This is a genomic window from Kocuria soli, assembly GCF_003797835.1.
GTDB classification, from domain to species: domain Bacteria; phylum Actinomycetota; class Actinomycetes; order Actinomycetales; family Micrococcaceae; genus Kocuria; species Kocuria soli.
On record NZ_RKMF01000003.1, the window covers coordinates 1 to 57671 of the forward strand.

Genomic DNA, 57671 nt, shown 5'->3' on the forward strand with positions numbered 1-57671 from the left:
GTCGCCGGGTGCATCCTGCACGCTGATAGGGGAAGTCAATTTCGTTCACGGGCGATGGCCCGGGAACTGCGCCACCACGACATGGTCGGCCCAATGGGACGCGTCGGCGCAGCCGGAGATAACGCCGCCATGGAATCGTTCTGGTCACTGCTGCAGACGAACGTCCTGAACCAGCAACGGTGGGCCACACGCCAGGAGCTGCGTCTGGCCATCGTGGTCTGGATCGGGCGGAAGTATCACCGGCAGCGAGCGCAGGACACGCTCGGCGGGTCGACGCCCATCGAGTTCGAAGCAAAACTAACCGAGCCGCTCACACTCGCGGCCTAAACCGAATCTGTCATCAGTTCGTTCCTCACGCCCCCGTCCTAGCCACCGCCACCGGCGAGATCCTCTCCGAACACGACATCAACCCCACCAAGGGCTACTGGGGTCTGAACACCATGAACGATGACTCGACTCATCACATTTGTGGAGGCAAGGGGACTCGAACCCCTAACCCTCTGCTTGCAAAGCAGATGCGCTACCAATTGCGCCATGCCCCCGTGGTCGAGTGCTACTCGACCGGGTCGGTCACCTCTCGCCACGCTTGGCGGTCGGCTTCCTGCTCCTGGAATCGCTGGTTGGCGACTCCGGCGGCAATCGCGCCCGTGACGATGACCGCAGCGGTGAGAAGGATCTTCTTCACGTTGCGAACCTCCGTCCTGGACATCGATTCCGTGGGCGTACCAGGAATTGAACCTGGGACCTCTTCGTTATCAGCGAAGCGCTCTAACCGTCTGAGCTATACGCCCGTGGGTCCTGGACCAGAACTACTGTCCTGGGGCTTGGACCGAGAGAAGACATTACACGATGGGCGCCAACCCCCACAAACCCGGGCGGGGGTCGGAATCGAGCATGCTCAGTCGTCGGTCAGGGTAAGACCGATTCCGCCGATCAGCCCGGCGGCCAAGTTGTAGAGCACCGCGCCCAACACGGACAGCAGCGTCAACAGGATCACGTTGATCACCGCGAACACGGTGGCGACCACCGCCACCTGCCCCAGCGAGACCACCTCACGGATGTCCGTGGAGCCCTCCGGCCCGGCCAGCATTCTCATGAGCTCGTTGATGCCGTTGAACAGGCCCGTGATGTCCATGAGGATCCACAGCAGCACTGCGGCCACCAGCGTGATGATGCCCAGCGCCACGGACAGCAGGAACGCCAGCTTCAGCACGGACCAGGTGTCCACCTTGGAGACCACCAGGCGAGCGCGGCGCACCTTGGCGCGCGGTGCCGGGCGAACCAGGCCCTTCGTGGACGGCCGGTTGGCCGCCTTGCCGGACTTGTCGCCGTCCCCGGAGCCCCTGCCCAGAGCCTTGCTCAGCGACTTGCCCTGGTTCTTGTCCGCAACCTTGGTTCCGGCGCCCGCGGGCCCCTGACCAGACGAAGAACTACCCGAGGCCGATCCGGCCTTGGCACCCGAGGTCGACTTGGGTGTGGTTCGACCGCTCGTGCTCGAACGTGCCTTCGGGCTCATGCGTCACCTCCGTGGTTTCCTTCGTCCAACGTTACGTCATCCGCTTCGGCAGATGGTGCCACGGCGTCATCCGTCGCCTGGGTTTCGGCCTCACCAGCGGCTCCACCGTCGACGACGGCGCCCTCTCCGGCCTCCGCTTCGACCTCTTCCTCGATGTGCCGATCTGCGTTCCAGGCAACACCCACGATGGAGTCCTTGGGCGCGGGCTTGGCGAAGATCACGCCCATGGTGTCGCGGCCCTTGGCGGGGACCTCGGACACGGCGGAGCGAACCACCTTGCCGGAGGACATGACCACCATGACCTCGTCGTTCGCGCCCACGATCAGCGCGCCGGCCAGCTTGCCGCGGTCGTCGTCGAGCTTGGCCACCTTGATGCCCAGGCCACCGCGGTTCTGCACGCGGTACTGGTCCACCACCGTGCGCTTGGCGTAACCGCCTTCGGTCACCACGAACACGAAGCTCTCCGTGTTGTCGCGGACCACCTGGGCCGCCAGCAGCTCGTCGTCCTCGCGGAACTTCATGCCGGTCACTCCGGAGGTCGCACGCCCCATGGGCCGCAGGGCCTCGTCGGTCGCGTTGAAGCGCAAGGACTGGCCGTTGCGGGAGACCAACAGCATGTCATCGTCCGTGGAGACCAGCTTGGCGGAGACCAGCTCGTCACCGTCGCGCAGGTTGATCGCGATCACGCCGGCGGACCGGTTGGTGTCGTAGTCCTCCAGGCGGGTCTTCTTGACCAGGCCCCGGCGGGTGGCCAGCACCAGGTACGGGGCGTCCTGGTAGCTCTGCAGCTCCATGACCTGCGCGATGTGCTCGTCCGGCTGGAAGGCCATCACGTTGGCCACGTGCTGACCCTTGGCATCGCGTCCGGCCTCCTGCAACTCATAGGCCTTGGTGCGGTACACCCGGCCGAAGTTGGTGAAGAACAGGATCCAGCGGTGCGTGGTGGTGGTGAAGAAGTGCTCCACCACGTCGTCGCCGCGCAGCGTGGCACCGCGAACACCCTTGCCACCGCGGCGCTGGGCCCGGTACTCGTCCGATCGGGTGCGCTTGACGTACCCACCGCGGGTGATGGTCACGACGACGTCTTCCTCCGGGATCAGGTCCTCGACGGACATGTCGCCGTCGTAGCCCATGAGGATCTCGGTGCGACGATCGTCCCCGTAGCGCTGGACGATCTCCTGCAGTTCCTCAGAGATGATCTGCCGCTGACGTTCCTCGGAGGCCAGGATCGCCTCGTAATTACGGATCATCTCTTCCAGCTCCGCAAAACGGTCCTGGATCTTCTGCCGCTCCAGGGCCGCCAAGCGACGCAGCTGCATGTTGAGGATGGCCTGAGCCTGTTCCTCGTCGATGTCCAGCAGCTCCATCAACCCGGTGCGGGCCTCGTCCGGAGTGGGCGAGCGACGGATCAGGGCAATGACCTCGTCCAGGGCGTCGAGCGCCTTGAGCAGGCCGCGCAGGATGTGGGCCTCTTCCTGGGCCTGACGCAGGCGGTACTGCGTACGCCGGACGATGACCTCGATCTGGTGCTTGACCCAGTGCCGGATGAAGGCGTCCAGGGACAGGGTGCGCGGAACGCCGTCCACCAGCGCCAGCATGTTGGCGGAGAAGTTCTCCTGCAGCTGGGTGTGCTTGTAGAGGTTGTTCAGCACCACCTTGGGGATCGCGTCCCGCTTGAGCACGATCACCAGACGCTGGCCCGTGCGGCCCGAGGTCTCGTCGCGCATGTCCGCGATGCCCGGGATCTTGCCTTCCTTGACCAGGTCGGCGATCTTCACGGCCAGGTTGTCCGGGTTGACCATGTACGGCAGCTCGGTGACCACCAGGCACGTGCGTCCGTGGATCTCCTCCACGTTGACCACGGCGCGCATCTTGATGGAGCCACGGCCGGTCCGGTACGCGTCCTCGATGCCCTTGTGACCCAGGATCTGCGCCCCGGTGGGGAAGTCCGGACCCTTGATGCGCTTGAGCAGCGCCTCCAGCAGTTCCTCCCGGGAGGCCTCCGGGTTCTGCAGCGCCCACTGCACACCGTCGGCCAGTTCCCGCAGGTTGTGCGGCGGGATGTTGGTGGCCATGCCGACGGCGATGCCGGAGGACCCGTTGGCCAAGAGGTTCGGGAACCTGGCCGGCAGGACCACGGGCTCCTGGTTCTTGCCGTCATAGTTGTCCTGGAAATCCACGGTTTCCTCGTGTATGTCCCGGACCATCTCCATGGCCAACGGCGCCATCTTGGTCTCGGTGTACCGCGGGGCGGCTGCGCCGTCGTTGCCCGGGGAACCGAAGTTGCCCTGACCCAGGGCCAGCGGATAGCGCATGACCCACTGCTGGATCAGACGCACCAGGGCGTCGTAGATCGCCGAGTCACCGTGCGGGTGGTAGTGACCCATCACGTCGCCCACCACGCGAGCGCACTTGTTGAACGCGCGGTCCGGGCGGAACCCGCCGTCGTACATCGTGTAGATCACGCGGCGGTGCACGGGCTTGAGCCCGTCCCGGACATCCGGGAGGGCGCGGCCCACGATGACCGCCATGGCGTAGTCCAGGTAGGACCGCTGCATCTCGGTCTGCAGGTCCACCTGCTCGACGCGCTCGGTGATGACCGCGCCGTCCACCGTGGTCGCCTCGACCTCCGTGCCGGTCTGGTCGCCCGGCGTGGGGTCCTGGGGCGTTGCCTGAGTCTCGTCACTCATTCGTGCCGTTTCCGTCCTTGTCTGACTACTTCTTCCCGGGACGTCGCTCCGACGTCCTTATTTGATCTCGTGTGCCGGCTCTCACCAGTGTGTATGCCGGAACCAACATGAACGATCAGATGTCTAGGAAGCGGATGTCCTTGGCGTTCTTCTGGATGAATTCCTTGCGGGACTCGACGTCCTCGCCCATCAGCACGGAGAAGACCTGCTCGGCGGCGGCCGCGTCCTCCATGGTCACCTGCAGCAGCGTGCGGGTCTCCGGATCCATCGTGGTCTCCCACAGCTCGGTGTAGGACATCTCGCCCAGGCCCTTGTAGCGCTGGATCCCGTTGTCCTTGGGCAGACGCTGGTTGTTGGCGTAGCCCTTCTTGAGCGCCTCGTCGCGTTCCGCGTCGGAGAACACGTAGTCGTGCGGGGCGTTGGACCACTTGAGCCGGTACAGCGGCGGCTGCGCCAGGTACACGTAACCGTGCTCGATCAGCGGCCGCATGAAGCGGAACAGCAGGGTCAGCAGCAACGTGGTGATGTGCTGACCGTCCACGTCGGCATCGGCCATGAGCACGATCTTGTGGTACCGCGCCTTCTCGATGTCGAAGTCGTCGCCGATCCCCGACCCGAAGGCCGTGATCATGGACTGCACCTCGGCATTGGACAGCGCCCGGTCCAGGCGCGCACGCTCCACGTTCAGGATCTTGCCGCGCAGCGGAAGAATCGCCTGGTGTGCGGGATCGCGGCCCTGCACGGCCGAACCACCCGCGGAGTCACCCTCCACCAGGTAGATCTCCGAGCGGGAGGGATCCTTGGAGGAGCAGTCCTTGAGCTTGCCGGGCATGCCGCCGGACTCCAGCAGACCCTTGCGACGGGTGGTCTCCCGCGCCTTGCGAGCGGCCAGCCGCGCCTGGGACGCGCTGATGGCCTTGCGGATGATGTCCTTGCCGGCCTGCGGGTTGCGCTCCAGCCAGTCACCGAACTCGTCGTTGACCACACGCTGCACGAACGGCTTGGCCTCGGAGTTGCCCAGCTTGGTCTTGGTCTGGCCCTCGAACTGCGGCTCACCGAGCTTCACGGAGATCACCGCGGTCAGTCCCTCGCGCACGTCGTCGCCGGTGAGGTTGTCGTCCTTGTCCCGCAGCAGCTTGAACTCCCGCGCCTTGCGGTTGATCAGCGTGGTCAGCGCGGTGCGGAAGCCCTCTTCGTGGGTGCCACCCTCGTGCGTGTTGATCGTGTTCGCATAGGTGTGCACGGACTCGCTGTAGGCCGTGGTCCACTGCATCGCGATCTCGAGCGAGAGCTGTCGCCCCTCGTCCTCGGTTTCGAAGGCGATGACGTCGTCGTGCACGCGATCGGCCTTCTTGCCGTCGTTGATGAACGTGACGTAGTCCAGCAGACCCAGGTCGTACTGGTAGACCACCTTGCGGTGCCCGTCCTCCGTGACGCCCACCTTGTTGAGCACCTCCGCCTTGGCGGAGTCGCCCTCCTTGGCGGTCACGTCCTGGCCAGCTTCGCCCTCGGAAGCGGCACCGTCGACGGCGTCGTCGCCCGTGATCTCCACGCGCTTCTCCCCGGCGACCTCGTCACCGGAGTCGTCCAGGGAACGCTCGTCGGTCAGGGTGATGCGCAGGCCCTTGTTGAGGAAGGCCATCTGCTGGAACCTGGCCCGGAGGGTCTCGAAGTCGAACTCGACGGTCTCGAAGATCTCGGGATCCGGCCAGAACGTCTGGGAGGTACCGGTGGCCTCCGTCTCCTCACCCTGGACCAGTTCACCCTGCGGCACGCCGCCGTTGGCAAAGCTCATGCGCCAGGCGTAACCCTGCCGGCGGACCTCGGTGTCCACCCGCGCGGACAGGGCGTTGACCACGGAGATGCCCACGCCGTGCAGACCGCCGGAGACCGCGTACCCGCTGCCGCCGAACTTTCCGCCAGCGTGCAGGATGGTCATGACCACCTCCACGGTGGGCTTGCCCTCCGTGGGGTGCAGGTCCACCGGGATGCCACGGCCGTTGTCCGTGACCCGCACTCCGCCGTCGCTCTGGAGCACGACCTCGATGTGGTCGCAGTAGCCCGCCAGGGCCTCGTCCACCGAGTTGTCGATGACCTCGTACACCAAGTGGTGCAGGCCCCGCGGGCCCGTGGATCCGATGTACATGCCAGGACGCTTGCGAACCGCTTCCAGGCCTTCCAGAACGGTGATGTCACTGGCGCCGTAGCCGCTGTTCGGGCTCTGCTGATCTGCCACGAGCTCTAGGTTCCTCCTGGTTCTCACCCGGGTTCCGCGGGCGCGACGGCCTACGTTCGACGACGTCGATGCTCGACGTCCGGTTCGTCACGGCGCTCCGGGCGGCACAAAAATCGCACGGGATGCTCGACCATCGGGCGGAGCCTCCGCGTGCGCGATGCGCTGGGTGTTTGTCTGTGTGACATCTTACCGGAAACGCGCGCACACGGGCGTCGATTCAGAGTGAAAGTGGCCCCCATCGGGCAAAAACAGTCGGTAGGAGCCACTGGGAGGCAGGGAGATGTGCCCCTTGTCATCCACCAGGCCCCGAGGCGGTCTGTCAGCGTTCCACGGTTCGGACCACCGGGACGTCGTTCACCGAATCATCCGTAGGTGTCCCTCGGTCCACGACCACGCACGGTCCTGGGGCCGCGCTTCCAGTTCGGTGCCACCGGTCCGTGGATCTCCAGGCGGGTCACGATCCCCGTACCGAGCTCCGTCTCGATGCTCTTCAGCACCTGGGACTCCAACATGCGCAGGTTCGTGGCCTGCGCCGTGGAGGAGCACCGGATCTTGAGCACGGTGTCCTCGAAGGCCTCCGGCACGCAGTGTTCGGCGATGTACGGACCCACGATCTTGGGCCACATGTTCATGACCGAGCCCACCGCAACCGGTGTGCGCCAGCCCCGTCCGGACACGAATCGCTGCATGACGGACCCGACGCCCTGCGGGTCCCGAGCGGACACACCGGCACCCGAGTACCCGCCGAGTTGCCGGGGGTCGGTCTGTTCCTCGCGCTTGCGCACCGGGCTGGCGGTCCGCGAATCCATGGCGGCGGCGAAGTTCCGCAGATTGGCCTTGGCCGCCGCACCGTACAGCCGCCCCTGCCCGCGGGATTCCGCCGCGAAGCGGACCCGGGTCAGCGCCGCGGCCGCCGCGTCGACCTCGTCGCTGATGCGCACCACGTTGAGCTCACCGTTCGGATCATCCTCGGGCTGCTCACTCATCGCTGCCCTCGGCCGTCTCCCTCGCCGTTTCCTCGGCCGTTTCCACCCTCCCCGGTGACACGGCAATCACTCTGATCGCCTCGTTGCCCTGCGCGTCCCGCAGGGCGCTGGGCACGTCGTCGGCCACGGCCGCGGTGACCAGCACCTGTTCGGCACCGGAGACCGCCTCGGCCAGACGGTCGCGACGGCGCGCGTCCAGCTCGGCGAACACGTCGTCCAGGATCAGGATGGGTGAGGCACCTTCGCTGCGGTCGTCGTCCAGGTGCACGTACCAGGACCCCAGGCGCAGGGCGAGCGCATAGGACCACATCTCGCCGTGGGAGGCATAGCCCCTGGCGGGGAAGTCACCCAGATTGAGCTCGAGTTCGTCACGATGCGGGCCCACCAGGGACATGGCCCGGTCGACTTCCTTGCTCTGCATCCGCTCGCAGGCTTCGAGGATCAGGTGTCGGAGGTCGGCCACGGAGAAGTGCTCCAGATCCGCGACCCGTCCCTCGGCCTCCGCAGGCAGGACGGAGGACCGGTAGCGCAGGGACGGGAACCGAGGACCGTCGGTCAATTGGGCGTAGGCTCGGTGGACCTCCGGCTCCAGCGCTTTCACGAGCTGGAGCCGGGCGTGCAACAACTGCGCCCCGGAGGTTGCCAACTGCTCGTTCCAGACGGACAAGGTCGCCAGGTGCGCGTCGGTCACCCGGCCGGCGGCACGGGCGGATTTCAACAGGGCGTTGCGCTGCTTGACGGTCTTGTCGTAGTCGGCGCGCACTCCCGCCAGAACGGGACGCATGGATGTGGCCAGCTCGTCCAGGAACTGGCGCCGGTTGGAGGGATCGCCCTTGATCAACGCCAGGTCCTCGGGGGAGAACAGCACCGTGTGCACGGTTCCCAGCGCCTCCCGCGCTCGCGTTGCGGACCCGCGGTTGATCCGAACGGTGTTGGCCTTCCCGTTCTCCAGGGCGAACTCCAGCGTGGTGCGATGGCCCGCGCGTCGGACCCCGGCACGAATGACGGCGCGCTCGGCACCCATCCGGATCAGCGGTGCCGTCGAGGACACCCGGTGGGAGCCCAGGGTCGCCGTGAAGTCCACGGCCTCCACGATGTTGGTCTTGCCGACCCCGTTGGAGCCCAGGAACACGGTGATCCCGGGGCCCAGGGCAAGGTCAAGAGCCGCGTAGGTGCGGAAATCCACCAGAGACAGGCTCTCAAGATGCACGGCGACCCCCGCTGGGTGAGAGGGCGAGTTCTCCGACCGCCCCTGCGGACATCAGGAGTTGGGCAGGCGGACCGGCATCAGGAGGTACCGGTAGTCGTCGCGGTCCTCGCCGTCGGATTCCTCCTGGGCGGAGAGAACAGCCGGCTTGGGCGGTGCCGTGAAGGAGAACCGCACGTACTCGGAGCCGAAAGCGTGCAGGCCCTCGGAGAGGTAGGTGGGGTTGAAGGCCACCGTGATGTCGTCGCCCTGAAGGTTGGCCTCGATGATCTCGGAAGCCTGGGCGTCCTCCCCGGTGCCGGCGTCCAGTGCCACCTGTCCTTCGGTGAAGGCCAGCCGTACCGGGGTGTTGCGCTCCGCGACCAGGGACACACGACGTACGGCTTCGACCAGCTCAGAGGTCTTCACGGAGGCCGTGATCGGAGTGGATTCCGGGAACAGGGAGCGGATCTTGGGGTATTCGCCGTCGATCAATAGGGACGTGGTCCGGCGGCCACCGGATTCGAAGCCCACCAGTTCCGCTGAATCGGAGAGGGCAATGTTCAGGTCACCCGCGGGGCCGAGGGTCTTGGCGATGTCGTTGAGCGTTTTGGCCTTGACCAACGCCGAGGTCTGCAGCGACGAGCTGCCGGGACGCCAGGTGAGCTCGCGCATGGCCAGGCGGTAACGGTCCGTGGCCAGCAGGGTCATCCGTTCGCCGTCGATCTCCACCCGAACACCGGTCAGGATCGGCAGGGTGTCGTCCTTGGACGCCGCGATGTTGACCTGGGCAACGGCCTGTGCGAACTCGGCGCCGTCCACCACACCGGAAACCTCCGGGAGTCCGGGCAGTTCCGGGTATTCCTCGACGGGCATGGCTGCCAGGTTGAACCGTGAGGACCGGCAGGTCAGGGTCAGTTTCCCATCCTCGGCGACGACGTCGACCGGAGCGGAGGGCAGGGATCTGCAGATGTCGGCCAGAAGGCGACCGGAGACCAAGGTGGTCCCTTCCTCCTGGATCTCGGCATCGATGGACACCCGCGAAGAGATCTCGTAGTCGAAGCCCGCCAGAGAAACCTGCCCGGCTTCCGCCTTGAGCAGCAGACCGGAGAGCACCGGGACCGGAGGCCTGGGGGACAACGATCGAGCTGTCCAGGTCACAGCCTCAGCCAGGACGTCACGTTCCACGGAGAACTTCACGGGTTGGCAGCCTTTCATTCGCAATGCCGCGCGGTCCGGGACCGAACACACGACGACAGCATGCTATCGGCGTCGCTCCAGGTAATCCATCCGGTGTGCACCTGCGTGCCAGCGTCAGATGATCTGGGTGGGGACAGAACTCATCGATCGTGGAGAGCTTGTAATTACACGTGCCGGGTCAGATCCCTCGAACGTTGTTCGGAGAAGAGAAGAAGATGGGTAGGAGTGTTAATAACCCCTGTGGAAGATGTGGAAAACCATGTCTGAGGGCCCCAGCTCAACGATCGACCTGTGGGTTTCCTGTGGTCCTGGATCCACGGAACGAATCCCTCTCCGTGGAAGAACATCCTTGTCATTCCGCGGATCTCCACACGTCGTCCACCCGCAGCCCGAAGTTGTCCAGTCCGAAGAAGCTGTTCTCCACAGAGTTGTCCACAGGTGGTGATTCTCCACCGTGCACAGGACGTCCACACCGCACCAAATCTTGTGATTACAAAACGATCCGGCCTTGTCGATGCGGGCCGCACCCTGTGGAAAAGTCAGGGGCCGCCTCATTCGAGGTAGCCCCTGGAGTGATCGCCGGCTGGTTCACCGGTGGCACGTTCGGCAGTGACCGGTGAAGAGCCTGGCGGTGGAGAGAAGTGTCAGCCCGTGCGCTGTTGCTGCTTGATGCGGTTGGTCAGTTCGGTGACCTGGTTGAAGATCTGACGCCGCTCCGCCATCAAGGTGCGGATCTTGCGGTCTGCGTGCATGACCGTGGTGTGGTCGCGGCCGCCCAGTTCCTGACCGATCTTGGGCAGTGACATGTCCGTGAGCTCGCGCAACAGGTACATGGCGATCTGACGGGCGGTGACCAGGGTCCTGGTCCGTGACTTGGACTTGAGCTCGTCCAAGGAGATGTCGAAGTAGGCAGCGGTCTGCCCCAGGATCGTGGCCGCGGTGATCTCCCCGCCGTCGTCGTCCGTGATCAGGTCCTTGAGCACCAACTCCGCGAGCGGGAGGTCCACCTCCTGCTTGTTCAGCGAGGCGAATGCGGTCACGCGGATCAACGCACCCTCGAGCTCCCGGATGTTGGTCGAGATGTGAGAGGCGATGTACTCCAGGACTTCCGGAGAGGCCTTCATGCCGTCCGCGTCCGCCTTCTTGCGCAGAATGGCGATGCGGGTTTCCAACTCGGGCGGCTGAACGTCCGTGATCAGACCCCACTCGAAGCGCGACCGCATCCGGTCCGCGAAGCCCGTGAGCTGCTTGGGCGGCATGTCGGAGGTGATCACGATCTGCTTCTCGTGGTTGTGCAGGGAGTTGAACGTGTGGAAGAACTCCTCCTGCGTGTGCTCCTTGCCGGCCAGGAACTGGATGTCGTCGATCAGCAGCATGTCCACGTTGCGGTAGATCTCCTTGAAGGAGGAGCCCTCGTCGTCGCGGATGGAGTTGATGAAGTCATTGGTGAACTCTTCCGAGTTCACGTAGCGCACGCGCATCTCCGGGTAGAGGCGCTTGCCGTAATGGCCGATCGCGTGGAGCAGGTGCGTCTTGCCCAGCCCGGAATCGCCGTAGATGAACAGCGGGTTGTAGGCCTTCGCCGGGGTTTCGGCCACGGCAAACGCGGCGGCGTGAGCGAATCGGTTCGACTGGCCGATCACGAAGGACTCGAAGATGTACTTGGGGTTTAGCCGCGCGGAGGAGTTCCATTCGGTGGTCTCGGCCGTGGCCGTGCCGTGGTCCTCACGAGCAACTGCTGTGGCATCGGCGTGCGGCACTGTCCCGTTGGACGAGACGGGTTCGGGCTCCACCGGCTCGGTTGCGCCGTAGTCGACGACGAGGGGCTGTGAGTCACGCAGCGGCTCGGGCCCCGATGATCCGCGTTCGGCTTCCAACTCCTCGAGCGGCGGCAGGGTGTTCTCGGAGTTCCCTGACGTCGCGTGATCTGACCGTTCCTGATCACCGGTACCGCCGACTCCGGCAGCCTGGGGTTGTTCGACCTTGTCGAGTTCCGTGTCGACCACGACCGCCATGAGGGTGTCCGCCCCGAAGGCCTGGGTCACGGCATTGTTGATGGCCGCCGCGATGGTCGATTGGAAGACTTCCCGAGTCAGCTCGTTGGGCACCGCCACCAACAGGGTGGATCCCATCAGGCCGCGCGGCTGGGCCAGGCTCAGGAAGCCACGGTGGCGGGGGCTGATGGAGGGATCCGCGGTGAGAGTTTCCAGGCACTGTGCCCACTGCGTGTCGAGCACTTGGTTCTGCTGAAGACTCACTGCTGCGGGCTCCGGGAATCTCTCGGGGGCGGTCACCGGACTGGTCGGCCGGACGGTCCCCCGATTTCCACAGACTTGTTCACAACGGTGGATATCGCGCTGGGGGTGGGGCGCGAACGTCAGCCTAGAGCACCCGTCGTCGGTGCTCATAGTGAGTTTTCGGGCCGCCGGGGAACTACACTTCTGTAGTTACACGCCTGCTCGCGCGCCGTCACTGGGAAGCGGCGGGTCGAGGTTTTCCACAAGATTTTTTCGAGACCGTGCACAGTTGTGGGCAACCGGAAGAACATCAGCCGACAGCCGCGCGATCTCGCTCACGCGCAGTTGACCGGATGTCTCACCCTGCCTAGACTTGGCCAGTCTTGTGTCTGCATTGCGCCCGTACATTCGTGATCCACGGTCGTCCAGGACACACCCCAATGACCACCGCAAAGGTGGACCGGCTCACGTACTGAGCGGGTCGTCGCGCGCCCTTGAATCGGCTGCGTGCCCCGCTCGACATGAACCGTTCCGCCCTTCCTTTTTCGGGAGATTCACAATGAGCAAGCGCACTTTCCAGCCGAACAACCGCCGCCGCGCCAAGAAGCACGGCTTCCGTGCCCGCATGCGCACCCGCGCCGGCCGCGCCATCCTGTCGGCCCGCCGTTCCAAGGGCCGCGCCTCCCTCTCTGCCTGAGATCGTTCGCGCGACCGCAGCGCCCTGACCTCTGGGGCCTCACGGAACCGGGGGTCTGGACGGGCGGTCAACGACCACAATCCGCAAGGGGTGAGTGCGTGCTTCCGTCACAACACAGGATGCGCACGTCCACGCTCTTTGCAGCGACCACACGTTCCGGGGCCCGTCAGGGTCGCCGGAACGTTGTCGTCTACGTACGTCCCACCGGCCCGGACCAACCGGTCCGCGCCGGGTTCGTCGTGTCCAAGGCGATCGGCAACGCGGTGACCCGCAACCGGGTCAAGCGTCGGCTCCGGGCCTTGGTGGAGGACAGCGTCCGATCACGACCGACCGGATGCGACGTCGTCGTCAGGGCCCTCCCTCCGGCGGCGGAGGCAACGTTCCACGAACTGGCCGCGGACTGGAACTCGGCCTGGTCGAAGGCCAGGGTCAAAGCCGGGGGCAGCGCGGATTCCCTGACGGGAGCCCACTCATGACCGAGAACGTGGACCCCGGAGTCGCGCAAGATTCCGCGAACCGGAAGACCTCCCAGGAACTCTTCGACGCCGCACCGTCCGAATACGTGCACCCGAACACGGCCCTGCAGGTTCTGTGGCTCCTGCCCCAGAATCTGCTGATCGCGGGCCTCAAGATCTACCGGGCCCTGGTTTCGCCGCTTTACGGGGACGTCTGCAAACACTTCCCCACGTGTTCGGCGTACGGCCTGGAGTCCGTCACCCGGCACGGAGCGGTACGCGGCTTGGGCCTCACCGTCCGGCGACTGTTGCGTTGCCACCCTTGGGCTGCCGGTGGGATCGACAGAGTTCCCGACGGCGGTCGGGCCTTCCACACCGTGGAGGACCTGCCCCGCATCATGCTGCTGAACCATCCCACCCCCGAGGACCGAGCACGACTCCTGGCCTCATGCGCCCCGGCCGCCGGCGCGCATCGCACACCCGACGGTGACGCGACGTCACCGGCTGAATCCCGGACCGGCACTGCCACCGGTACGACGGACTCGGCCTAAGGAGAGACCTTCCCATGAACTTCTTCGATCTGATCTTGTGGCCCTTCAAATGGGCCGTTTCCGCCGTTCTCTGGCTGTTCCACTCGCTGTTCACCGCCGTGGGGATGGATCCTGCCAGCGGGTGGACCTGGGTGCTGGCCATCGTGGGCCTCACGCTCATCATGCGCACCCTGACCATTCCGTTGTTCATGAAGCAGATCCGCTCGATGCGCGGTATGCAGGTGATCCAACCGGAGATGGCCAAGCTGCAGGCCAAGTACAAGGGCAAGACCGATCAGGTCTCCCGCCAGGCCATGGCTCAGGAGCAGATGGCCCTGTACAAGGAGCACAACGTCAACCCGTTGGCCTCCTGCCTGCCGATCCTGGCTCAGATGCCGATCTTCTTCGGCCTGTTCCAGGTGCTCAACGGGGTGCCCAAGGCTGCATCGAATGATGAGGGCATCCTGGTCCTGAACTCGGACATGATCCACCAGTTCTACGACAGCACCCTGTTCGGTGCCCCGCTGTTCTCCACGCTGCGCAGCCCGGGCGACGGCAACCACACGGCCACCGTCGTCATCGCGATCCTGCTGGTGATCGCGATGACCGTGACCATGTTCATCTCCCAGAAGCAGCTGGCGGCCAAGAACGTGTCGGAGGCGACCAAGGAGTCGCCCATGTACCGCCAGCAGCAGATGATCATCTACATCTTCCCGATCATCTTTGCCGTGACCGGCATCAACTTCCCGATCGGTGTGCTCATCTACTGGACCATCTCCAACCTGTGGTCCATGGGCCAGCAGTACTGGATGATCCGCCGCAACCCCACCCCCGGTTCCCAGGCCGAGCGTGAACTCAACGAGCGCCGTGCCGCCAAGGGCCTGCCCCCCGTCGGCAAGTCCAAGGAAGAACACGAAGCCGAGCTCGAAGAGGCTCGCGCCAAGGCCGCCGCGGGACAGCGCCAGCAGCCCATGAGCAAGAAGCGTCAGAAGGCCCAGACCAAGAAGGCCCCTGGTTCACCGAACCGAACCGGATCTTCCGGATCGGGGTCGACCGGCAAGAAGTAGGGCGACGGCGGCCCGGTTCACACCGCCGCTGATCCTGGCCGCACCCGGTCCATTCCGAATGCCGCTGCCGGCATCCACCACGAACTTCCCGAGGAGCTCCCGTGAGCAACAACCAGAACGAAACCGCCGGTGAGGCGATCGAGGTCGAGGACCTGGAACCAGGTCAGGAAGTGGACGCCGCTGCCGTTGCCGCCGGCGTCGACGTCCCCGCTGATCCGGAGAACGGGCCCGAGTCCGATTCCGGGCGCGATTCCGCGCCCGCAGACGTGGCCGGAGCCGAGAACCAGGACGACGACGTCGACCCCCTGGTCGAGGAAGGCGAGATCGCTGCGGACTACCTCGAAGAACTACTGGATCTGGCGGATCTGGACGGCGACATCGACATCGAGGTGCGCAACGGCCGGACCTACCTGTCGGTGCTGAACGAAGAGGGCACCTCCGAGGACCTCGAGATCCTGGTGGGCCGTGACGGTGAAGTGCTCGATTCCCTTCAGGAACTCGTGCGACTGGCGGTGCTCGCCGCCACCGAGCACCGGAGTCGACTGGTCCTGGACATTGCAGGCCATCGCAACCAGCGGGCGGGCAAACTCAAGGACCTGGCCCTGGAAGCCGTGGACAAGGCCCGCTCGACCGGGGAACCCGTTCACCTGGACCCGCTGTCCCCCTACGAGCGCAAGATCGTCCACGACGTCGTTGCCGAGGCCGGACTGCACTCGGAATCCGAAGGCGAAGGCGCGGGCCGACACATCGTGATCAGTGTCGAGGGCTGAGCTGTGGCGCCCAGCGGCCCCGATTCCCGACCGGCACCCGAACCCCAGGAACCGCCGATTCTCGAGGGCAAGATGCTGGAGGCCGCGGAGGCGGTTTTCGGTGACAACCTCGACCTCGCGCGGGCTTACGTGGGGCACTTGGCGTCCTCAGGCATTGTTCGCGGCCTGATCGGACCGCGGGAGGTGCCCCGTCTGTGGGAACGGCACGTCCTGAACTGTGCAGTGGTCGAGTCCCTGATTCCCCGGGACGCACGCGTGGCTGACGTCGGTTCAGGTGCCGGACTCCCCGGACTCTGCCTGGCCCTGGCCCGACCCGACATCTCGATCACCCTGATCGAACCCCTTGAACGTCGGGTGACCTGGCTCGAAGAAGTGGTACAGGACCTCCAGCTGGGCAATGTGCAGATCCTGCGCACCCGCGGCGAGCAGGCGCGCGATCAGCTCGGTGGAGTGGACGTCGTCACGGCTCGCGCGGTCTCGGCCCTGACCGGACTCCTGGACATCACCCTGCCCCTGCTGGACGGTGACGGCCAGCTCCTGGCACTCAAGGGTCGCTCGGCCCAGGCGGAGATCGACAAGGCGCAGAAGAAGCTCAAGCGGTGGAAAGCGGATCGGACCGAGATCCTGACAGTGGGTCAGGACTTGCTCGACGAACCGACAACCGTTGTCCGGGTGAGCCTCTGAGCACCTCCGGGGGCTCAATTCACAGCGGGTAGGGTGGAGCCCGGCCAGCAGCCCTGATGCTGCTACGGCCGACCATGACCGTTCACGGCAATCAACGGAGGCCAATCGATGCCGCAGCACGACGTCCATCGGGTGGACGACCGCGAACTACCACCCGATCCGGTGGCCTCCCCCGACAGGATCGTCCCGGACCGTGCGAGGACCATCGTGCGGGAACCCGGTATCACCAACGCCGAAGTCCATCGAAGTGCGGGAGACGGCCCGCTCGGGAGGAAGCTCGTGGAAGAGAACCAGCGACGGCAGCGTCTGCAGAAGCTTGACGTCCAGCGCCCGGCTGACACCCGCGTGTTCACCATCAGCAACCAGAAGGGCGGCGTGGGGAAGACCAGTACCTCTGTGAACTTGGCTGTTGCAATGGCCAAGCAGGGACAGAACGTGTTGGTCATCGACAACGATCCCCAGGGCAACGCGTCCACGGCACTGGGCATCCCCCACTCCACGGAGGTCAACAGCGTCTACGACGTGTTGGTCGACGAGCTACCCCTGAAGGACGCGGTTGTGGAGTCGCCCGAAAGCGAACGATTGTTCGTGGCACCGGCGACCATTGATCTTGCGGGCGCAGAGATCGAGTTGGTTTCGATGGTGGCCCGCGAACAGCGGTTGTCCCGGGCAATCGCTCAGTACAGGAAGGATCGTGAAGAGGCCGGCCTGGAGCGGCTTGACTACATCTTCATTGATTGCCCTCCCAGTCTTGGTCTGCTCACGATCAATGCCTTCGTGGCCGCGTCCGAAGTACTGATTCCGATCCAGTGCGAGTACTACGCGCTCGAGGGACTCAGCCAGCTCCTCAACAACATCGGCATGATCCAGAAGCACCTCAACCCGTCGCTCAACGTCTCGACCATCATGTTGACGATGTACGACGGCCGCACGAACCTGGCGTCACAGGTTGCCGACGAGGTTCGTACCCACTTCCCGGACAAGGTCCTGGAGACGATGATCCCGCGCTCGGTTCGGATTTCTGAAGCACCGAGCTACCAGCAGTCGGTCATCACATATGACCCTCAATCGACGGGCTCCCTGGCCTACCTGGAGGCGGCAGCTGAAATTGCCATGCGAGGTGGGCAGGTCAGCCAGTAGAACCTGAACTGACTGCGTTGGTCGCCAAGGAGGGCGCCGTTTCACGTGAAACGGTGCCCTTTCCTATTGCCCGTCACTTCTGACGAGATTCCTGGATGGGGGCATCCGTAGACATGAGTTGGGACGAACTCACGACCAGGGTTCACCTTTTCGGCTGTCGTTCCTTGAGGAAGGTCTTGAGCATCCGAGAGCTCGCTGGTGACGGTCACGGGTGGTTCCTAGGGGTCTGTTGGTGAATGGATTCACGTGCGGGATGACGGCTGCGGCTCGGCTTGCCGGATCATCTGGGAGCGCACGTTTCACCTGAAACATCAGATTCCATCTCCCATGGCATCCCGCTAGCGTGACGGAGCTTGCGTCAGGGTCATCAGCTAAGACTTCGTAGGCGGTGGCTGGAGGTATAAGAAGCGCGGGCTGTGTGGCTGGTGCGTTGCTACTGAACTGCAGCTATGTCCTAACGGATTCACGTGAAACGGCGACAAGGGGCCAGTTCGAGTTCTCCACCCAAGTAGAATCGTCCGAGTTGTCGATGTGAATGGAGCGAACTGTGGCGGAGCGACGAAGAGGCCTTGGACGCGGATTGGGTGCGTTGATTCCGAGTGGTCCTACGACGGATGAGATACCTGGAAGTACCCCAGCTGACGACGATGTTGTCGCGTTTGAGAACACACGTACCCCACAGTCGGAGACGACCGAAGTTTCACGTGAAACGGGTGGGTCGTCGGACCGACCCGAGACTGGGGTGCTTGAAAAGTCGACATCAAATGACGCGGACTCCAACTCCTCCACCGAGGAGAAGAGTCAAGGCTCCTCCCTTGAGTCGAAGGCTAAAGCCGGTGGCGGAACTTCCAAGCGGAAGTCGGAAAGTGCAGGTGGCACCGGCTCGAAGGCCGAGAAGCCGAGCTCCAAGGCGAAGTCCAAGTCCCCTGGGCAAAAGTCCAAGGATGATGAGAAGAAGGCTTCCGCCAACGATGGGGGCGTCGACGAGCGGAAGTCGAGCGACAACGAGGACGTTTCACGTGAAACGCCGAACGGTCGCAAGCGGAGTGTGAGCGCCGAAGCGCGTCAAGAGGCGATGCGCGCGAGGATGAACCTCGGTGGTACCCCGCGGTCCGAGGGGTCGCGCCGGCCCTCGGACATGTTCTTCACACCATCCGCTACAGAGTCGGCGAAGAGTGAAGATGTAGACAATCCCTCTCCTGACCTCCCCGCAGTCGTTAACTCCAGTGCGTTGACGGACAATGTTTCACGTGAAACGGGACAAGGACAGCCTGAGAATGCAGTCATAGACACATCGAAAACCGGAGAGCGGCCGGTCACAGCGTCTGCTGAATCAAGGCCGGAGGATGGGGAATCTCTCCAGACCGTGCCCGGGGCCTCGTTCAGGGAAGTCGATGTCAATGACATTCACCCGAACCGCAAGCAGCCACGACAGGTGTTTGACGAGGACGAACTTGCAGAGCTCGCCTACTCCATCGGCGAGCTGGGAGTCCTTCAGCCCGTCGTCGTACGTCCATCGCGGGAGGCGGAAGGACCCGCGTATGAGCTGGTCATGGGTGAGCGCCGTTGGCGCGCCACGCAGCGAGCCGGCCTGGAGCGCATCCCCGCGATCGTGCGTGAAACCAGTGACGACGATCTGTTGCGCGATGCGTTGCTGGAGAACCTTCACCGATCACAGCTGAATCCCCTGGAAGAGGCGGCTGCATACCAGCAGTTGATGGAGGAGTTCGGCGCGTCTCAGGAGGAGCTGTCGCGTCGAATCGGGAGATCGCGGCCGCAGATCAGCAACACGTTGCGGCTTTTGAGGCTCCCAGCTCTGGTGCAGCGTCGAGTGGCCGCCGGCATCCTGTCCGCAGGCCATGCTCGTGCCCTCTTGGCTTTGGAGGACCCGGCGGAGATGGGGCGGCTCGCTCAACGCATTGTTGCCGAGGGCCTGTCCGTTCGAGCTACTGAAGAAGCTGTGACGCTGTCCAAGAGCCGCAAGCCAACCGTTCGTCGCAGCGCTCAGACGCAAGAGCGACACAGGGAGCGGCTCGACTACATCGCGGACGCGTTCTCCGACAAGCTGGACACCAGCGTGAAGATCAATCTGGGTGCCCGCAAGGGTCGGATGACCATCGAGTTCGCTTCCGTCGAGGATCTGAACCGGATCATTTCGGTCCTGGATCCGCAGGGATTGCCGGAGAACCAGGAGTAGCAGGCAAGCCATTCACTCTGCCAGGGGGCAGAGACGAGAGAACGGCCCCGACAACTCACGGGATGTCGGGGCCGTTTCACGTGAAACATATTGCTCAGGACTGCGGCCGACGGGCGATCTCGCGGGCCAGGTCCACGGCATTCATGGTGCCCGTCGGCATGTCTTCGGAGGCCTGGAGGTACATGCGTTGGAGTCCGACGACGACGGCCGTGGCCATGTGCGTACGGAACTCCGGGTCTTCCAGTCGGGAAAGCTCACCGGGGTTGGACAAGTACCCGAGATCCAGCGAAATTGTGGGCACGCTGTTGAGGCGCAGCACTCCCCACTGCCGTCCATGGGTGCCCAGGTCCAGGGCACCGGTGCGGGCGATGATCTCGCGCAGGGTCAGGGCAGCGGCCCGTTCACCGATCGGCGAGAGCGTGGCCTTGGCGCGGTCGTCGTCGCCCCAGTAGAACACCGACACTCCGTGCGCCGCGGACGACCGGTTCCAGTCCGTGTCCAGCACCACGACGACGGCGTCGCGGCTGGTGCCGAGCGCCTCGTCAATGGAGGACCGCACGTCGATGTGGGTGCCGCGACGGTCGACCACGGGCCGATTCGCAACGAGGACCGGCGTGGCCCCCACCTCGTTCAAGAGTTCGTGAGCTCTCACGGCGACATCGACGGTGATGCGTTCGGCGATCTCTCGGTAGTTGTCCGGAGCGCCGGCGGGGATCACGGGGTTGTTCGTGAACATCGCCGGGACCAGGACGACCCGTTGGGAACGAATGGCGTCCGTGGCGCGCTCCAACCGGTGATAGTCGCGAAGGGAGAACGCCTTGGAATCGGAGATCTTCTTGTTGACCCTGGCCAGTGCCGCGATGGTTTGGGAGTCAACGGCCCCGGTGGCCTGAAGGCCGAGACTGTGCTGCAGCTCGACCACCGCGTGATGGGTCTTCTCGTCGAAGGTGCCCGTGAGATGGCCGTAATAGAGACCGAGCTGGGACAGGTTGTCCTGAAGCCGCTCGACGTCCTCGCCTCGTAGGGGTTCGTTGACATCCCAGTGGAGGCGTCGATCGCCCAGGGTGTACTGCGCTTCGTTCAACCGCCGTTCCGTCTCGGGGCCGACCACGCCGTCGACCAGCAGCCCTCGGGCCTGCTGGAAGCCACGGACGGTGGTCTGGACGACGTCGTCGAATGCTGTGGGGTCGTCCACGTCCCGAGGATCCAAGCCGTGCGGGGCAGGCCCCGTGCGGATTAGACGCTCCCTGAGTCCTACGACGCGACGATCCTTCGTTCCGAACTGCAGGGGCTTGGTGATGTCTTCGGACATGAGTCGTGGTGCCTCGTGGTGGATGCTTCTGCCACCGGTGGAGGTGACGGGTGGGCGGGCGGCTTGCGGAATCAAGGTGCGGGTGCGGGCAGCAGGCTCGGCGATGGAACCAGGCAGCTGCCGTCAATAATAAGTGGGCTTATAAAAACAGAATCACCCAACACCAGACCCCGACCCCGCAAAACTACACGGAGTCGGGGTCTGCGGGGGCGTGGTGTCATCTGTGCCGCGTATTGGAATCCAAGTGTTGCGGTTCCGGTGACCTACGCAGCACTAGACGAACGGGACGATCGGTGCCGGTCTCAGGCCTGGCCGAGGTATTCGGCGAATTCCTTCTCCAGCGCCGACTTGGGCTTGGCACCGATGCTCTGCTTCTGGACCTCTCCGCCGTCGAAGAGATAAACGGCCGGGATGGAGGTGATGCCGTACTTGGCGGCAATCTCCTGGTTCTCGTCAACGTTCAGCTTGACGACCTTGACGGAGTCCGCGTGTTCGTCGGAGATGGCTTCCAGGACGGGGCCCACCATGCGGCAGGGCCCGCACCATTCGGCCCAGAAGTCCACGATCACGGGCTTGTCGGAGTTGAGGACCTCGGTCTCGAAGTTCGAAGTGGTCACGTCGGTGGTGCTCATGAGGGTTCCTTTCGGGAGTTCACGTGGAAGTTCGGGATCAGTGCGGAAGCGGAGAACGCTGCGCCGCCGAGGGCGCGGTCAGTTGGTCCTGATCCTGTGCTCGGGCGGAGTGCTCGGCCAGGTAGTGCTCGACGTCGATCGCGGCCACGCAGCCGGATCCTGCGGCGGTGACCGCCTGGCGATAGGTGGGGTCCAAGACGTCGCCGGCGGCGAACACGCCCGGAAGGGTCGTCTTGGAGGAACGGCCCTGCACGGCAACCGTGCCCTCAGGAGTGAGTTCGACCTGGTCCTTGAACAGGTCCGTTCGAGGATCGGATCCGATGGCGACGAACAGGCCCGTGACGGGCAGCGCGGAGACGTCCCCGGTGACGGTGTCCTCGAGGCTCAGTTCCTGAACCTTGGACTCGCCGGAAATCCCGATGACCTGCTTGTTCCACAGGATCTCGATCTTGGGGTCATCGAAAGCGCGCTTCTGCATGATTTCCGACGCGCGGAACTCGTCACGACGGTGGATCAAGGTGACCTTGTCCGCGAACTTGGTCAGGAACGTGGCCTCCTCGATCGCCGAGTCGCCACCGCCGACCACCGCGATGTTCTGACCCTTGAAGAAGAACCCGTCACACGTGGCGCACCAGGAGACACCGTGGCCGGAGAGGCGCTTTTCGTCCTCCAGGCCCAGTTCACGATAGGCCGAGCCAGTGGCCAGGATGACGGTCTTGGCGTGGAGGACCTCGCCGCCTTCCACGGTGATCTTCTTGACCTCACCGTCCAGCTCGAGCTTGACCGCGTCTTCGTAGCGCACGTCGGCACCGAACCGTTCGGCCTGGGCCTGCATGGTGGCCATCAACTCCGGGCCCATGATGCCGTCGGTGAACCCGGGGTAGTTCTCCACCTCGGTGGTCTGCATGAGGTCACCGCCGGCGGTGACCGACCCGGCGATCACAACGGGCTTCAGGTTGGCTCGGCCCGTGTAGATCGCAGCGGTGTAACCAGCGGGACCGGAGCCGACGATGACGACGTCATGCACCGTGGAATCTCCGTCCGCAACCTGCTGCTGGTCGGACTCGGCCGTACCGGGAGGCGTTGCGCCGAGATCGAGCTTGAGGGCCGGGGTGAAGTCGGGGCTCACGGGTGTAGGCCTTCTTCCGTACTCGTCGAAGGGTTTCGCGGTGGCATTTCCGCGCTTCCAAGGGGTCAAACCCTGCGCGGTGTCGATCTATTCCGTTGCGGAAGGTCACCGACCGGCGGCCACAGGAGCGCGTCCTGGGTCAGGAGACGGTGATGTCGCTGATGCGCAGGCCGTAGTTGTAGCCGGCGATCGGTTCGGTCAGGGTGGGCAGTTCGGTCCACTCGACGATGAGGTACTCGTGTTCCTCCGACTGGGCCGCCTCACCGAGTTCCACGGTGGTCTGTTGGCCCTGGAACGTTCCCTTGCCCACCTCTGTGGCGTTCTCGAGGGAGGGGTCATCGGCCACGTACACCGTGAAGGAGCCGCCCGTACCCGATTCCTGCGAGATCGAGACCCGCTGCATCCGGGTCGGTTCTTCGAAGCGCACGCCGAGGCTCACGGAGTTCGCGAGCTGGCTGAAGTCGGGTGAATCGAAGCCGTAGCTGACCCAGGCGCTGGAGGGGTCCTCGTCAATGACCTGGTTCAGGGTGGAGTCCTGATCGGCCATGAACGTGGGATTGTCCGGGACCAGCCGGATCGCCGACGCGGGCTCGGCCACCGGCACTTCCTGCGTGGCGCTTTCGGCCGGGGAGGCGGATTCGCCCCCGCCCGGGCCGCCGGCGTTGGTGAAGAGGTTGCCGAGGCCGCCGAAGATCAGGGCGGCACCGAGTGCCAGGACGGCCAACAAGCCGAGCAGGAGGGCGATCAGGCCGCCCTTTCCACGGGAGTTGCCGCTCTCCTTCCGGGACCGGGTGCTCGAGGACGAGCGCTGGCCCGTCGTACGGTTCGCGTTCTGCCACGGGCTCGCGGTGGCTGCGGCACCGGCGGCACGGCCCTTGGACCCGGAGGTGTACTCGTATTCGTAGGAGTCGTAGCGGTTGTCGCCGTCGTAGGTCGGATCGATGCGGTGAGTGTCCCGCACCGGGGTCTTCTGCGCGGAGCTGCCGCGTCCGGCGGCGGCACGGTCGAACAGCGTGGCGCGGGTGGAGGACTCGGGGGCGCGGCGCGCGCGACCCATGTGCTTCTCGACCTCGGGCGCCGCGGGGGCGGAGTCGATCTCGTCGTCGTCCCAGTTGTCGTAGAACTCCTCGGAGGTTTCCTCCCCCTCCGCTTCCGGTTCGCCGTCGTCGACGACGTACGTGCCCGCCGCGGTGGCCGAGCGAGGCCGACCGAAGATGTCGTCGGAGAGCGTCTCGTCGTCCACCGACCCGGGTTCGGCCAGCAGCTCTTCGATCAGGATCGACGGGGCCGCGAAGGACGTGACCAGGTAGGTGGTGTTGCCCGACTGGCCCAGGTCCAGGATGTGCAGATCCGCGTCCACGGCACCGATGGCCATGGCGCGTGCGTTCTCGACGACGCGGGACGTGTGACGTTCCGAGGGAACAAGAATGGTGACCTCACGGCCGAGGATCTGGTCCTGGCCCCCCAGGACGTGGTCCTGTTCGGGTGTCGTGAGCACTTCGTCCAGCACCTTGTAACGACCGCCCAGAACGGTCCCGAGACTGATCGGCTGGGGCACTTGTTCTCCTGAAGTGTTGGGTGTCCTCGCGGGGGACCCTGAGGGGTTTCGGCAGTGACTCTGACGTGTAGTGCGGACTGTCGCAGTGTACCCGGGACAGTGCCCTCCGGACCGGCGATCCGACGGGTCGGGGCGCTCAGCGCTTGAGGCGCGCGAGGATCGGCCGCGCCAGTTCGGGCAACTCCTTGAGGCCCAGCATCTTGAGCATGATCAGGTAGACCACTGCGGTGACGATTCCCAGTACGGCCAGCGTGGACAGCGCGGTGAACAGGTTGCTCCACGGCCAGCCGTCGGAGCTCCAACCACCCATGAGCCACAGCACGCCGGTCCCCAGGCCGGCGGCCACGACGGCTGCCCCCAAAGAGCGGACGTGGGTGTCCAACACCTCACCCAGTCCGTAGTCGCCGATCCGGCGCACGGCCAGGAAGTGGTAGATCACGGTGGACAGGATGTTCTGTCCTGCGTAGCACGCGGCGATCGCAAAGATCATGTGGTTGGGCGCCACCCAGTGCTGGATCGCGAACGCGGCCGCCACGGTGAGCACGGAGATGAACAGCTGTACGGCGAACGGAGTGCGAGCATCCTCCTGCGCGTAGAAGACACGCCCGAACAGGAACGCGCAGGTCAGGAAGGGTGCTCCGATCGCGATCACGACGACGACCTGCCCGATCACCGCACCGGATTCAGGGATCCCACCCGAGAACAACATGCCGAGCGGGCCCGCGTAGGCGATCAGGCAGGCCATGAAGAACACATTGGCGATGCCCGAGTACCGCAAGGCCTTGGACAGAGCGGCGTTCACGCCCGCGGTGTTGCTGTCCGCGGCGGCCGCGGCCATCGTGTTGAACAGCACCGTGGCGATGGACAGCCCGATCACACCGTGCGGCAGCGCGTAGAGCATGGTCGCGGTGTCCAGGGCGAAGTTGCCGGCGATCATCTGAGGCGGATCGGCGTCCAGGTACTGCTGTGTGTACCCGTTGGGGATGTTGGCGGTGCGTGCCAGGGCAAGGAACGCCAGGTTGGCCACGACGCCGGTGACCAAGGTCCACCCGGAGAGCTTGGCGGCCTGGGAGAGCCCGATGCCCCGCCACCCGAACTTGGGCCGGATGTCCAGCCCCAAACGGCGCAGCGGCCAGATCAGCACAACGGCCTGCGAGGCCACGCCCACGGTGGACATCGTCGCCAACCAGAAGGTCTGGCCGTTGGTCCATGTGTCCACGCCATGCTGCGCCTCGGCGTACGTCCCGAACTGCTGGATGAAGACCAGCAGGCCCAGGATCGCGATGACGTTGTTCAGCGCGGGGGCCCACATGAACCAACCGAAGGCGCCCTTGGCGTTGAGCACCTGCCCCATAACCGTGTAGACGCCGTAGAAGAAGATCTGCGGCAGCGTGAAGGAGGCGAAGGTGATGGCCAGGGACCGCTGAGCCTCCCCCCAGCCGGGAGTCATCACAGTCATGATTGGGACTGTCAGCAGCACAATCACGACCGTGATCAGGGCCATGGCCAGCACGGCCAGGGTGGTGAGTCGGGAGATGTAGTCGGCGCCGTCGTCGTCGGAGTTCTTGGAGGCCTTGATGACCTGCGGTACCAGGACCGAGTTGAAGACGCCGGCGGCGATCAGCACGTAGAGCAGGTTCGGCAGGTTGTTGGCCGCGTTGAAGATGTTCGACGGGTCGGTGGTGCTGCCGATCGCCACGGCGATCAACATGAGCTTGACGAAGCCCAGGATGCGGGAGACCAGGGTTCCCGAAGCCATGATGGCGCTGGAAACCGCACCTGAGCGTGCCATTCGCGTTCCTTAGAGTTCTGCTGAGCGTGTCCGTGAAACAACCCGCGCGAGTACGCGGCCCCATGCAGGGTATATGCGTAGGTGCGGGTGTCACGGCCCCGCCGCGGGTCAAAGCCTAGAGCTGGTGAATGATGTACTCACGAGCGATGTCGGCGATGCGCCGTTCGTTGGGGAACGACAGCTTGCGGCCCAGATCGTCGATGTTGACCCAGGCAACGTCCACCGCCTCGTGATCGGGGTCGTTCTCCGTGGTCAGGAAGCCCCCGACGGCCTTGAGCAGGAAATGGTGCACGGTCTTGTGCACCCGGTGCCCGGACACGGAGAACCAGTAGTCGATGCTGCCCAACGGTGACAGGATCTCCCCGGCGATGCCGGTTTCCTCCTCGATCTCACGGACGGCCGCCTGCGCGTCCGTCTCCTCGCCTTCCGGATGTCCCTTGGGGAGGCACCATTCCAGGCGACCACCACGGTTGACCCGGGCGATGATCGCCACCGGGTGACCGGGGGTTTCGAGATCAACCGCGACCCCGCCTGCCGAGACCTCTTCCACCGTGGGCAGCGCCGTCGACGCGGCCACCGGCCGCTTCTTGGGAGCGCTCGGAACGGGGAAAGTCATGCCAACCAGCCTAGCCTCACTCGACGGGCAGACCTCTGAAGGTGTGAGGCCCAGCGCGCGTGAACGGGGGCCGGGGTCTGGAATGATGGGCGGCGATGACCCAGTTGCTCGATACCTCCGCCGTGCCCGATGTGGTGCTCGAAGCCGGGCGCCTCTTTCAGGCGGCCGGGCACGACCTGTCCCTGGTGGGCGGTCCCGTTCGTGATCTGTTCCTGGGGCGTGTTTCCACGGACCTGGACTTCACCACCGATGCCACACCGGACCAGACGCTAGCCGTGATCAAGGGCTGGGCCGATGCCGTGTGGGAGATCGGCCGCGAATTCGGCACGATCGGTCTTCGTCGCGGTGACATGCAGCTGGAGATCACGACCTACCGTGCCGAAGCTTACGACCCCGCTTCGCGGAAGCCCGTGGTGGCCTTCGGGACGGAGCTGGCCGATGACCTGGTCCGCAGGGATTTCACGGTCAACTCCATGGCGCTGCGTCTGCCGTCCCTGGAGCTCGTGGACCCCCACGGCGGCGTCCGAGATCTCCACGCCCGGTTGCTGCGAACCCCGGGGACCCCGCAGTCCTCCTTTGACGACGACCCTCTGCGCATGATGCGCGCCGCCCGCTTCGCCTCCCAGCTCCGGATGGACGTGGCCCCCGAGGTCTTGGCGGCCATGACGGACATGGCCGCGCGCCTGGAGATCGTTTCCGCGGAACGGGTGCGTGACGAACTGGTCAAGCTGATCAACGGGGCGGACCCGCGCCGCGGTGTGGAGATCATGGTCGACACGGGACTGGCCGACGTCGTCCTGCCCGAAGTTCCTGCCTTGCGGCTGGAGACCGACTCGGCCCATCACCACAAGGACGTCTACCAACACTCCTTGACGGTGATGGAGCAGGCCGTGGACCTGGAGCGGCCGGAGGGCCCGGTGATCGGTCCCGACTTCCCGCTGCGGTTCGCAGCGCTGATGCACGACGTCGGCAAGCCCGACACGCGCCGCTTCTCCGACGACGGCGCCGTGAGTTTCCGGCATCACGACGTGGTGGGCGCCAAGCTGACGCGTAAGCGCATGAAGGCCCTGCGCTTCGACAACGAGACCATCAAGACGGTGACGCGCCTGGTCGAACTGCACATGCGGTTCTACGGCTACGGGGAGGCCGGATGGACCGATTCGGCGGTCCGCCGCTACGTCCGTGACGCCGGCGACCAGCTCGACCGACTCCACCTGTTGACCCGATCGGACGTCACCACAAAGAACAAACGCAAGGCCGGACGCCTGGCCCGGTCTTACGACGACTTGGAGCGCCGCATCCTGGAGTTGGCGGAGCAGGAGGAACTGGCGGCGGTCCGTCCCGAACTGGACGGGCAGCAAATCATGGAGATCCTGGGGATCGGGCCGTCGAAGACCGTGGGTCAGGCCTACAACTTCCTGCTCGAACTCCGTCTGGACGAGGGCGAGATCGGCCGTGAGTCCGCGGAGGCTCGGTTGCGTGAATGGTGGGCGGCCAACCGCCCGGATGACGATTCCGCGAAGAACGCAGCGCCGAACGAGAGTGAGACAGGTCTGTGAGTACTGGTACTGGCGCGGTCGTAGGCACGGAAGCACCGCTGGGTAACACCTCGCGGTTCTGGACCTGGTCCTTGGTGGGTCTGGCCGTGTGGACCATGGCCGTGGCCTGGTTCCTCCGTCTGCCGTGTCACCAGATGAAGTGGAGCGGGAACATTCCTTACCAGGGAGCCTGCTATTCGGACCTCCCGACGCTGTACAAATCGACGGGGATGATTGACGGGAGTTTCCCGTACCTGTCCCCGGACGCTCTCTTGGAGTATCCCGTCCTGCAGAGCCTGATCGCCACGCTGACCGGGGTGATCGCCTGGGCCATTACGCCGGTGACAAGTGTGCATGTTGCTCAGAGCATATACTTTGACGTCAATGTGGTGACCCTTGTTGCGGCCTGGGTGGTCACGGTGCTCTTGCTGTCCCGCCTGGTGGTGGCCCCGCGGTACGCGGTGGTGGCAGCCTTGGCCCCTGCGGTGGCCGCGACCGGCGTTATCAACTGGGATTTGTGGCCGGTACTGACCACGGTGGCCGCCCTCCTGTGTTTCCGACGGGACCGGTGGATCCTGGGCGGTGTGTTCCTCGGCCTGGGGACCGCTCTCAAGCTGTGGCCGTTCCTGATCCTGGGTGCTCTGATCGTCCTGGCCCTGCGCCGCCGGGAATTCGGACCTTTGTTCCGTACGGCATTGGCTACGGCGCTCACGTGGTTGGCCGTCAACGTGCCGTTCATGCTCCTGGACCCGACGCAGTGGGGGTACTTCTGGAGCTTCTCCTCGGAGCGCGGTGCCGGCTTCTCCTCCGTCTACCACGTGTGGAACAGGGTCCTCGCTCCCGCGTTCGGTATGGGTGAGCTCAGCCCACACACCATCAATCTGATCGCCTACGGGGTCTTCGCACTGTGCTGCGTGGGAGTCCTGGTCATCGGTCTGCTGGCACCGAAGGCGCCGACCATCGAACAGTTGAGCCTGTTGATCGTGGCTGCGTTTGTCGTGACCAACAAGGTCTACTCACCACAGTTCGTGTTGTGGTTGGTGCCGCTGGTGATCCTGGCGCGACCGCGGATCGTCGAGTTCCTGGTCTGGCAGGTCATCGAGGTCTTCCACTGGTTCGCCATCTTCTCGTGGCTCTACGCCAACGGTGCGCAGACGCCCACGCTCGGGATGTGGACCACCGTCTACGTGGGGGCCGTCCTGCTTCACGTGGTCGCCGTCGTTGCGATCTGTGGTGCCACGGTTGGGGACATCCTGCGCGGCCGCGCCCCCCGGGACGTGGCCGGTGAAGCCGCTAATCTGAGCCCGGAACAAGCGTCACCCGGCGGACTGGATTCGTCTGCTGAGGGCGTTCGGGCACGGAATCGCAGGCAAGGGGAGGTGACGCATGGCTGAGGGAAAGAAGGGCAGACGCGGGGCCAACGGATTCGTGGTCTTCGTGATCGGCATCCTGGCCGTCCTGCTCTCCTTCCTGCTGCGCGTCCCGTGCCGGGTCCCCGAGTGGAACGTCTCCGAGCGCTTCCCTGGCCTGTGCTCGGCCCAGCTGGATCCGGGTGATCTCAGCGTCACTCCGAACACGATGCTCGAAGGGTTCTTCACGGGCGGGCCCTCGGGGGACCAGCCGATCGTGGTCGGCATGTTCACCTCCGTCCTGGGGTGGATGACCACGGGCCTGGCACAGGCCTTCAACGTCGAACTCAGTGCCAACACGGTGCTCGACCTGACCGTGGTGCTCACCGCCCTGGTGTGGGTGGTCATCATCGCCACGGTGGCCGGGCTCTCCGGCAAGCAGCCGTCCGACCCCGTGGTCATGGCTTTTGCGCCCACCGTCCTGCTGGTGGGGTTCAGCGCCTGGGACCTGTGGGCCGTGATGTTCATGATGCTCGCGGTCGCCTCCTACATCCGCGGGTCGCCGGGTATCGCGGGACTCTGGATCGGACTGGGAGCCACGGTCAACCTCCTGCCGGTTCTGGTTCTGGTGGCGATCCTGTTCATGGCTGCCCGGTACCGCTACATCGGCGACTTCTTCATCGCGCTGCTGTCCTCCGTGATCTTCTTCGCCGCGGTCAACGGGCCGTACATGGTCACGGAGTTCGACCGGTGGCGGGAACAGTTCTCCGGCACCCTCGACGGGCCCGCGGAGGGCACCACCGTCTGGGACGTGTGGAACACCGTGCTGGCCGGACCCACCGGCCTGTCGGTGGACACCGCGGCGGTGGAGAACCTGTCGCTGGTCGTGGTCCTGCTCGCCGTCGTCGCCGTCCTGCTGGTCACCGTGCTGGCGGGCAAGGACCCCAGCATCGTCCAGGTGCTGTTGTTGCTGCTGCTGGTCTACGTCCTGTTCGGCCGGGACTGGTCTCTGCTCCAGTCCGTGTGGCTGGTGCCGCTCGTGGTCCTGGCGCGGAGGTCGTGGATCGAGTTCTTCGTGTGGCAGGCCGTTGAAATCGGGTACTGGGCCACGCTCAACGCCCCGGGCGGCGGCTGGGAGACCCAACCGGTGTTCCAGCAGTGGGGCTGGACCCCTCAGGATGCGTTCGCCGTGCTGCGCGTGCTGGTGCTCCTGTGGTTCCTGATCGCCGTCAGCGTGGACATCCAGCGCGGTAAGCGTGCCCTGTTGATCGGTGTGCACGCCAAGAACATGTGACCGGTCGAGCGTTCGATGAACCCTGGTCAGCACGACGAGCACGAGGACGGCCATCACGCGTGGTCCGTCCTGCCCAAGCTCGTCGCGCTCGGGGACAAGGAACGGACGCGGAAACTGCGCCGTTCCCTTTGGGGGTGGTTGGCGGTGGTCGTCGTCGTCGTGACGGTGATCGGTGTGGTGGTCAACTGGACGCTGGTGGACCGCAACCCCGAGGATCCCGTGGAGAACTGGCTGGATTCGATGGTCGACGGTCGGTCGCGCCAGGGCTTGGCCACGTTCTCCACCGGATTCGGCTACTCGGGAGCGGATGCCCTCCCCAACCGTGCCTACCGCGCCGCCCAGGGCCGGATCGAGCGCTGGGAGGTCACCGATGTGGCGGTCAACGGGAACACCGCCGAGATCAGGGCGAAGGTCTGGTGGGCCGAAGGTCAGGTCCCGGAGGGCAGTACGCAAGGCGAGGAACACACCTGGAAGGTGGCCAAGGAACACCGGACGGGACCGTTCAACGACGCCTGGGTGATGCAGGACCACGAGGCCGCCACCCTGTCCGTTCGGGCGCCGGGAGTGGCGGAGATCGCGATCAACGGAGAGACCGAGCGACTGAATCCTCGGGACCGTGCTGCGGCCGACGGCACCGGTGGAGTGTGGGACTGGGAGGCGATGCCCGGCCGGTTCACGGTCGACCTCCCGGAGGACAGCGACTACGTCCTGAGTGATCCCGTGCAGCCCGTGACCGTTGACCTCAACGATCCCGGCCCACACGAGGTGATCGTCGCCGTCGAACCCTCCCCGAAGCTGTGGGAGGAGGTCGACGGCCAGATCCGCGCCGAGATCGAGGAGTGCATGGGCTCGAACTCCGTGGCCCCGGAGGGCTGCCCGAGTTCGAAGCGATGGGCCGAGGGCAACGTGCCCGACGCGCAGGCGCCCGAGAGCCCCATGGCCACACCGAGCGGTGGCGGCAAACCCACCCCGCTCGAGGCCCCGAAGCGCGGTGCCGAAATCAAGGACGTCGAGTGGGAGCTGGTCTCCCGTCCCGCTCTGTGGCTGGTCCCGGACGAGGACAGTGACAGCCCACTGGACTGGAAGGCCTCCGAACACAGGGCCGCCGAGGCCAAACTCACGTACTACGAGGACGGGCGCCGCGTGGAGGAACTGATCGACTTCCCCGTGCATGTGGATGTGACCTCGGACGGAAAAGCCGCGGAGACCACCGTCAGCCTCGACTGAGCACGGGCACCTGTAGTAGCGTTGCCAGGTCTGTGTGCCGAGGCTGCCCGAACGGGTGGGGCGCGGCGGCAGGCACGCATTGAACCTCCTGCTGTGGAAACGCCACAGCCGCTTAGCCCGAAGGAGGTGGGTTCTTACATGCGTGAGTACGAGCTGATGGTCATCATCAACCCCGAGGTTGACGACCGTGCGGTCGACCCGACCCTGAAGAAGTTCCTCGAGGTCGTCACCCGTGAGAACGGCACCGTCGACAACGTCGACATCTGGGGCCGTCGTCGCCTTGCCTACGAAATCCAGAAGCAGTCCGAGGGCATTTACGCCGTCGTGCGCTTCCACTCCGAGCCCGCTACCGCTCAGGAGCTTGACCGCGTGCTGAACCTCAACGAGGCCATCATGCGCACCAAGATCATCCGCCCTGAGGAGCAGCGCATCCACCCCAACCACGACGTCAACGGCGAGCCCGTTCCCGCCGAGGCCTGAGGTTTCGACTGACGCCCCTGTGGCGTCGGACCACGGTGTGATGATGGGCTGGGAACAGTCATCGTCATCACCCCAACTGCGACTCGATCCGGAGGAACCCCCATGGCTGGCGACACAGTCATCACCGTCATCGGCAATCTGACCGCAGACCCCGAACTGCGCTTCACCCCGTCGGGTGCGGCCGTTGCGAACTTCACGATCGCCTCGACCCCGCGCCAGTTCGACCGCCAGTCCAACGAGTGGAAGGACGGGGAGACCCTGTTCCTGCGCTGCTCGGTGTGGCGGGAAGCGGCGGAGAACGTTGCGGAGACCCTGACCAAGGGCACGCGCGTGATCTGCCAGGGCCGTTTGCGCTCCCGGTCCTTCGACACGAAGGAAGGCGAGCGGCGCACGGTCATGGAGCTCGAGGTCGAAGAGGTCGGCCCGTCGCTGCGCTTCGCCTCCGCCAAGGTCAACCGCAACTCCCGCGGGGGTGGCGGCAACTTCGGCGGTGGTCAGGGTGGCCAGGGCGGCGGTTACGACGACGGCGGCTTCGGTGGGAACCGTGGCGGCCAGGGCGGCAACCAGCAGGGTGGCTTCAACCAGTCCGGCGGCCAGGGCGGCTTTGGTGGAAACCAGGGCGGCCGTGGACGGCAGCAGGCTGCTCCGCAGAACGATCCCTGGGGCCAGTCCTCCGGCGGCAACTATGACTGGGGAACCGGCCAGGACGACGAACCACCGTTCTGATCGGTGGCCCGCCCGGGCCATCACTCCCTGTTGGCCGGACACCGGTTCGGTGTCCGTCGTCGCCGATCCACGGATCGAAGATCCGCATCAATCCATTCCATCCCGCAGGACACCTGCGGGCTCCACGCTTCAGAAGGAGCACCAAGATGGCGAAGAACGAAATTCGCAAGCCCAAGCCGAAGGCTAACCCCCTCAAGGCTGCAGGCGTGACCGAGATCGACTACAAGGACGTTGCGTTGCTGCGCAAGTTCATTTCCGATCGCGGAAAGATCCGCGCCCGCCGGGTCACCGGCGTGTCCGTCCAGGAGCAGCGCAAGATCGCCCAGGCGATCAAGAACGCCCGTGAGGTCGCTCTGCTTCCCTACGCCGGCTCCGGCCGCTGATCGGAAAGGAAACAGAACTCATGGCAAAGATCATCCTGACTCACGAGGTCTCCGGCCTCGGTTCGGCCGGTGACGTGGTCGAGGTCAAGAACGGCTACGCCCGTAACTTCCTGTTCCCCCGCGGGTTCGCAACCCCGTGGACCAAGGGTGCGGAGAAGCAGGTGGAGTCGATCAAGGCTGCCCGTGCTGCCCGCGAGCTCGCTTCCCTGGAAGACGCTCAGGAACTGGCCGCCAAGCTCAACGGCACCACTGTTCAGGTTCCGGCCAAGACCGGTACCGAGGGTCGTCTGTTCGGCTCCGTGAAGGCCGAGCAGGTTGCCGACGCGGTTGAGGCCGCCGGCCTGGGCTCGATCGACAAGCGCCGCGTGGAGATCCGCGAGCAGGTCAAGACCGTTGGCACCTACTCCGCCAACGTCCGCCTGCACGAGGACGTCAACGCGACCGTCCAGTTCGAGGTCGTCCCCGCCTGATTTCAGGCTGTCTCTGGCCTCGCCAGCAAACGCCCGTGACCACGATGTGCGGGCTCTACGGTCCCCGCCACGCCCTGACTGTCAGGGTGTGGCGGGGACCGTGTTGTTTCATGAGCTGAGATGCGTGCTCTTTACGGAGCTCGGTGCGAACGTGAACACCGCTGCTTGGTGGGGTCGTAAGGCGGCCATCCGAGGGCGTGGTAGCCCGGTGACCGCTAGGCAAGGTCCAGATCCCCGCCGAAACCCGCCAAGCGCACCCAGCCCGCATCTTGAAGGATTTCATGCAGGCCAAGTTCGTGCTGCGCCAGTGCTTCTCAAGAGCGCCGACCTGCGCCCCTCCGGTTCGGCGGATCTTGAGCACGTCTTCCAGGAACTCAACGCCCGCCCACGGAAACCGCTCGACTGAGCCACCGCAGCCGAGCGACTGCGTGATCTACTGACGCTCACTGAACCACCACGTGTTGCGGGGATCCCTGGAGACTGCCGCTCAGGGTGTTTCGCGTCTTGAGCGCAGAGGGCGGACTGCCCGGCGGCGAGGGCGACACAGGACACCTTTGTCATGAATTGAATGACACCTTGATTTTTCACTAACAATCTGTATTCAGAGCGCCGCATCATTGACACGGCACACTAAAAGTCCTTGTCAGCACAAGTTGTTCAATCCATGATGCTTGTTAACACAATTTTAGAGGGAATGCTGTCCCCATATTGGTTGATTGGGTCCCGCCTGACTGATTCCTTACGTTCAACGTGTGGCAACAAGGGTTCTGGAGACAAGGGTGAGAAGCCCCATCCGACTGTGGATGGGCCACGTATCGGATACGCCTGTTAGCGCTTTGGCTACATTGGACGATCAAGAACTTGCTCGAGGTGTTCGCCGCCTCAGCGGTGGAGCGAAATTTTTGCGATCGCATGCAGCCGTCCGCGCGGTGCTCGGGGCCTACCTGGGGGTAGCGCCGGCAGAACTGCGTTACGAAGGCTCCGACTGTCAGCACTGTCAGCAGCGTCACGGGCGCCCCGTTCTCTCACAACTGCGTCAGCAGTCGCGGTGCATGAGCATGAGTCATAGCGGAGATCTCTGGCTTCTGGCTGTTGCTGACGGGATGCATCTGGGTGTGGATCTGGAGAGTGATCACAGGGACTTCGCCAAACACGCGACCATGAGTTTCACTCCCGAAGAACAGAGAGTCATCACGGGTTGGACTGATTGTCCCGCGTCAGTTGATCAATCGGCCCTGGCTGGGTGGACAGCCAAGGAAGCCGCATCAAAGGCTTTGGGTGTGGGCCTCACAGTTGACTTCCGGACGCTGCACTGGACCCCGTTGCCGGGTGGGGGCTTCCGAGTGGACACGGCTGATGGTCGCCATGTGCGTGGCATCGGCGGGGCGTTCCCGCATCCCCGTGTACAGCCTGGATTCGCTGAAGCAGAGGGTTTCCGTTGGGCCGCAGCGTGGATGGCCGATTCAGCTCCCACGGAGCGACCCGTCCACGAGTCCTACTCCATTCCTCAGGGACTACACCAGGGGGCCGGGATCCGGCCAAGGCCGAGGTGGTGCGCCCGCCCAGCTCATTGCAATGAGCTTTGGGCGGGGACCACCACAATCGGCCCCTGACAGCTTGAGATCCGAAATCTACTTGCAAGTCCTCATTGCATTTGCAGAAATTATCCGCCGAACAGCTCACGCGCTGCTCAAGACTTCAGGAGAAAGAATAATGTCCATTTCAACCATCGTGATGTTTCCCGGGCAGGGAGGCTATTCGCCACAGCACTGGAACACGATTCGCCGCAAGGCCGAGTTGGAGCCTGTCCTTCAGGAGATGAATGAAGTCACTTTGGTGGAGGCCGGCATCGATCTGATCAACATGCCTGAGGAAGACCGAGATGCCCAAGAACTGAGTCGCACGGATCCAACGAGGCTGCAGATCTTAATCCATGCCTCCAACGTTCTGACGGGTTCATGGTTGAAGGTCAACCGACATGCAAACGGGGACGTGGCGGCCGGGCACAGTTTCGGGGAGATTGCGGCACTGTGGTTTGCGGGGGTGCTCAGCGCAGCTGACAGCATGCGTGTGGTGTGTGCGCGTAACGCTGCGATGGCACGGCATCAGCCAAATGGTGGACGAATGGTGGCGGTTGGCCTCCCGGAGGAGCGAGCGCACGCCTTGTTGACTTTGCTCGGCTGTGGTGACGCACTGGCAGTGGCTGGTCGGAATGCACAAGACCGCAGCGTCCTCTCCGGCAGTCCGGATGTTGTCGAACAGGCGCAGGCTCTCCTCAAAAGCATGGGAGTCGCTGCACTGCCGGTTCCTTCTCCCTGGGCGTTTCATCATCCCTCTCTGCAAGCTGCTGCCAACGACTTCAGGGACTCCATGGCGAAAATCACCTGGGGGGACTTGCACATCCCGGTGTATTCCCCAGTCCTGGGGCGCTACTACCGCGACGGCGAAGACTTCGGTTTGGCCCTGGCTCAGCACCTCACTGAGCCGTTTGTGTTCGACAAAGCAGTCGCACAGTTGACGGCCACCGGTCAGGGCAGGGTTTTTGACGCCGGTGCTGGAGGAGTCATCACTGCATTGTGTACGCGTTTGGTCGACGGAACTGGGTGGACTGTCTCGGGGGTGGACCTCACCGCGCAATCAAACTCGTCCCCGAATGGGACTCCTTTTCTGTTGGACAGCGACCAAGAGTGGTTGGTGCGGGTCTTGAGTGGCGATTTCTCGGTCGAGAAAGTTGCTGCACAACCGCTTCACGCCCTCTCTGAGTACTGGTCCAGGGAAGCCGACGGTGTTTTTAGTGCCCTAGCCAAGAACATGCGTGCCGTATTTGACGCCACTGACGACAACAGCGTTTCGGACATCGTCGACGATGCTGCGGAACAGCCCGGATTCGCGTCGTCTGTTGGGGGTGCTGGGTTGTCGGAAGATGAGGTGGTGCAGCGGTTGGCTGTGCTCTACGCGGAGGCTTTGGAGTATCCGGTCGAGGTGTTTACGGAGGATCTGGGTGTTCAGTTGGAGGCTGACCTGGGTGTGGATTCGGTGAAGCAGACGGATCTGTTGGCGCGGGTGGCTGAGGAGTTTGGGATGCCTGTTCCCGGGGAGGGGTTCTCGGTGGCCGGTTACCCGACTTTCGGGTCGGTGGTCGCACTGGTACGCGAGACAACCTCGGCATCCGGGGCGGTGCCGTCTGCACCACTGACTCACGCGTCGTCTGTTGGGGGTGCTGGGTTGTCGGAGGGTGAGGTGGTGCAGCGGTTGGCTGTGCTCTACGCGGAGGCTTTGGAGTATCCGGTGGAGGTGTTTACGGAGGATCTGGGTGTTCAGTTGGAGGCTGACCTGGGTGTGGATTCGGTGAAGCAGACGGATCTGTTGGCGCGGGTGGCTGAGGAGTTTGGGATGCCTGTTCCCGGGGAGGGGTTCTCGGTGGCCGGTTACCCGACTTTCGGGTCGGTGGTCGCACTGGTACGCGAGACAACATCGGCATCTCAAGGGACAGACACCCAACTTGCGAGTAAGGTGGTTTCCGCATGAACGCGACACAGGTATGGGAAGGCAAAGTCGTCCTGGTCACGGGTGGAGCGAAAGGCATAGGGGCAGTCATTGCCGAACGGTTCGCCTTCGCAGGGGCCAGGGTTGTGATCAACTGCTTTCATTCGTATGTCCAGGGCAAAGAGATGGCCGCCCGTTTGAACGCCGAGGGTTGTGACGTTGCAGTTCGTCGCGGATCAGTAGCCAAACCGGAGCAGATCCAGGACCTTTTGGCGTGGATCGATGCTGAGTACGGTCGGTTGGATGTTCTGGTCAACAACGCCGCATTTGGTGTGTTCAAGGACTCAGAGACCACCAGCCCAGAGGACCTGAGGCGTAGTTTTGAGGTCAACGTCACGGGGGCACTCTCTGCGGCACAGGCCAGCCGTGCATTGCTCGCTGACTCACGTGGTTGCATCGTGAATCTCTCCTCGGTTGGCGCGGGCCACACCGTGGGCAACTACACCAGCGTGGGTACCACCAAGGCCGGCGTCGAATCACTCACTCGATACTTGGCCGCAGAGTGGGCGCAGTACGGGATCCGGGTCAATTGCGCATCGGGTGGGCTGATCGCAGGTGGAGTTGCTGATGTATTCCCGGAGGCCGAATCCATGCAGCATGTGGTGTCACAGGCCACACCATGGGGAACGTTGGGCTCGGCAGCCGATATTGCCAACGTGGTTGAGTTCTTGGCCTCTCCTCAAGCCCGCTGGATCACGGGGCAGGTCCTACTTGCCGATGGGGGCATGTCTCTGGGGGCCGCAATGCTGACTCCCGCCGAGCAGTGGTCCCGGTCCGTGGAGGCCGCGCGTCAACAGGGCGGTCAAGGTGTCAACGCTGATGCAAAAGCAGACAACGACGGTGTTCGACTCACGCACGACCAGGCTGACCTTTCACGTGAACACTCACAAGAACCGCCGAGCACCGCGAGGCCCGAACGCCAGATTCAGCCGCATGAGTCACCTCAAGGGGATCAAGCGGTCGACGAGAACGAGGTCATTGTCGCCGTTGGCATGGGGATGGTTGTGCCCGGGGCCAGTAATCCTGAGGAGTTCTGGAGGGTCCTGGAAGAAGGGCCGGAGCTCCTCAACCAGGAGCGTCCGGAGCGGATTCGTTCACATCACTTCTACGACGCCGATCAGTTGGCCGAGGACAAGACCTATCAGATCGCGTCGGGCTTTTCTGACGACTACCACCCCGACGTCGAACTCCAAGCCGAGTTGGGCGAGGACCGACGCGCCACGGACTACACCACTCAGTGGTTCCGGCACGCACTGCGGCAGGCCCTGGCTTCGGTCACCCTGCGGGGTAAGGTCAGTTGCGCGATCGGCTACACCGCAGACGGCAACCAACATTTGGAAGAAGCCCTCGTGGTCGAATCTCTGGTCGAGGATCTCAACTCCGTCCTGCTCGAGCAGGACCAAGAGTCAGTGGATCCGCAGGCCATTCGAGACATGCTGGGCGAGTCGTACCCGCTCTATGCACGATCGGGACGGGCCCCTCTACCGTTTGAAGTAGGTCATGACGCCATCGCCGGACTGTTGGGCGAGAACCCCGAAGTCTCCATGGTGGACACTGCCTGCTCTTCCTCTCTGTACGCCTTGGACATCGCCGTCAAGGGCTTGTTGGACGGAACAAGGGACACTGCGGTGTGCGGTGGCACGTTCTCGGTGGGACCACGCAACGCAGTGTTGTTCGCCAAGCTGCACGGGCTTTCCCCAAGTGGTCAACTGCGACCATTGGACGAACGTGCCGACGGCGTTCTGTTCGCTGACGGCGCTGCCACTGTCGTGCTCAAACGCCTCAAGGACGCACGGGCCGACGGGGACCCGATCCTGGGTTACATCAGTGGTGTCGGAATGTCCTCGGACGGTAAGGGCAAAGCTGTCTACGCGCCCAATGTCAAAGGACAGAAGTTGGCCATCAAGCGAGCCGGTGAACAACGCACAACGAGTCAGGCACCGGATTGGGTGGTAGCTCATGCAACGGGCACACCGGCAGGGGACCTTTGCGAGATCACGAGTGTGCGCGAGTCCATGACGTCGGACCGTAAAGTCTGGGTGACTTCCAACAAGTCCCTGGTGGGACACACCGGGTGGGCTGCAGGTGTGGTGTCCTTGATCCAAGTCCTGCTGAGCTTCCGTCATCAGGTCATACTTCCGCAGCACCGTTTCGACCGCGCCTTGCCTGCATACGAACTTGAGTCCTCGAGCTTGGCGGTGCCCATGGAGCCGGTTCCGTGGCCGGCAGGTTCCAGGGTTCGTACGGCAGCCGTGTCCGGATTCGGCTTCGGTGGAACCAACGCACATCTTGTGGTGCAAGACGTACCCGTGGTCTTTGGGCGGAAGACTCAACCTGACGACATCGTGCTGGCGGGGTGGGCGGCCGACGTTCCGGGATTGAAGACCCCCGAGGAGGTTGAATCCTGGATTTGTGGCAGCGGCGAGGTCAGTGCCACGTTCGGAGATTCATACGACACGAGTGACCTGCGTGTTCGCATGCCACCCAAGGTCCTACGCACTTTGGACCGTGCCCAGCTGATGGCACTACGTTGCGCCAGTGATTTGCGGGATCAAATCGGGGTGGAGACCTGGCAGGGCGTGCGTGAACGGATCGGTGTATTCATCGGCAGCATGGGGCCTACCCGTAATGCTTCGATGTACGCCCGGCGTTGCCACCTGGACGCCACTCTCGACGCCCTGGCATCTCACGACGAACGTCTGGCGGACAGGATTCGTGAGCCTTTGACCGCGCGGGTTCGAAGCGGCGTCGTTGCGTCCAACGAGGACTCCTTTCCAGGAATCATGCCGAACATTGTATCGGCGCGAATTTCCAACGTATTCGACACCAACGGGCCCAACATGGTTCTGGACACCGGAGCGGGGTCCGCCTTTACTTCACTGGACGTGGCCGCTGACTATCTGCGTACGGGTGAAATCGATGTGGCCGTGGCCGGTGGCATCAACGGCAACTCAACGTCGACGTTCGAACGCATTGCACGGGAAACTCTGGGGCAGCAAGTGGAATTGCACGAAGGTGCTTTCCTGTTCACGCTCATGCGCCGCAGTACTGCGCAAGAGCTGGGCGCCCCGGTTCTGGCGACAGTGGGTGAGCTCAAGCACGAGAGCCCACAAGCGGCGCTGAAGCGAACTGACCGCGGTACCGGGCCGCATGCGTTCTTTGGTGGCGCCCACGGTGGCCTGGCAGTGCTGAGCACCCTGCTGAAGACAACTGGCCCGAACACCGTGGCGGTCTCCAACGGTCCCAGATATCCGGGCCTCACCTTGGATCTGAGCGTGGGTGAGACCGAACCCCAGGAGAAGACAGATGACGACGGGTCACAGTCGCCGGTGGTCTCTCGTCACGACCGGATCTGGACCCCCGCACCGTTGAACAATGCCGGGAGAGCATCAGGTGATTCCTCGCGAATCGCTTCGGTCGTGCTCGCAGTAGACCGGGGAGCAGATCGGGAGGTCGAACAGCCGGACACCCCGGTGATATGTGTCGCCGATCTCCTCGAACGCACATCCGAGGTCGCGGGTCTCTCGTCGGAACGGGCGCTGGAAGCACTTGAGGGACTTGACCTGGAACATGTTCGATGCCTGGTGGACCTCAAAGAGCTGAACCCGGAAGGCGACCCCACCCCGGAACAGACACAGTTACTGGAGGCTGTGCACGATGTGCTGTTCCTCGCAGCAAAACGGCAGGCCGAAACCGTTGCCCGCGGCGGTACCTTTGCCATCGCGTTGCTGGGATCGTGGGACGGTAAGATCGCCCACCCAATGACGGGCCTGTTCACGGGCTTCGCCAAGAGCTTGGCCCTCGAGGGCAGGGGTCGGGGCCTAGAGGTGCGTGCCGTCTTGACGCAGGAGCGTGACCCCAACAAGGCCATGGCGTTGTTGGAGACGGAATTGGACTACCCACCGGGCGGTCTCCCAACTGCAGCGTGGGCCGACGGTCAACGGTTTCGGGAATCCGCCGTCGAAACCACTCGTCCAGAGGGCAGGGAAGAGCCTCTTACTGAATCCTCCGTTGTGCTGGCCACAGCGGGCGGCAAGGGAATCACCGCGCGCGTGGTGGTGGCAGTGGCCGAAAAGTACCGGTGCCACATGTATCTGATGGGTTCAACAGACCTGGAGCAGTGCCGCAAGGCACTGGATTCCTACGGTGGCATCCAGGCGCTGGCGGACAAACCGACGTTCATCCGCGCGGCGCGCGACCGGCTCCCTGATGCCAAGGTGGCTCAGATCAACGCCGAGTACGAGCGGTTGCAGGGGGCAGCGGAAATCCTGGAGACCCTAGCCCAGATCGAAGCGGCCGCAGGGGCGGGCAAGGCTCACTACCTGCGGGCAGACGTAACGGATCGGACACAGGTCAACGCCGCGGTGAACTACGTGCGAGAAAGCCATGACACCGTGGACCTGGTGATTCACGGGGCCGGAATCAACCGAGCCTCCACAGTGATCACCAAGTCCTTGCCGCAGTTCAAGGCTGTCCGTGGGGTCAAGGTCGGCGGGTACTTCAATCTGCGTTCAGCGGTGCACGCCAGTTTCGGGGCCTTTCCGCGGATGTGGTGCAGTTTTTCGTCCCTGATCGGGCTTACCGGCCAGCAAGGTGAGACTGACTACGCCTCGGCCAACGATGCCCTCGCTACTCTGGCCCAGGCGCACCGGGCTGAGGGTCACGACGAATTCGCCATCGGATGGACCCTGTGGAAGGACGCAGGCATGGCTGCCAGCAGTGTCCATCAGTCGTTCTTCTCGGGGGTCATGGGTGACGTTCTGTCACTGATGAGTACGTCGGAGGGGACGCATAAGTTCCTTGAAGAACTTGAGGCCGGTACTCGAACCGGTGCCGTGGTGCACATCGGTGACGTCGAAAAGCGCTCCATCGAGGAGGCCGCCCCTGGGTTCTTCAGCGAATCGACCGCCCAGAGCACCGGCTCGCCCGGTGACTCTGACCAAGGGCTGTTCTACGTGGATCGAGCGGAGTGGATCAGCCGCAACGAAGTGATTTGTCATCGTCTGATAGACCAACGAGATGCTTTCCTGAGCGGCCATGCCGTTGGTGGCATCGGCACGCTGCCCGGTTGCTTCGTCCTTGAGCTGATGGCGGAGGCCTCTCGCGTCCTGAGGCCTGAGCTGGTGATGACGGGGGCCAGGGATGTGCGATTCCAAAGCTTCCTGCGTACAGATGGTCCAGCGACTCGTACCCCGCTACAACTCCGGGCCAAGGTGTTGACCTCCACCAAGGAGCGCACCCTGGTGGAAGTGCGGATCAGCGTGCCTTTGGTGACTCCGTCCGGGAGAGATTTGAACCGGGACAAGGTGTTCTTCACCGGTCAGGCAGTTCTGGAGGGGTACTATCACCCGGCGCCCGTCCACTCAACGTGGCCGGAGGCCACGGAACACCCCGTGCTGGACCCGTACCACGGGGACGGAGCTCCGGTGGCGCTCACCCGGGAGTTTGTGACCACCGCCAACACGAGATTGCACCCCTTGGGCAAGAGAGCCACGTACCGGGGTGCGGTAGGCGCTAACGGTACATATGACCGGTTCTTGAAACCGGTACTCATGATGGACGGGCTGATCCGTCTGGCCGTTCTGGAGGAGTTCGACCAACCGGTACTTCCGGTGGCCGCCCCTACCCGCATCGGTCGTGTGGACTTCTATGCACAGGACAACGACGTCGAGTTGTCCTCTGAGCCTGGAGCAGTCGAACTCTACGCTACTCCGCGCGGCGTGGGATTGGACAGCTCTGCCGTGTACACCGCAGTGGGTCCCAATGGCCGGGTGCTGTTGACAGTGTCCGGGTTGGAAGGCGTGGTGGTAGGGCATGTGGAAGCTCGCACCGGGAGCGCAGTTGCGGACCCCGCCCACCTGATCACCCCACGCCGTGAGCAGACGGAAAGGATCGCGCTGTGAGGGCCGCCCAGCCATTGAGTTCCATGACGCCACACCCACCGGGTCCCCGGGGGCTTCCATACCTGGGGAGTCTTCCTGCGTATCGACGGGATGCCGCTCAGTTCTTGACCCGCACGCGCTATGAATACGGGCCAGTGGCCAAGCTACGCATGGGTCCGTACACGTTCACCCTTGCCACCGGTTCGGCAGCGGTTCAGCACGTGCTGATCCGCAACAAGGAGAACTACTGTCGAGGTCAGCTCTACAAGCAGTTCGAACTGGTCATGGGCCGCGGGTTGCTCACCATGGACGACGACGAATGGCGTCCTCACCGCAGGGTCATGCAACCCGCGTTCCTCCGCAGTGCATTGGCGGGCTATTTTCCGTCGGTCCGTGAGCGCACTGAGCAACTGCTGATGCGTTGGGAGCGCCATGCTTTGGACGGGACCCCGGTCGATCTGGTGGCCGAGTGTCTCCGACTGGCGTCTGCAGTGATTATGGATGTCCTCTTCGGATTCGACATAGACGATCGTGCGGCCCGGATCAAGGAAGTAGTGGATCAGAGCATCGACGTCATGTTCCCGCACGGCACCTTCCAGGAAATGCTTCCACTGTGGGTCCCCACGCCCCGCAATCGCCGGGTCAAACGTAACCGTGAGCAGCTGCTGGAGCTGGCCGACGACGTTGCGCGGGCTCCCGCCGGCGCTGGAGAGATGACCTTGGATTCGTTGTTGCGTGCGGCTGCACGACGTGGAGAGGAGGGATGGTCACGGGAAGAGCTACGCGATGAGATCTTGACCATTTATCTGGCCGGGCATGAGACGACAGCCACCGCGATGGCCTGGTCATTGATCTCTGTGGCCAATGAACCCGCTGTGCGCGAGCGTCTCAGTGAGGAAGTGGACCGGGTGGTGGGTCAGCGTTCCGTTGAATACGCCGACCTGGAATCTCTGCCGTATACCAAGGCCGTGATCGACGAGACGCTACGGCTCTACCCACCCATTTGGCTATTCCCCCGCGATGCGATCAACGACGATGTCATGGACGGGTACCGTGTGGACGCCAAGACCAGTGTCCTGCTGAGTCCCTTGCTCTCCCACCGGGATCCGGAAGTCTGGAGCAACCCGGAAGCATTCGACCCCGAACGGTTCTTGGCGCCTTCCGGGCGTCCACCGCAGGGATCGTACATCCCCTTTGGGTTGGGAGCCCGGCAGTGCGTGGGGAATGCGGTGGCCCTGGTGGAACTGCAAGCCGTGTTGGCCATGATCACTCAGCGCTACCGTCTGGAGATCCTGCCGAGTTCCATGCTGCGCTACGGGGACACGTTGATCTCTCTGCGTCCCATGGGCGATGTGTTCGCCCGTGTCCACGTGCGCGATGGAAATGGTGTCGCATGAGCGGCCCGATCCTCCGACATGTCATGGAACTGGTGTCGGCTCCGCGTTACCCGGGTGTCAGACCGCTCGAACCGGAGTCCACGGTCTGGGTACTCAACGCCTCCCAAGCTGTCGTGGACCGGGCTGCATTCACTTTTCGGGGGCACGGCCACAACGTTGTTTGGATTCCGCCCAGCGCAGCGTCTTCCGTGATCGACGAATACGTGCGGCGTCGGACCCCTGACGTCGTCGTCGATTTCGGTGCGGGAGAACACGCCACCTCAACCGCTGACTGGCGTGAACGTTTCCACCACACCTTGGAGGTCTTGCGTGCGGTGTACCCGTGTTGGGCACCCTGCACCGATTACGGGCGTCTGCGATACACCGCCCTGACGTGGCAGCGCGAGAATGAGTCTCCTGCCGACCTCAATGGCTTGTGGAGTGGGCTGGCCAAGACTCTGCCGCGGGAGTTTCCAGCGGTGATTCCACAGGTGGTTGAATTACCGACTCCGGATGGAAACGACGACGCCGTTCTGACGCCCGTGATCGACGCGATGGAAAACTACCCGTGGGTGGAGCTGGTGATGCCTCGGGCGGCGCCCGCGCTGACACCGCTGCCGGTGCCACGCGAGGTCAATGACTGTGCTACATCAAGGATTGGGTCGGATGACACCGTCTTGATGACGGGCGGAGCACGCGGCATCGGGTGGCGTTTGGCGGTGGAACTGGCGCGCCGCACGGGTTGCCACGTTCTGGTTTCCGGGCGGGACGACGTCGAGATCCTCCGTAGCCAACCTTGGGCCCGTGCAAGCGAAGTTCAATTCGAGCAGCTTCGTGTCGAGGCCTTCACGGAACGCTCCGCAGACCAGACCCTGCCTCAGATTCGACGGCGTCTGACCAAGCAGACGCAAGTTCGAGAGATCCTGGCCAATCTGGATGCGGCGCGTGACGAGGGGCTGAATATCGAGTATGTGGTCTGTGACGTCACAGACGAACAATCCGTGCGTCGCGCCGTGGAGCAGGCAGGAGCGAAGCTGAGCGCGGTGTTGCACAACGCCGGGCTGGACATGCCTTCGCGTCTGCCTGACAAGACCCAGGCGGACGTGGAGACCGTGGTTGCCGTCAAGCTTGACGGGTTTCGTAACCTCAAAGCTGCCCTCGCGGGGCATTCGCTCAAGGTCATGTGCCTCACGGGTTCGTTGACCGGTCGTTACGGCGGCATGGTCGGGCAGTTCGATTACGCGGCGGCCAATGATTCTCTGGCCTATGCCGCTCGTGCTGCGGGGGAGGACTATCCCGTCCTTTGCGTGGCGTGGCCTACGTGGAACGGTGTGGGTCTGATCACGAACCTCAAGGCAGCCTCCGCCTACATGCTGCCCATCGAGGCCGAGGACGGCGTGACCGCCTGGATCCGAGAGATCCAAGGAGGACCGTCCGGAGAGAGCGCCTTCATGGGCGAATTTGCCACTGTTTCTGCTCAACACCTGGAATCCGTACCCGTGCCCGTCGGCTGGACCGGAGCCAGACGGATGCTGTCGCGTCGGTACTGGTTGGGACGGGTCGTCGTGATTGAGCCCCTGGTCGCGATCACCAGCATCCACGTGTTCAACCCTGATACTGCGCCATACGCGGTATCAGCCCAGCTGGGTGGTCGTGAGGCCATGCCGATTACCTTGATTCTCGAACTGTTGTTACAAGCCCGGGACGGATTCGCCATGGTTATCCCGGGGGCGACTCACCTGGAGGACGTCCGGATCCAGCTGGCCGCAGTGGTCAATCCCCCGTCTTCGCCGGACGGTCCTGTTCAGACGGCCCAGCTGCGTCGCACGGCCCGGATCCGCTCGTCCGGAGTCACCGTGGCTCTGGAGGTCACGCTTGATCGGGTGGACCAGGAGGATTCAATACCACTTGCCAGCGCCACAGTGATTGTGCGGCAGGATCCCCGCGAGCACGAAACCACACCTCAGTCGGGTCGACGATGGCGGGTCACGGTTGCCGGTGGTCCCGGGAACGCTGGTCCGGGGGTCTACCAATGGAGCGACGTTCCTGCCACGGTGCCGGCTGATGCGGGCGGACACGAAAGGGTGTTCGATCTCGTGGAGTTCTGGTCGCCGGCGCTTGGGTGGACCCAAGCAGTACCACCGTTCACCTTGCTTCCCACGACGGCAGTCGAAGCCGCTATGCAAAGGGTGATCGCCTCCCCCGCCGGAAAGGACCCAGGGGTGCTCAGAATCGGGGCAGTACTGCTGTCAGCACCCGTGGGTGACTCGGGGATACGACCGGCACCGGGCACCGCGCCTAGTTGCTCAGTCACCATCCATGAAGTTTCGGGCGAGCACCGGTATGAACTCCGCGAAATTCGCACAACCGATCACTTCGAATCCCAAGATGACATATCTGAAAGGCAGCTGCCCGAACATGCACATCTATGATGCGATCATCGTGGGAGCCCGCGTAGCCGGTTGTGCGACCGGAATGCTGTTGGCCAAAGCAGGGTTCGACATTCTTGTGGTGGACCGGGACGCGCTACCTAGCGACAAGCCACACTCGACCCACCTGATCCACCCACCCGGAATCCGCCGCCTTCGTGATTGGGGGCTACTCCAGGACATCGAGAACAGCGGGTGCCCACCGATCCACGAATACGGGCTGGCCGTGGGAACCATGGATCTCATGGCCCCTCTGCCACCCGACGGCGATGTGAGCACTGCCTTCGCACCGCGCCGACGCGTCCTGGACGCGATTCTGCTTGACGCGGCCGTCGCCGCAGGAGCCGAAGTCAGGCCAGAAACCTTGGCCACGGGCCTGGTGTACGAGCAGGAGCGCGTGGTGGGAGTGCGACTACGTAGCGGAGGGCGGGAGGTGGTTGAACGTGCCCGGCTGGTGATTGGTGCCGACGGCGTCAACTCTCGCGTCGGTACATGGGCAGGGGCGCAGAAGTACCTGGAAAGGCCCAGGCGTCTCACGAGTATCTGGTCCTACTGGACAGGTACGTCAGTCACGGAAGTTCCCACGTGGCGCGATGACCACAACTACGCATTTGCCTGGCCAACCAACGACGGTGCGGTCCTGGCTGGGGTCACGTGGCGGAGCGAGGACTTCAAGCGCCTAAAGATCAAAGACAAGGAGGCGGCACTGTTCGGGGTCATGGATCGCTTCGACCCGCAGCTTGCTGCCCAGATGCGAGTAGGTGAGCGGATCGAGGAATGGCGGACCGGTTCCGTTCCCAACTACTTCCGTGAGTCTTTCGGGGCTGGGTGGGCCCTGGTGGGCGATGCGGGGTACTGTCGCGACCCATCAACGGCGGCAGGAATCACGGATGCGCTGAGGAGTGCCGAGTACCTTGCGGAAGAGATCATCTGCGCATGGGAAGGAAAGGTATCGGAAGAGCAGGCTCTGGCGCGATATGAATATCGCCGAAACGTGAGACAGAGGCCGATTTATGAGTACACGACTGATTTTGCTCGACTGGATCCTTACCCGAGTGACGTGTTGGAGATCATGACCAAGGCCAGCTCCGTACCACGGTTTGCTCAGGGCTTGACGGGCTTGTTCGCCCAAACTCAAGATCCCTTGGAGTTCTTCTCGCCCCATAACATGAGCCAGATTCTACGTGAGACCGGTGCGCCGGAATCTTTCAGAATTGGGGCGCTCAAAGCGATTTCTTCACCAAATGTTTACAGATTGCCGGGTGTTCCTGCCGTGATGCGAGCTATGCTTGCTTCTCGACTTGGCGACATGGGTGATTACCTCCGTGAGGCCGAGCGCGCCAGGAATCGGTGGCGCGGCATGACCGGATGGCAGAGCAACCCCGAATTATTGGAGGAAAAATGGTCTACTCCCGCATCGTGACCAAGAAAGTCAAAGAGACTTTCGACGCCATCAATTCCGGCAACTATCAGGTCATGCTTGATGGCTTGGCTGATGATTTCGTATACCATTTTCATGGTCGGCATGCTTTGGGCGGTCACCGCAACACCCTGAAGTCCATGGATGCCTGGTGGCAGCGCGTTGGTCGCCTGTTACCTGGTGCGAATTTTGAGATCCGAGAAGTCCTTGTTTCTGGTGGTCCGTGGCGTACGCGGATCGCCGTCAATTCAAAGATCAGAGGAGACTTGCCCGACGGCACGCTCTATGAGAACACCGTCCTCCAGTTGATGACCCTCAGGTGGGGCAAGGTTGCAGAGGTGGAGACCTTGGAGGACCTCCAGGTCCTGGAGCGAGCTCTGAGTGTGGTCGCGAAACACGGTCAGCAGGAGGCATTGGCCGAACCGATCGAAGACCCTGGCCCAGGCTCGAGTGCGCCCCAGTACTGATCGACCAGGAGCTGTCCACGTGTATGCACGCTTTGTTTACCGTTACAGTGCAGCGGTCCTTGTGCTCAGCGCCTTGGTGCTGGCGTTGTTCGCCGTATTCGGATTTCGTGTCTTCGGTAATTTGATTCCAGGTGGATTCGCTGATCCCATGTCCGAGTCGGCCGTGGCCCAACAGATCGTCCACGAAGATCTGGGCGGGGAAGCAAACCTGGTGGTACTGGTCGGTGAACCGGCAGACGTCCCACCAGGGGAGGAGGGCCGGCCTTCGAACCAGACGGGTGCCGACGTTGCAGAGCAACTACGTCAAGACTCACGCGTGGAGTCCGTGCAGTCTTTCACCGATCCGGGAACCGGGTCCTCCCTGGTCTCTGACAACGGTGAGTGGGGATTGATCGCTGCCCACGTGACCGGCAGCGACCAGGAGCAGATCGACACTGCCAAGGAACTCTCCGATCGGTTGGTGGGTGAGCGCGAGGACGGCACGCAAGTGCTGTTGGGCGGAACGACGCCGATCACCCAGGAGATTAACGAGCAGGTCCTCGTCGACCTCAAGTACGCAGAGCTGATTGCGGTTCCCCTGACCATGATCCTGTTGCTGATCGTCTTCGGAAGTGTGGTCTCGGCGGTACTACCCCTGGCCGTGGGGGGTTTCGGCGTGCTGGGAGCGTTCTTCGCAACGTGGCTGATCACACTGGTGGCGGATGTCTCCATTTACTCGATCAATCTGATAACAGCCCTGGGGCTTGGACTGGCCATCGACTATTCCTTGCTCATGGTGAGCCGCTTTCGTGAAGAACTCGACGTTCGCGGACAGGGTCGCCACGCCGCCCGACGAAGTGAGCTTGCCCAAGAGGCCCTGAGCAGGACTCTGGCCACCGCTGGACGAACAGTTCTGTTCACCAGTCTGGCCGTGGCCAGCGCCCTGTGCGCCTTGCTCGTCTTCCCGCCGCCCTTTTTGCGGTCATTCGGGTACGGCGGGATTGCCGTCGTTGTGGTTGCGGCTTTGGGTGCTCTGGTGGTCCTTCCAGCCCTCTTGGCAGAACTCGGTCCCCGGATTGACAGTCTTTCGGTGCGTAGCAAGAAGTCCGCCGTACCTTCGTTGTCTGCCCCGTCCCAGTTCTGGGGTCATGTCGCCAGGGTGGTTTACAAACGCCCCTTGCTCTCCGCAATCCCCGTTTTGGTTGCCATCGGTGTGATGGCCGCTCCCTTGCTCCACGTACAGTTCGCCACTCCTGATGATCGGATCCTCACCGGAGACCAAGTCAGCCGGGAAGCTGGGGACATCCTGCGCGATCATTTCCCGTCCAACAGCTCCGCTTCCCCCGTTGGGATCGTCAGCTCAGAGGTCTCCTCTGAGCAGTTGGATGACTACGCCCGACGCGCGTCTCTGGTGGAGGGCGTGGATCAGGTCATGGCCGCGACGGGGATCTACCGGGACGGGCGCCACGTGGCTTCACCGCCCGAGTCCATGCTCCACGAGCAACTCCAGGCGGATGAGTACTACGCCATCCGGGTAGGAGGACCCGCGGATTTTCTGGGCGAAGAGGCGATTGACACTGTGAAGGAGCTCAGGAATTTGTCCCCGCCGGAGGGGACGAACAGGGTCGAATACACCGGGGGCACGGCACGATTCATCGATGATCGACGAGCCGTGACGGATCATCTCCTGACGGCGCTGGCGCTGATCGTGGCCACGACCTTCGTCCTGGTGTTCCTGTTCACTGGATCGGTGCTGATGCCCCTCAAGGCATTGGTCATGAACGTGATCTCCTTGGGCGCAGTGCTGGGCGTTGTGACCTGGATCTTCCAGGACGGAGCCTTCGCCGAACTGCTGGGATTCACGCCCAGACCGTTGGACATGGCCATGCCCGTCCTGTTGTTCTGTATCGCCTTCGGGCTGTCCATGGACTACGAACTGTTCCTGATCGGGCGCATGAAGGAGGTGTGGGACAGGACCAAGGACAACCGTCAGGCCGTGGTGGAGGGCCTTGCCCACACCGGACGAATCACCAGCCTGGCTGCGGTAGTGCTCTCCGTGACCTTCGCAGCTTTTGGTACCAGTCAGGTCACTTTCCTTCAGCTGTTCGGTATCGGTACGGCCTTTGCAATCCTTTTGGACGCCACGCTGGTACGCGGTGTCCTGGTGCCGTCGTTCATGCGTATTGCCGGTAATGCGAACTGGTGGTCTCCGGGTCCGCTACGTAAGCTGCATGGTCTCGTGGGACTCAGTGAGGTCTCCGACGGTCCCATGCTCAACGACATCAACCCTGCGGACTCGGAGCGCGAGGAGGATCTGCGGGCCCGACGGCGGAGGGAATCCGCGGCAGCGATCAGTGCCCTGACTCCGGCGATCGTCTCCAGCGGGAAGGGAGCTCACCGTCGTGGCCGAGATTCGGCCACAACGTCGAGCGATCCAACTGAGACGGTTTGAGCAGACAGGAAAGTGATCATTCTGCGCGGAAAGGTCCAGGTGCTGCTACCAGGCAAGCAGGTTGTCCTCAGTTCAAGAGCCGTCGTGGCCGCGTAACAAACTCGTGAAGTCCGTCACGGCCGGAGTCATGTCCACGCCCGTGCGACGGACCCTACCTGTGGGTGTGGGTGCGGGTGCCGCACCCAGCCCTTCCTGCATGAACCCGGCGACGCCGGTCTGCGTGGACACCATCGCGGTGGCCAACTCACCGGCGGCCCGGTTGATGCGCCGCTCCAACCCGGCCTCGTCGGAGCCGAAGTCCTCCGTGGCCGCGAAGACTCCGGTGGGCAGCACCGTGGCGTGCATGTACGTGAACAGTGGCCGCACCGCGTGGTCCAGGACCAGGCTGTGCCGCGGCGTACCGGCGGTTGCCGCGATCAGCACGGGCATGTCCACCAGGGCGTCCTGGTCCAGGACGTCGAAGAAGCTCTTGAACAGCCCCGCGTAGGAGGCCTTGAACACCGGAGTCACGGCGATCAGACCGTCTGCGGCCGACAGCTTGCGTTTGACGTCGTCCAAAACCGGGTCGGGGAGCCCGCCCGTGGTCATCGCATGGGCCAGGTTGACGGCAAGATCGCGCAGTTCGACGTATTCGACTTCCACGCTCTCACCCCGTCCACCCACCTGCGCGGTGACGGCCTCGGCCAGGCGTTCACCCAGCAGGGACGTGGTGGACGGGTTGGACAGTCCAGCGGCCACGACGACGAGGTGGCGGGTCATCGGGATGCTCCTTCGGTCTGGGACGACGTGACAGTGGCGTCGTCGTCGTTCGAATCGGGGACCACGGCGTTGATTACCTTCCGGTGCGAGGACTCCGGACCTTCGGCGACCAGCGATGCGTGGGTGGGCGGGTCCGAGGGCACGTGGGCCGGACGACGACGCTCGAACTCCGTGCGCAGGACGGGGGCGATCTCCTTGCCCAGAATCTCGATCTGCTCCAGGACCAACTCCTCCGGGAGGCCGGCGTGGTCCAGGAGGAACAGCAGTCGCTGGAAGTCACCCACCTGATCGGCGTAGCCCAGGTAGCGCTCGATGATCTGATCCACGGTGCCCACGGTGAGCGGGGTGGCTCGCGTGAAGTCCTCCATGGACGGGCCATGGCCGTAGACGGGGGCGTTGTCGAAGTACGGGCGGAAGATCCGCTTGGCCTCGGCCTCCGTGTCCGCGGCGAAGAACTGGCCGCCCAGACCCACGATGGCCTGATCGGCTGATCCGTGCCCGTAGTGCTCGAAGCGTTGGCGGTACAGGTTGACCATCGCGGCGGTGTGCTCGATGTTCCAGAAGATGTTGTTGTGGAAGAAGCCGTCACCGTAATAGGCGGCCTGCTCCGCGATCTCCGTGGAACGGATGGAGCCGTGCCAGACGAACGGGGGCACCTCGTCCAGGGGGGCAGGGGTGGACGTGTAGTTCTGCAGCGGAGTGCGGAACTTGCCCGACCAGTTGACCACGGGCTCCCGCCACAGCTTGCGCAGCAGGTGGTAGTTCTCGATGGCCAGCGGGATGCCGTCCCGGATGTCCTTGCCGAACCAGGGGTAGACCGGGCCGGTGTTGCCGCGGCCCATGGTCAGGTCCACGCGGCCGCCGGAGATGTGCTGCAGGAACGCGAAGTCCTCGGCGATCTTGACGGGGTCGTTGGTGGTGATCAGCGTGGTGGCCGTGGAGAACTTGAGGTTCTTAGTCTGCGCCGCCAGGTACCCAAGGTGGGTGGTGGGTGACGACGGCACGAACGGCGGATTGTGGTGCTCGCCGGTGGCAAAGACGTCCAGGCCGACCTCTTCAGCCTTGAGGGCGTACTTGGTCATCGCCTGGATGCGGCGAGCTTCCGAGGGGGTGGTGCCGTTGGTCGGGTCCGTGGTGACGTCGCCGACGCTGAAGATGCCGAACTGCATGATGTCTACTCCTTGATCAGACCCGCCACGTTCGGGCCCTGTGGTCCGTCTGTGCCAATACGTGACGTATCACGTATGACTATGGACCTGTATAGGTGATATGTCAACCAATGGTGGTGGTGTGAATGTCTGTGCTGGTCAACCCCGGGGAGGCGGTCAGCCGCGACGGGCGAGCCCGCACTCCTGGGCATTCAGGTGGTCCGAGATCAAGGCGGTGATGCGCCCGAGTTCGGCGGCGTCGTCGTCACTCAAGGCGTCAAAGAGCACGGAGCGGACGGCACGGACATGGCCCGGGGCTGCGGCCTCCAGGGCGGTTCGGCCGGCGTCGGTCAGTTCGACGAGCTGCGCGCGCCCGTCGTCCGGGCAGGCTCCGCGACAAACCAGGCCCCGCTTCTCCATCCGGGTGAGGTGGTGGGACATGCGGGAGCGTTCCCACTCGAGCAGGCCCGCCAATTCGGTGATCCGGCAGGAACTGTTGGTGGCCTCGTTGAGGGTGACCAGGACCTCGTAGTCCTGCAGCGAGAGTCCGGAGTCCTGCTGGAGCTGTTGGCCCAGGCGTGCCGGCACGCGCGAGCTGGCGGAGAGCCAGTTGCGCCAGATGCGCTGTTGGCCGTCCGTGAGCCAGGCGGGTTCCGGGGAGGTGCCGGGGGAGTCTTCGAGGGGAGTTGCTGCGGCCATGCGCCCAGTCTAGTAATAAGGTGACATGTCACTCAAGGTGATCTGTCAACAAGCTGGTAGATGACGGCTGACTGCCGCTGCGCTCCCGTCCACGCGGTGAGCCGTGTGTCAGGATGCAGGGCGTGAGCCCTTCCCGCCCCATGATCCGCAAGAACGACGCCGGTGACCGCTCCGGCGCGCGCCGCCCTCGAAAGCCCGAGCAGCGGCTCTTTCCGATCTCTCTGGGGCTGTGGGTGCTGGCGTTGGTGAGTTTCGTGTTGGCATTCGTGCTGGGGAACACGGGATCCGGAGCAGTGATGTCCCTCAGCTTCATCGGGGGTCTGCTGCTGTCGACCCTGGCGGACGTGGGTGCGTTCCTCACGGCGCTGGCCAGCTCCGTGACCTACCGGAAGCACCGTCCCTGGAACATCGTTCTGCTGCTGGCAACCGTGCTCATCTCCCCGGCCACGTTGCTGGTGGTGCTCCAGGCTGCTCTGACCATGTAGTTGCAGGTCTCCTGCCTTTGGCTCGTTTCCTTGGCCTTGTACTCGGGCATGTGGAAGTTTTCCGCAGATCGGGATGACCCTTGTGGACAAACCCTGTGGAAAGGTGGTCATCGGCCCGTCGTTTCGGGGTTCTGGCCTTCTTGACCTGCGATTTCATGTGTTTCAAGCCCCGGTTAAGGCCTGGGTTTGTCCACAGGCGTCCACATGTTGTGCACCGTCTACCCACACCTGACCGCGGCGATCCCCACACGTGTTCCACAAGTTGTCCACAGGCTGTGGGTATTCATTCCAGTCGATCGAGTTCCACGGCCTGATTGAGCGCCTGACGGTCATTGTGTGGTCGGTGCGGTGGTCCACAATGGTGGTCTGACCGGCGCGCGTCGTCGTCGATCCCGAACCCCTCGAAAGGTCCAGCGTGTCCGAAGATCTCGTGCGCACACCCCCGCATGACAACGTGGCCGAGCAGTCCGTGCTGGGCGGCATGATGCTGTCCAAGGACGCGATCGCGGACGTGGTCGAGGTGGTGATGGGGGCGGACTTCTACCGGCCCGCGCACGAATCCATCTACGAGGCGATCGTGAGCCTCTACGGCAAGGGTGAGCCGGCCGACGCGATCACCGTGGCCGACGAACTCACCAAGCGCGGCGAGCTGGACAACGTGGGTGGCGCGGCCTACATCCACTCCTTGATCTCGTCTGTGCCCACCGCGGCCAACGCAGGGTTCTACGCGGAGATCGTGCAGGAACGGGCTGTGCTGCGGCGCCTGGTGGGGGCCGGGACCAAGATCGTGCAGCTGGGCTACTCGCAGGACGGCGAGGTGGAAACCCTGGTCAACGAGGCACAGTCCGAGATCATGACCGTGGCCGAACGCCGCAACTCCGAGGACTACGTGGCCCTCAAAGAGGTCGTGGAGTCAACGGTCGAGGAGATCGAGGCCGCGGGTGGAAAGTCGGGCATGCAGGGCGTGCCTTCCGGCTTCACGGAGTTCGACGAGCTCACGCACGGTCTGCAGGGCGGGCAGATGATCGTGGTGGCGGCCAGGCCGGCCATGGGCAAATCGACGTTCGCAATTGACATCGCCAGGTCAGCGGCCATTAAACACAACATGACCACGGCGATCTTCTCGTTGGAGATGGCGCGCAACGAGATCGCACTCAAGATCCTGTCGGCCGAAGCGACCCTGAACCTGCAGGATCTCCGCAAGGGCACGTTGCGGGACGAGCAGTGGCAGAAGATCGCCTCCACCATGGGCAAGTTGGATTCGGCGCCGCTGTTCATCGACGATTCCCCGAACATGTCGCTCATGGAGATCCGGGCCAAGTGCCGACGGCTCAAGCAGCGGCATGACCTCAAGCTGGTGGTCCTGGACTACCTGCAGCTCATGAGTTCGGGCAAGAAGGTCGAGTCCCGCCAGCAAGAGGTCTCCGAGTTCTCCCGTGCGCTGAAGCTGTTGGCCAAGGAGCTGGACGTCCCGGTCATCGCGTTGTCCCAGCTCAACCGTGGTTCCGAGCAGCGCACGGACAAGCGGCCGATGGTGTCGGACCTTCGTGAAAGTGGGTCGATCGAACAGGATGCGGACATGGTGATCCTGCTGCACCGCGACGACGTGTACGACAAGGAATCGCCGCGCGCGGGAGAAGCGGACGTGATCGTGGCCAAGCACCGTAATGGCCCCACCAAGACCATCGTGGTGGCGTTCCAAGGGCACTACTCGCGGTTCGCGAACATGGCGCACGAGGGGTTCTGATGTAGAGACTCGTACGTGGTGGAAGGGTTGCGGACCGGGGCCCTACCTGCCACTCGACAGGAAACCACTACATGTCAAACACACCGGTGAGCGATAAAAGCGGTTCGTGGTCGGTCGACGGGCTCTTCGACGCTCCGGACATCACTGAAGCCAGCCTCAATCAGCGTGTCGATCCACACCTGCCGCCCGAACAGACCGAAGGTGTGGCACTCGTGATGGACGGAGACCTCCCCGGCCGCCGTTCGCAGGAGCAGCAACCATTCAGTCTGGACTTTCTCATCGTCGGGGTCCGGGTCCCACGTCCAGTCGACCAATCTCGCGGCGCGACCGTCAGGCGCGTTGTTCTCCTCCAGCGTCGTCGACTCGACGAAGGTCTCCGCCAGGTCGTCCGGGACGAACACCGCGACCCCGTCCTCGGCGCAGTGCGCGTATGCCGTAGCCGCCGCGCGCGCCAGGTCTGACCGCGTCGTCATGTAGTCGATGGCATCGTGGGCGAGCACGGCGTCGAAAGTGCGGTCCAGCCGGAGCTCGCGCATGTCGGCTTCAACGTGGAAGCATCCTGGATTCAGCTCGCGTGAGACGGCGAGCATGGAAGCCGACTGATCGGTGAGCGTCATCCCCAACCCTTTCGACAGGTGGTGGGCGAGGAGTCCCGTTCCTGAACCCAGTTCGAGCACCGATCCCTGCGCAGGCAGCAGGGTCTCGATCCAGGCCGCCTCCTCGGCATGACCCTCGACCGGAGAGATGACTGGCCACCAGGACGCGAGGTGCTCGTACAGATCCACACTCAAACTATGTCCAAGAATCCAGCGCGATCGCAATCGTACTGCGGGGATGCTCAACGCCTGACCGCCGCGTCTACCATCGAAGTATGCGCAACAAGGCCACGATCACCCCCGAATCCCTGGTCGTCGAACCGATCGGCCTGGACAAGCTTTGGGCCGTCAAGAAATCCATCACCGTCCCGTTGTCGCACGTCCGCGGCGCGGCCCACACGCCCGGCGCCAAGGACCAGGCGAAGGGCTGGCGCGGGCCGGGCCTGCGGTGGCGCGAAAAGCTGACCGGGACGTTCCACTCGGGTGGTGAGCGCCGGTTCTGGAACATCAGTGGCTTCGACGACGTGGTCACCATTGATCTGGTAGATGAGCAGTATTCGCAGGTCATCATCAGTGTGGACGATCCCGC

46 protein-coding genes and 2 tRNA genes (1 of these 48 running past the window's edge) are annotated in these 57671 nt (G+C 63.8%); 28 read left to right on the forward strand and 20 right to left on the reverse strand.

The features are described 5' to 3' along the window. On the forward strand, positions 1-327 hold a 327-nt coding region (locus EDL96_RS02840), incomplete at its 5' end, for an integrase core domain-containing protein (protein WP_233568641.1). A gap of 142 nt (positions 328-469) precedes the next feature. Here EDL96_RS02840 and EDL96_RS02845 read toward each other — a convergent pair. The 10 genes from EDL96_RS02845 to dnaA all read right to left on the reverse strand — a co-directional run bounded on the left by EDL96_RS02845 (position 470) and on the right by dnaA (position 12072). Further along, positions 470-542, reverse strand: a tRNA-Ala gene (locus EDL96_RS02845). A gap of 11 nt (positions 543-553) precedes the next feature. Then, positions 554-685 carry a DLW-39 family protein gene (locus tag EDL96_RS13600; RefSeq protein WP_209280899.1) on the reverse strand — a complete coding sequence of 44 codons (132 nt, stop codon included), beginning with the start codon at positions 683-685 and terminating at the stop codon, positions 554-556. Between the two features lie 32 nt (positions 686-717). Beyond that, a tRNA-Ile gene (locus EDL96_RS02850) sits at positions 718-791 on the reverse strand. A 107-nt stretch (positions 792-898) separates the two neighbouring features. Then, entirely contained in the window at positions 899-1516 is a 618-nt protein-coding gene (locus tag EDL96_RS02855; RefSeq protein ID WP_123824317.1) for a DUF3566 domain-containing protein, read from the reverse strand. Continuing rightward, positions 1513-4206 carry a DNA gyrase subunit A gene (gyrA, locus tag EDL96_RS02860; RefSeq protein WP_123824318.1) on the reverse strand — a complete coding sequence of 898 codons (2694 nt, stop codon included), beginning with the start codon at positions 4204-4206 and terminating at the stop codon, positions 1513-1515. The genes EDL96_RS02855 and gyrA overlap by 4 nt, the downstream gene beginning before the upstream one ends. 115 nt (positions 4207-4321) lie before the next feature. Further along, complete coding sequence (gene gyrB / locus EDL96_RS02865) at positions 4322-6442, reverse strand: DNA topoisomerase (ATP-hydrolyzing) subunit B (protein ID WP_123824319.1); 2121 nt, start codon at positions 6440-6442, stop codon at positions 4322-4324. Between the two features lie 362 nt (positions 6443-6804). Continuing rightward, complete coding sequence (locus EDL96_RS02870) at positions 6805-7428, reverse strand: DUF721 domain-containing protein (protein WP_123824320.1); 624 nt, start codon at positions 7426-7428, stop codon at positions 6805-6807. Continuing rightward, a complete protein-coding gene (gene recF / locus EDL96_RS02875; RefSeq protein WP_123824321.1) occupies positions 7421-8638 on the reverse strand; it encodes a DNA replication/repair protein RecF in 1218 nt (405 codons plus the stop codon). The genes EDL96_RS02870 and recF overlap by 8 nt, the downstream gene beginning before the upstream one ends. 51 nt (positions 8639-8689) lie before the next feature. Then, positions 8690-9814 carry a DNA polymerase III subunit beta gene (gene dnaN / locus EDL96_RS02880; RefSeq protein ID WP_123824322.1) on the reverse strand — a complete coding sequence of 375 codons (1125 nt, stop codon included), beginning with the start codon at positions 9812-9814 and terminating at the stop codon, positions 8690-8692. Positions 9815-10458: 644 nt separating this feature from the next. Next, positions 10459-12072, reverse strand: a complete 1614-nt coding sequence (dnaA, locus tag EDL96_RS02885) for a chromosomal replication initiator protein DnaA (protein WP_123824323.1) — start codon at positions 12070-12072, stop codon at positions 10459-10461. Positions 12073-12610: 538 nt separating this feature from the next. On the opposite strand from dnaA, the gene rpmH reads away from it, so the two are divergent. The 8 genes from rpmH to EDL96_RS13605 all read left to right on the forward strand — a co-directional run bounded on the left by rpmH (position 12611) and on the right by EDL96_RS13605 (position 19591). Then, entirely contained in the window at positions 12611-12748 is a 138-nt protein-coding gene (gene rpmH, locus EDL96_RS02890) for a 50S ribosomal protein L34 (protein ID WP_123824324.1), read from the forward strand. 98 nt (positions 12749-12846) lie between these two features. Beyond that, the gene (gene rnpA / locus EDL96_RS02895; RefSeq protein WP_123824325.1) at positions 12847-13224 is read left to right on the forward strand and encodes a ribonuclease P protein component; all 378 of its coding nucleotides are present in this window, start codon (positions 12847-12849) and stop codon (positions 13222-13224) included. Next, entirely contained in the window at positions 13221-13754 is a 534-nt protein-coding gene (gene yidD / locus EDL96_RS02900; protein WP_123824326.1) for a membrane protein insertion efficiency factor YidD, read from the forward strand. The genes rnpA and yidD overlap by 4 nt, the downstream gene beginning before the upstream one ends. Before the next feature lie 14 nt (positions 13755-13768). Beyond that, positions 13769-14800, forward strand: coding sequence for a membrane protein insertase YidC (yidC, locus tag EDL96_RS02905; protein ID WP_123824327.1), 1032 nt, complete (start codon positions 13769-13771; stop codon positions 14798-14800). A gap of 266 nt (positions 14801-15066) precedes the next feature. Further along, the gene (locus EDL96_RS02910; protein ID WP_233568668.1) at positions 15067-15570 is read left to right on the forward strand and encodes a Jag family protein; all 504 of its coding nucleotides are present in this window, start codon (positions 15067-15069) and stop codon (positions 15568-15570) included. 72 nt (positions 15571-15642) lie between these two features. After that, complete coding sequence (gene rsmG / locus EDL96_RS02915; protein ID WP_123824497.1) at positions 15643-16254, forward strand: 16S rRNA (guanine(527)-N(7))-methyltransferase RsmG; 612 nt, start codon at positions 15643-15645, stop codon at positions 16252-16254. Positions 16255-16533: 279 nt separating this feature from the next. After that, positions 16534-17394 (forward strand): ParA family protein, encoded by an 861-nt coding sequence (locus EDL96_RS02920; RefSeq protein ID WP_148079885.1) that lies wholly within the window; start codon positions 16534-16536, stop codon positions 17392-17394. A gap of 742 nt (positions 17395-18136) precedes the next feature. Next, the gene (locus tag EDL96_RS13605) at positions 18137-19591 is read left to right on the forward strand and encodes a ParB/RepB/Spo0J family partition protein (protein ID WP_233568643.1); all 1455 of its coding nucleotides are present in this window, start codon (positions 18137-18139) and stop codon (positions 19589-19591) included. A 94-nt stretch (positions 19592-19685) separates the two neighbouring features. On the opposite strand, the gene EDL96_RS02930 is transcribed toward EDL96_RS13605, so the two are convergent. The 6 genes from EDL96_RS02930 to EDL96_RS02955 all read right to left on the reverse strand — a co-directional run bounded on the left by EDL96_RS02930 (position 19686) and on the right by EDL96_RS02955 (position 26630). Continuing rightward, a complete protein-coding gene (locus EDL96_RS02930) occupies positions 19686-20903 on the reverse strand; it encodes a peptidoglycan-binding protein (RefSeq protein WP_123824329.1) in 1218 nt (405 codons plus the stop codon). Positions 20904-21205: 302 nt separating this feature from the next. Further along, entirely contained in the window at positions 21206-21535 is a 330-nt protein-coding gene (trxA, locus tag EDL96_RS02935; RefSeq protein WP_123824330.1) for a thioredoxin, read from the reverse strand. 37 nt (positions 21536-21572) lie between these two features. Next, positions 21573-22664 (reverse strand): thioredoxin-disulfide reductase, encoded by a 1092-nt coding sequence (trxB, locus tag EDL96_RS02940; protein ID WP_123824331.1) that lies wholly within the window; start codon positions 22662-22664, stop codon positions 21573-21575. A gap of 139 nt (positions 22665-22803) precedes the next feature. Next, positions 22804-24222 carry a hypothetical protein gene (locus EDL96_RS02945; protein WP_123824332.1) on the reverse strand — a complete coding sequence of 473 codons (1419 nt, stop codon included), beginning with the start codon at positions 24220-24222 and terminating at the stop codon, positions 22804-22806. A gap of 136 nt (positions 24223-24358) precedes the next feature. Further along, a complete protein-coding gene (murJ, locus tag EDL96_RS02950) occupies positions 24359-26014 on the reverse strand; it encodes a murein biosynthesis integral membrane protein MurJ (protein WP_123824333.1) in 1656 nt (551 codons plus the stop codon). Positions 26015-26129: 115 nt separating this feature from the next. Next, positions 26130-26630 carry an NUDIX hydrolase gene (locus tag EDL96_RS02955; protein ID WP_123824334.1) on the reverse strand — a complete coding sequence of 167 codons (501 nt, stop codon included), beginning with the start codon at positions 26628-26630 and terminating at the stop codon, positions 26130-26132. Between the two features lie 95 nt (positions 26631-26725). On the opposite strand from EDL96_RS02955, the gene EDL96_RS02960 reads away from it, so the two are divergent. The 16 genes from EDL96_RS02960 (at position 26726) to EDL96_RS03035 (ending at position 51648) form a co-directional block, all read left to right on the forward strand. Beyond that, positions 26726-28189 carry a CCA tRNA nucleotidyltransferase gene (locus EDL96_RS02960; RefSeq protein WP_123824335.1) on the forward strand — a complete coding sequence of 488 codons (1464 nt, stop codon included), beginning with the start codon at positions 26726-26728 and terminating at the stop codon, positions 28187-28189. After that, complete coding sequence (locus EDL96_RS02965; RefSeq protein ID WP_123824336.1) at positions 28186-29562, forward strand: glycosyltransferase family 87 protein; 1377 nt, start codon at positions 28186-28188, stop codon at positions 29560-29562. Before EDL96_RS02960 ends, EDL96_RS02965 begins: the two co-directional genes overlap by 4 nt. Next, complete coding sequence (locus tag EDL96_RS02970; RefSeq protein ID WP_233568645.1) at positions 29555-30811, forward strand: glycosyltransferase 87 family protein; 1257 nt, start codon at positions 29555-29557, stop codon at positions 30809-30811. Before EDL96_RS02965 ends, EDL96_RS02970 begins: the two co-directional genes overlap by 8 nt. Before the next feature lie 15 nt (positions 30812-30826). Then, positions 30827-32038: a hypothetical protein gene (locus EDL96_RS02975; RefSeq protein ID WP_123824337.1), complete on the forward strand. Its 1212-nt coding sequence runs from the start codon at positions 30827-30829 to the stop codon at positions 32036-32038. Between the two features lie 138 nt (positions 32039-32176). After that, on the forward strand, positions 32177-32518 hold the full coding sequence (gene rpsF, locus EDL96_RS02980) for a 30S ribosomal protein S6 (protein WP_123824338.1): 342 nt from the start codon (positions 32177-32179) through the stop codon (positions 32516-32518). Positions 32519-32620: 102 nt separating this feature from the next. Continuing rightward, the gene (locus tag EDL96_RS02985) at positions 32621-33244 is read left to right on the forward strand and encodes a single-stranded DNA-binding protein (protein WP_123824339.1); all 624 of its coding nucleotides are present in this window, start codon (positions 32621-32623) and stop codon (positions 33242-33244) included. A 146-nt stretch (positions 33245-33390) separates the two neighbouring features. Continuing rightward, the gene (gene rpsR / locus EDL96_RS02990) at positions 33391-33627 is read left to right on the forward strand and encodes a 30S ribosomal protein S18 (protein WP_047688597.1); all 237 of its coding nucleotides are present in this window, start codon (positions 33391-33393) and stop codon (positions 33625-33627) included. Between the two features lie 20 nt (positions 33628-33647). Then, positions 33648-34097, forward strand: coding sequence for a 50S ribosomal protein L9 (gene rplI, locus EDL96_RS02995; RefSeq protein WP_123824340.1), 450 nt, complete (start codon positions 33648-33650; stop codon positions 34095-34097). Positions 34098-35200: 1103 nt separating this feature from the next. After that, positions 35201-35710, forward strand: a complete 510-nt coding sequence (locus EDL96_RS14000) for a 4'-phosphopantetheinyl transferase family protein (RefSeq protein ID WP_407656899.1) — start codon at positions 35201-35203, stop codon at positions 35708-35710. Positions 35711-35732: 22 nt separating this feature from the next. Further along, positions 35733-37625 carry an acyltransferase domain-containing protein gene (locus EDL96_RS03005; protein WP_158609476.1) on the forward strand — a complete coding sequence of 631 codons (1893 nt, stop codon included), beginning with the start codon at positions 35733-35735 and terminating at the stop codon, positions 37623-37625. Then, on the forward strand, positions 37622-43546 hold the full coding sequence (locus EDL96_RS03010) for an SDR family oxidoreductase (protein ID WP_123824343.1): 5925 nt from the start codon (positions 37622-37624) through the stop codon (positions 43544-43546). Before EDL96_RS03005 ends, EDL96_RS03010 begins: the two co-directional genes overlap by 4 nt. A gap of 23 nt (positions 43547-43569) precedes the next feature. Next, positions 43570-44922 carry a cytochrome P450 gene (locus EDL96_RS03015; protein WP_123824344.1) on the forward strand — a complete coding sequence of 451 codons (1353 nt, stop codon included), beginning with the start codon at positions 43570-43572 and terminating at the stop codon, positions 44920-44922. Then, on the forward strand, positions 44919-47333 hold the full coding sequence (locus EDL96_RS03020) for an SDR family NAD(P)-dependent oxidoreductase (protein WP_123824345.1): 2415 nt from the start codon (positions 44919-44921) through the stop codon (positions 47331-47333). The genes EDL96_RS03015 and EDL96_RS03020 overlap by 4 nt, the downstream gene beginning before the upstream one ends. Next, on the forward strand, positions 47290-48753 hold the full coding sequence (locus EDL96_RS03025; protein WP_158609478.1) for an NAD(P)/FAD-dependent oxidoreductase: 1464 nt from the start codon (positions 47290-47292) through the stop codon (positions 48751-48753). Before EDL96_RS03020 ends, EDL96_RS03025 begins: the two co-directional genes overlap by 44 nt. Next, positions 48750-49217: a nuclear transport factor 2 family protein gene (locus tag EDL96_RS03030; RefSeq protein WP_233568646.1), complete on the forward strand. Its 468-nt coding sequence runs from the start codon at positions 48750-48752 to the stop codon at positions 49215-49217. The genes EDL96_RS03025 and EDL96_RS03030 overlap by 4 nt, the downstream gene beginning before the upstream one ends. 148 nt (positions 49218-49365) lie before the next feature. Next, the gene (locus EDL96_RS03035) at positions 49366-51648 is read left to right on the forward strand and encodes an MMPL family transporter (RefSeq protein WP_123824348.1); all 2283 of its coding nucleotides are present in this window, start codon (positions 49366-49368) and stop codon (positions 51646-51648) included. A 72-nt stretch (positions 51649-51720) separates the two neighbouring features. Here EDL96_RS03035 and EDL96_RS03040 read toward each other — a convergent pair whose 3' ends face one another. The 3 genes from EDL96_RS03040 to EDL96_RS03050 form a co-directional block, all read right to left on the reverse strand. Beyond that, positions 51721-52407: an FMN reductase gene (locus EDL96_RS03040; RefSeq protein WP_123824349.1), complete on the reverse strand. Its 687-nt coding sequence runs from the start codon at positions 52405-52407 to the stop codon at positions 51721-51723. Continuing rightward, positions 52404-53576 carry an LLM class flavin-dependent oxidoreductase gene (locus tag EDL96_RS03045; RefSeq protein ID WP_123824350.1) on the reverse strand — a complete coding sequence of 391 codons (1173 nt, stop codon included), beginning with the start codon at positions 53574-53576 and terminating at the stop codon, positions 52404-52406. The genes EDL96_RS03040 and EDL96_RS03045 overlap by 4 nt, the downstream gene beginning before the upstream one ends. A gap of 156 nt (positions 53577-53732) precedes the next feature. Then, complete coding sequence (locus tag EDL96_RS03050; protein ID WP_123824351.1) at positions 53733-54254, reverse strand: MarR family winged helix-turn-helix transcriptional regulator; 522 nt, start codon at positions 54252-54254, stop codon at positions 53733-53735. A 122-nt stretch (positions 54255-54376) separates the two neighbouring features. Here EDL96_RS03050 and EDL96_RS03055 point away from each other — a divergent pair, with 122 nt between their 5' ends. Both EDL96_RS03055 and dnaB read left to right on the forward strand, forming a co-directional pair. Beyond that, entirely contained in the window at positions 54377-54739 is a 363-nt protein-coding gene (locus EDL96_RS03055) for a hypothetical protein (protein ID WP_123824352.1), read from the forward strand. A gap of 415 nt (positions 54740-55154) precedes the next feature. Continuing rightward, a complete protein-coding gene (gene dnaB, locus EDL96_RS03060; RefSeq protein WP_123824353.1) occupies positions 55155-56486 on the forward strand; it encodes a replicative DNA helicase in 1332 nt (443 codons plus the stop codon). 74 nt (positions 56487-56560) lie between these two features. On the opposite strand, the gene EDL96_RS03065 is transcribed toward dnaB, so the two are convergent. Further along, on the reverse strand, positions 56561-57328 hold the full coding sequence (locus tag EDL96_RS03065; protein ID WP_123824354.1) for a class I SAM-dependent methyltransferase: 768 nt from the start codon (positions 57326-57328) through the stop codon (positions 56561-56563). Positions 57329-57357: 29 nt separating this feature from the next. Here EDL96_RS03065 and EDL96_RS03070 point away from each other — a divergent pair, with 29 nt between their 5' ends. Beyond that, positions 57358-57671: the 5' portion of a hypothetical protein gene (locus EDL96_RS03070; RefSeq protein ID WP_123824355.1), read on the forward strand. It continues 58 nt past the right edge of the window; the window shows 314 of its 372 coding nt (coding positions 1-314); it begins with the start codon at positions 57358-57360; its stop codon lies beyond the right edge, outside the window.

Bases quoted from the DNA above. Each gene is read 5' to 3' on its own strand.
- EDL96_RS02855 (WP_123824317.1), bottom strand. From the start codon at position 1,516: ATGAGCCCGAAGGCACGTTCGAGCACGAGCGGTCGAACCACACCCAAG.
- gyrA (WP_123824318.1), bottom strand. From the start codon at position 4,206: ATGAGTGACGAGACTCAGGCAACGCCCCAGGACCCCACGCCGGGCGAC.
- EDL96_RS02870 (WP_123824320.1), bottom strand. From the start codon at position 7,428: ATGAGTGAGCAGCCCGAGGATGATCCGAACGGTGAGCTCAACGTGGTG.
- rpmH (WP_123824324.1), top strand. From the start codon at position 12,611: ATGAGCAAGCGCACTTTCCAGCCGAACAACCGCCGCCGCGCCAAGAAG.
- yidD (WP_123824326.1), top strand. From the start codon at position 13,221: ATGACCGAGAACGTGGACCCCGGAGTCGCGCAAGATTCCGCGAACCGG.
- yidC (WP_123824327.1), top strand. From the start codon at position 13,769: ATGAACTTCTTCGATCTGATCTTGTGGCCCTTCAAATGGGCCGTTTCC.
- rsmG (WP_123824497.1), top strand. From the start codon at position 15,643: ATGCTGGAGGCCGCGGAGGCGGTTTTCGGTGACAACCTCGACCTCGCG.
- EDL96_RS02930 (WP_123824329.1), bottom strand. From the start codon at position 20,903: ATGTCCGAAGACATCACCAAGCCCCTGCAGTTCGGAACGAAGGATCGT.
- trxA (WP_123824330.1), bottom strand. From the start codon at position 21,535: ATGAGCACCACCGACGTGACCACTTCGAACTTCGAGACCGAGGTCCTC.
- murJ (WP_123824333.1), bottom strand. From the start codon at position 26,014: ATGGCACGCTCAGGTGCGGTTTCCAGCGCCATCATGGCTTCGGGAACC.
- EDL96_RS02955 (WP_123824334.1), bottom strand. From the start codon at position 26,630: ATGACTTTCCCCGTTCCGAGCGCTCCCAAGAAGCGGCCGGTGGCCGCG.
- EDL96_RS02960 (WP_123824335.1), top strand. From the start codon at position 26,726: ATGACCCAGTTGCTCGATACCTCCGCCGTGCCCGATGTGGTGCTCGAA.
- EDL96_RS02970 (WP_233568645.1), top strand. From the start codon at position 29,555: ATGGCTGAGGGAAAGAAGGGCAGACGCGGGGCCAACGGATTCGTGGTC.
- EDL96_RS02975 (WP_123824337.1), top strand. From the start codon at position 30,827: ATGAACCCTGGTCAGCACGACGAGCACGAGGACGGCCATCACGCGTGG.
- rpsF (WP_123824338.1), top strand. From the start codon at position 32,177: ATGCGTGAGTACGAGCTGATGGTCATCATCAACCCCGAGGTTGACGAC.
- EDL96_RS02985 (WP_123824339.1), top strand. From the start codon at position 32,621: ATGGCTGGCGACACAGTCATCACCGTCATCGGCAATCTGACCGCAGAC.
- rpsR (WP_047688597.1), top strand. From the start codon at position 33,391: ATGGCGAAGAACGAAATTCGCAAGCCCAAGCCGAAGGCTAACCCCCTC.
- rplI (WP_123824340.1), top strand. From the start codon at position 33,648: ATGGCAAAGATCATCCTGACTCACGAGGTCTCCGGCCTCGGTTCGGCC.
- EDL96_RS14000 (WP_407656899.1), top strand. From the start codon at position 35,201: ATGCATCTGGGTGTGGATCTGGAGAGTGATCACAGGGACTTCGCCAAA.
- EDL96_RS03010 (WP_123824343.1), top strand. From the start codon at position 37,622: ATGAACGCGACACAGGTATGGGAAGGCAAAGTCGTCCTGGTCACGGGT.
- EDL96_RS03015 (WP_123824344.1), top strand. From the start codon at position 43,570: ATGACGCCACACCCACCGGGTCCCCGGGGGCTTCCATACCTGGGGAGT.
- EDL96_RS03020 (WP_123824345.1), top strand. From the start codon at position 44,919: ATGAGCGGCCCGATCCTCCGACATGTCATGGAACTGGTGTCGGCTCCG.
- EDL96_RS03025 (WP_158609478.1), top strand. From the start codon at position 47,290: ATGACATATCTGAAAGGCAGCTGCCCGAACATGCACATCTATGATGCG.
- EDL96_RS03035 (WP_123824348.1), top strand. From the start codon at position 49,366: ATGTCCGAGTCGGCCGTGGCCCAACAGATCGTCCACGAAGATCTGGGC.
- EDL96_RS03040 (WP_123824349.1), bottom strand. From the start codon at position 52,407: ATGACCCGCCACCTCGTCGTCGTGGCCGCTGGACTGTCCAACCCGTCC.
- EDL96_RS03045 (WP_123824350.1), bottom strand. From the start codon at position 53,576: ATGCAGTTCGGCATCTTCAGCGTCGGCGACGTCACCACGGACCCGACC.
- EDL96_RS03050 (WP_123824351.1), bottom strand. From the start codon at position 54,254: ATGGCCGCAGCAACTCCCCTCGAAGACTCCCCCGGCACCTCCCCGGAA.